Annotated in this window: 51 protein-coding genes, 1 tRNA gene and 2 pseudogenes (1 of these 54 running past the window's edge); 33 read left to right on the forward strand and 21 right to left on the reverse strand. The window is 67.2% G+C overall.

Features of this window, described 5'->3' with window-relative positions:
* Window positions 1–136 precede the first annotated feature (136 nt).
* The 3 genes and pseudogenes from tatB (AC30PD_RS17175) to tatC all read left to right on the forward strand — a co-directional run.
* Window positions 137–368: pseudogene (tatB, locus tag AC30PD_RS17175) on the forward strand (Sec-independent protein translocase protein TatB); the annotation flags it as partial.
* Window positions 369–472: 104 nt separating this feature from the next.
* A pseudogene (gene tatB, locus AC30PD_RS17180) lies at window positions 473–619 on the forward strand (Sec-independent protein translocase protein TatB); the annotation flags it as partial.
* 7 nt (window positions 620–626) lie between these two features.
* Window positions 627–1,412: a twin-arginine translocase subunit TatC gene (tatC, locus tag AC30PD_RS17185; RefSeq protein ID WP_489536887.1), complete on the forward strand. Its 786-nt coding sequence runs from the start codon at window positions 627–629 to the stop codon at window positions 1,410–1,412.
* 10 nt (window positions 1,413–1,422) lie between these two features.
* On the opposite strand, the gene AC30PD_RS17190 is transcribed toward tatC, so the two are convergent.
* Window positions 1,423–2,595 carry a trypsin-like peptidase domain-containing protein gene (locus AC30PD_RS17190; protein WP_489536888.1) on the reverse strand — a complete coding sequence of 391 codons (1,173 nt, stop codon included), beginning with the start codon at window positions 2,593–2,595 and terminating at the stop codon, window positions 1,423–1,425.
* Window positions 2,596–2,682: 87 nt separating this feature from the next.
* Here AC30PD_RS17190 and pdxA point away from each other — a divergent pair, with 87 nt between their 5' ends.
* The gene (gene pdxA / locus AC30PD_RS17195; protein WP_489536889.1) at window positions 2,683–3,708 is read left to right on the forward strand and encodes a 4-hydroxythreonine-4-phosphate dehydrogenase PdxA; all 1,026 of its coding nucleotides are present in this window, start codon (window positions 2,683–2,685) and stop codon (window positions 3,706–3,708) included.
* Window positions 3,709–3,720: 12 nt separating this feature from the next.
* Here pdxA and AC30PD_RS17200 read toward each other — a convergent pair whose 3' ends face one another.
* Both AC30PD_RS17200 and mscL read right to left on the reverse strand, forming a co-directional pair.
* Window positions 3,721–6,288, reverse strand: coding sequence for a DUF1631 family protein (locus AC30PD_RS17200; protein ID WP_489536890.1), 2,568 nt, complete (start codon window positions 6,286–6,288; stop codon window positions 3,721–3,723).
* A gap of 201 nt (window positions 6,289–6,489) precedes the next feature.
* Complete coding sequence (gene mscL / locus AC30PD_RS17205) at window positions 6,490–6,921, reverse strand: large conductance mechanosensitive channel protein MscL (RefSeq protein ID WP_489536891.1); 432 nt, start codon at window positions 6,919–6,921, stop codon at window positions 6,490–6,492.
* A 254-nt stretch (window positions 6,922–7,175) separates the two neighbouring features.
* Between mscL and petA the strand changes: the two genes are divergently transcribed.
* From petA to AC30PD_RS17235, 6 genes are all read left to right on the forward strand, one after another.
* On the forward strand, window positions 7,176–7,775 hold the full coding sequence (gene petA / locus AC30PD_RS17210) for a ubiquinol-cytochrome c reductase iron-sulfur subunit (protein ID WP_489536892.1): 600 nt from the start codon (window positions 7,176–7,178) through the stop codon (window positions 7,773–7,775).
* 71 nt (window positions 7,776–7,846) lie between these two features.
* Entirely contained in the window at window positions 7,847–9,247 is a 1,401-nt protein-coding gene (locus tag AC30PD_RS17215; RefSeq protein WP_489536893.1) for a cytochrome b, read from the forward strand.
* A gap of 23 nt (window positions 9,248–9,270) precedes the next feature.
* Window positions 9,271–10,038, forward strand: a complete 768-nt coding sequence (locus AC30PD_RS17220; protein ID WP_489536894.1) for a cytochrome c1 — start codon at window positions 9,271–9,273, stop codon at window positions 10,036–10,038.
* Window positions 10,039–10,180: 142 nt separating this feature from the next.
* Window positions 10,181–10,792: a glutathione S-transferase N-terminal domain-containing protein gene (locus tag AC30PD_RS17225; protein WP_489536895.1), complete on the forward strand. Its 612-nt coding sequence runs from the start codon at window positions 10,181–10,183 to the stop codon at window positions 10,790–10,792.
* 29 nt (window positions 10,793–10,821) lie between these two features.
* Window positions 10,822–11,349: a ClpXP protease specificity-enhancing factor gene (locus AC30PD_RS17230; RefSeq protein ID WP_489536896.1), complete on the forward strand. Its 528-nt coding sequence runs from the start codon at window positions 10,822–10,824 to the stop codon at window positions 11,347–11,349.
* Between the two features lie 71 nt (window positions 11,350–11,420).
* Window positions 11,421–11,496: transfer RNA gene (locus tag AC30PD_RS17235), tRNA-Thr, on the forward strand.
* Window positions 11,497–11,542: 46 nt separating this feature from the next.
* Here AC30PD_RS17235 and AC30PD_RS17240 read toward each other — a convergent pair.
* Entirely contained in the window at window positions 11,543–11,893 is a 351-nt protein-coding gene (locus AC30PD_RS17240; RefSeq protein ID WP_489536897.1) for a DciA family protein, read from the reverse strand.
* Here AC30PD_RS17240 and AC30PD_RS17245 point away from each other — a divergent pair.
* The 3 genes from AC30PD_RS17245 (at window position 11,877) to AC30PD_RS17255 (ending at window position 17,668) form a co-directional block, all read left to right on the forward strand.
* A complete protein-coding gene (locus tag AC30PD_RS17245) occupies window positions 11,877–12,839 on the forward strand; it encodes a M23 family metallopeptidase (RefSeq protein WP_489536898.1) in 963 nt (320 codons plus the stop codon). The two genes, AC30PD_RS17240 and AC30PD_RS17245, sit on opposite strands and share 17 nt — an antisense overlap.
* A gap of 197 nt (window positions 12,840–13,036) precedes the next feature.
* Window positions 13,037–15,781 (forward strand): preprotein translocase subunit SecA, encoded by a 2,745-nt coding sequence (gene secA, locus AC30PD_RS17250; protein ID WP_489536899.1) that lies wholly within the window; start codon window positions 13,037–13,039, stop codon window positions 15,779–15,781.
* 108 nt (window positions 15,782–15,889) lie between these two features.
* Window positions 15,890–17,668, forward strand: coding sequence for an ATP-binding protein (locus AC30PD_RS17255; RefSeq protein WP_489536900.1), 1,779 nt, complete (start codon window positions 15,890–15,892; stop codon window positions 17,666–17,668).
* Between the two features lie 24 nt (window positions 17,669–17,692).
* On the opposite strand, the gene AC30PD_RS17260 is transcribed toward AC30PD_RS17255, so the two are convergent.
* Window positions 17,693–18,637, reverse strand: a complete 945-nt coding sequence (locus tag AC30PD_RS17260) for a crotonase/enoyl-CoA hydratase family protein (protein ID WP_489536901.1) — start codon at window positions 18,635–18,637, stop codon at window positions 17,693–17,695.
* Window positions 18,634–19,281 carry an iron-containing redox enzyme family protein gene (locus tag AC30PD_RS17265; protein WP_489536902.1) on the reverse strand — a complete coding sequence of 216 codons (648 nt, stop codon included), beginning with the start codon at window positions 19,279–19,281 and terminating at the stop codon, window positions 18,634–18,636. Before AC30PD_RS17265 ends, AC30PD_RS17260 begins: the two co-directional genes overlap by 4 nt.
* A gap of 270 nt (window positions 19,282–19,551) precedes the next feature.
* On the opposite strand from AC30PD_RS17265, the gene argJ reads away from it, so the two are divergent.
* From argJ to AC30PD_RS17280, 3 genes are all read left to right on the forward strand, one after another.
* The gene (gene argJ / locus AC30PD_RS17270) at window positions 19,552–20,781 is read left to right on the forward strand and encodes a bifunctional glutamate N-acetyltransferase/amino-acid acetyltransferase ArgJ (RefSeq protein WP_489536903.1); all 1,230 of its coding nucleotides are present in this window, start codon (window positions 19,552–19,554) and stop codon (window positions 20,779–20,781) included.
* 86 nt (window positions 20,782–20,867) lie between these two features.
* The gene (locus AC30PD_RS17275) at window positions 20,868–22,211 is read left to right on the forward strand and encodes an MFS transporter (protein WP_489536904.1); all 1,344 of its coding nucleotides are present in this window, start codon (window positions 20,868–20,870) and stop codon (window positions 22,209–22,211) included.
* A gap of 12 nt (window positions 22,212–22,223) precedes the next feature.
* On the forward strand, window positions 22,224–22,832 hold the full coding sequence (locus tag AC30PD_RS17280) for a GNAT family N-acetyltransferase (RefSeq protein WP_489536905.1): 609 nt from the start codon (window positions 22,224–22,226) through the stop codon (window positions 22,830–22,832).
* On the opposite strand, the gene ugpQ is transcribed toward AC30PD_RS17280, so the two are convergent.
* Genes ugpQ through ugpB form a run of 5 tightly spaced genes read right to left on the reverse strand, consistent with a single transcriptional unit; the run spans window position 22,829 to window position 27,742 of the window.
* Entirely contained in the window at window positions 22,829–23,575 is a 747-nt protein-coding gene (ugpQ, locus tag AC30PD_RS17285) for a glycerophosphodiester phosphodiesterase (protein WP_489536906.1), read from the reverse strand. The genes AC30PD_RS17280 and ugpQ overlap by 4 nt on opposite strands.
* Window positions 23,572–24,642 carry a sn-glycerol-3-phosphate import ATP-binding protein UgpC gene (locus AC30PD_RS17290; protein ID WP_489536907.1) on the reverse strand — a complete coding sequence of 357 codons (1,071 nt, stop codon included), beginning with the start codon at window positions 24,640–24,642 and terminating at the stop codon, window positions 23,572–23,574. Before AC30PD_RS17290 ends, ugpQ begins: the two co-directional genes overlap by 4 nt.
* Window positions 24,643–24,679: 37 nt before the next feature.
* Entirely contained in the window at window positions 24,680–25,531 is an 852-nt protein-coding gene (ugpE, locus tag AC30PD_RS17295) for a sn-glycerol-3-phosphate ABC transporter permease UgpE (protein WP_489536908.1), read from the reverse strand.
* The gene (gene ugpA / locus AC30PD_RS17300; RefSeq protein WP_489536909.1) at window positions 25,531–26,418 is read right to left on the reverse strand and encodes a sn-glycerol-3-phosphate ABC transporter permease UgpA; all 888 of its coding nucleotides are present in this window, start codon (window positions 26,416–26,418) and stop codon (window positions 25,531–25,533) included. The genes ugpE and ugpA overlap by 1 nt, the downstream gene beginning before the upstream one ends.
* Before the next feature lie 10 nt (window positions 26,419–26,428).
* On the reverse strand, window positions 26,429–27,742 hold the full coding sequence (gene ugpB / locus AC30PD_RS17305; protein ID WP_489536910.1) for a sn-glycerol-3-phosphate ABC transporter substrate-binding protein UgpB: 1,314 nt from the start codon (window positions 27,740–27,742) through the stop codon (window positions 26,429–26,431).
* Between the two features lie 252 nt (window positions 27,743–27,994).
* Here ugpB and AC30PD_RS17310 point away from each other — a divergent pair, with 252 nt between their 5' ends.
* Window positions 27,995–31,888, forward strand: coding sequence for a DUF3683 domain-containing protein (locus AC30PD_RS17310; protein WP_489536911.1), 3,894 nt, complete (start codon window positions 27,995–27,997; stop codon window positions 31,886–31,888).
* Between the two features lie 18 nt (window positions 31,889–31,906).
* Here AC30PD_RS17310 and AC30PD_RS17315 read toward each other — a convergent pair whose 3' ends face one another.
* Genes AC30PD_RS17315 through AC30PD_RS17325 form a run of 3 tightly spaced genes read right to left on the reverse strand, consistent with a single transcriptional unit; the run spans window position 31,907 to window position 34,487 of the window.
* Window positions 31,907–32,620, reverse strand: a complete 714-nt coding sequence (locus AC30PD_RS17315; RefSeq protein ID WP_489536912.1) for a hypothetical protein — start codon at window positions 32,618–32,620, stop codon at window positions 31,907–31,909.
* Between the two features lie 9 nt (window positions 32,621–32,629).
* Window positions 32,630–33,463, reverse strand: coding sequence for an arylamine N-acetyltransferase family protein (locus tag AC30PD_RS17320; protein ID WP_489536913.1), 834 nt, complete (start codon window positions 33,461–33,463; stop codon window positions 32,630–32,632).
* A gap of 19 nt (window positions 33,464–33,482) precedes the next feature.
* A complete protein-coding gene (locus tag AC30PD_RS17325; protein ID WP_489536914.1) occupies window positions 33,483–34,487 on the reverse strand; it encodes a Bug family tripartite tricarboxylate transporter substrate binding protein in 1,005 nt (334 codons plus the stop codon).
* A gap of 147 nt (window positions 34,488–34,634) precedes the next feature.
* Here AC30PD_RS17325 and AC30PD_RS17330 point away from each other — a divergent pair, with 147 nt between their 5' ends.
* Genes AC30PD_RS17330 through AC30PD_RS17340 form a run of 3 tightly spaced genes read left to right on the forward strand, consistent with a single transcriptional unit; the run spans window position 34,635 to window position 36,556 of the window.
* Window positions 34,635–35,051, forward strand: coding sequence for a gamma-butyrobetaine hydroxylase family protein (locus AC30PD_RS17330; RefSeq protein WP_489536915.1), 417 nt, complete (start codon window positions 34,635–34,637; stop codon window positions 35,049–35,051).
* Window positions 35,052–35,064: 13 nt separating this feature from the next.
* Window positions 35,065–35,796: a bifunctional demethylmenaquinone methyltransferase/2-methoxy-6-polyprenyl-1,4-benzoquinol methylase UbiE gene (gene ubiE, locus AC30PD_RS17335; protein WP_489536916.1), complete on the forward strand. Its 732-nt coding sequence runs from the start codon at window positions 35,065–35,067 to the stop codon at window positions 35,794–35,796.
* A gap of 19 nt (window positions 35,797–35,815) precedes the next feature.
* The gene (locus tag AC30PD_RS17340; protein WP_489536917.1) at window positions 35,816–36,556 is read left to right on the forward strand and encodes a TIM44-like domain-containing protein; all 741 of its coding nucleotides are present in this window, start codon (window positions 35,816–35,818) and stop codon (window positions 36,554–36,556) included.
* Window positions 36,557–36,562: 6 nt separating this feature from the next.
* Here the strand turns inward: AC30PD_RS17340 and rfbC are convergent, their stop codons facing one another.
* Genes rfbC through galE form a run of 5 tightly spaced genes read right to left on the reverse strand, consistent with a single transcriptional unit; the run spans window position 36,563 to window position 41,034 of the window.
* Complete coding sequence (gene rfbC, locus AC30PD_RS17345) at window positions 36,563–37,111, reverse strand: dTDP-4-dehydrorhamnose 3,5-epimerase (RefSeq protein WP_489536918.1); 549 nt, start codon at window positions 37,109–37,111, stop codon at window positions 36,563–36,565.
* Between the two features lie 15 nt (window positions 37,112–37,126).
* Window positions 37,127–38,017, reverse strand: coding sequence for a glucose-1-phosphate thymidylyltransferase RfbA (gene rfbA / locus AC30PD_RS17350; RefSeq protein ID WP_489536919.1), 891 nt, complete (start codon window positions 38,015–38,017; stop codon window positions 37,127–37,129).
* An 11-nt stretch (window positions 38,018–38,028) separates the two neighbouring features.
* A complete protein-coding gene (gene rfbD, locus AC30PD_RS17355) occupies window positions 38,029–38,925 on the reverse strand; it encodes a dTDP-4-dehydrorhamnose reductase (RefSeq protein WP_489536920.1) in 897 nt (298 codons plus the stop codon).
* Window positions 38,922–39,977, reverse strand: a complete 1,056-nt coding sequence (gene rfbB / locus AC30PD_RS17360; protein WP_489536921.1) for a dTDP-glucose 4,6-dehydratase — start codon at window positions 39,975–39,977, stop codon at window positions 38,922–38,924. Before rfbB ends, rfbD begins: the two co-directional genes overlap by 4 nt.
* Window positions 39,978–40,011: 34 nt before the next feature.
* Window positions 40,012–41,034, reverse strand: a complete 1,023-nt coding sequence (galE, locus tag AC30PD_RS17365) for a UDP-glucose 4-epimerase GalE (protein WP_489536922.1) — start codon at window positions 41,032–41,034, stop codon at window positions 40,012–40,014.
* Window positions 41,035–41,164: 130 nt separating this feature from the next.
* On the opposite strand from galE, the gene AC30PD_RS17370 reads away from it, so the two are divergent.
* From AC30PD_RS17370 to AC30PD_RS17415, 10 genes are all read left to right on the forward strand, one after another.
* Window positions 41,165–41,704 carry a hypothetical protein gene (locus tag AC30PD_RS17370; protein WP_489536923.1) on the forward strand — a complete coding sequence of 180 codons (540 nt, stop codon included), beginning with the start codon at window positions 41,165–41,167 and terminating at the stop codon, window positions 41,702–41,704.
* A complete protein-coding gene (gene ubiB / locus AC30PD_RS17375) occupies window positions 41,701–43,248 on the forward strand; it encodes a ubiquinone biosynthesis regulatory protein kinase UbiB (RefSeq protein WP_489536924.1) in 1,548 nt (515 codons plus the stop codon). The genes AC30PD_RS17370 and ubiB overlap by 4 nt, the downstream gene beginning before the upstream one ends.
* Before the next feature lie 75 nt (window positions 43,249–43,323).
* Window positions 43,324–43,683, forward strand: a complete 360-nt coding sequence (locus AC30PD_RS17380) for an FmdB family zinc ribbon protein (protein WP_489537054.1) — start codon at window positions 43,324–43,326, stop codon at window positions 43,681–43,683.
* 28 nt (window positions 43,684–43,711) lie between these two features.
* Window positions 43,712–44,371, forward strand: coding sequence for a DUF502 domain-containing protein (locus AC30PD_RS17385; RefSeq protein WP_489536925.1), 660 nt, complete (start codon window positions 43,712–43,714; stop codon window positions 44,369–44,371).
* Between the two features lie 138 nt (window positions 44,372–44,509).
* A complete protein-coding gene (aspS, locus tag AC30PD_RS17390) occupies window positions 44,510–46,303 on the forward strand; it encodes an aspartate--tRNA ligase (protein WP_489536926.1) in 1,794 nt (597 codons plus the stop codon).
* Between the two features lie 74 nt (window positions 46,304–46,377).
* Entirely contained in the window at window positions 46,378–46,839 is a 462-nt protein-coding gene (gene nudB / locus AC30PD_RS17395) for a dihydroneopterin triphosphate diphosphatase (RefSeq protein WP_489536927.1), read from the forward strand.
* A gap of 15 nt (window positions 46,840–46,854) precedes the next feature.
* Window positions 46,855–47,652: an endonuclease/exonuclease/phosphatase family protein gene (locus AC30PD_RS17400; protein ID WP_489536928.1), complete on the forward strand. Its 798-nt coding sequence runs from the start codon at window positions 46,855–46,857 to the stop codon at window positions 47,650–47,652.
* An 8-nt stretch (window positions 47,653–47,660) separates the two neighbouring features.
* The gene (gene clsB / locus AC30PD_RS17405; RefSeq protein WP_489536929.1) at window positions 47,661–48,899 is read left to right on the forward strand and encodes a cardiolipin synthase ClsB; all 1,239 of its coding nucleotides are present in this window, start codon (window positions 47,661–47,663) and stop codon (window positions 48,897–48,899) included.
* Window positions 48,900–48,921: 22 nt separating this feature from the next.
* Entirely contained in the window at window positions 48,922–49,995 is a 1,074-nt protein-coding gene (locus tag AC30PD_RS17410) for a ligase-associated DNA damage response exonuclease (protein ID WP_489537055.1), read from the forward strand.
* Window positions 49,992–51,686: an ATP-dependent DNA ligase gene (locus AC30PD_RS17415; protein WP_489536930.1), complete on the forward strand. Its 1,695-nt coding sequence runs from the start codon at window positions 49,992–49,994 to the stop codon at window positions 51,684–51,686. The genes AC30PD_RS17410 and AC30PD_RS17415 overlap by 4 nt, the downstream gene beginning before the upstream one ends.
* A gap of 10 nt (window positions 51,687–51,696) precedes the next feature.
* On the opposite strand, the gene AC30PD_RS17420 is transcribed toward AC30PD_RS17415, so the two are convergent.
* Window positions 51,697–52,263, reverse strand: coding sequence for a histidine phosphatase family protein (locus tag AC30PD_RS17420; protein ID WP_489536931.1), 567 nt, complete (start codon window positions 52,261–52,263; stop codon window positions 51,697–51,699).
* 188 nt (window positions 52,264–52,451) lie between these two features.
* On the opposite strand from AC30PD_RS17420, the gene AC30PD_RS17425 reads away from it, so the two are divergent.
* The gene (locus tag AC30PD_RS17425; RefSeq protein ID WP_489536932.1) at window positions 52,452–53,357 is read left to right on the forward strand and encodes a DUF4399 domain-containing protein; all 906 of its coding nucleotides are present in this window, start codon (window positions 52,452–52,454) and stop codon (window positions 53,355–53,357) included.
* 26 nt (window positions 53,358–53,383) lie between these two features.
* Here AC30PD_RS17425 and AC30PD_RS17430 read toward each other — a convergent pair whose 3' ends face one another.
* Window positions 53,384–54,421 carry an asparaginase gene (locus tag AC30PD_RS17430; RefSeq protein WP_489536933.1) on the reverse strand — a complete coding sequence of 346 codons (1,038 nt, stop codon included), beginning with the start codon at window positions 54,419–54,421 and terminating at the stop codon, window positions 53,384–53,386.
* Between the two features lie 44 nt (window positions 54,422–54,465).
* Between AC30PD_RS17430 and AC30PD_RS17435 the strand changes: the two genes are divergently transcribed.
* Together AC30PD_RS17435 and AC30PD_RS17440 are read left to right on the forward strand one after the other, a co-directional pair.
* Entirely contained in the window at window positions 54,466–55,347 is an 882-nt protein-coding gene (locus tag AC30PD_RS17435) for an EamA family transporter (protein ID WP_489536934.1), read from the forward strand.
* Between the two features lie 9 nt (window positions 55,348–55,356).
* Window positions 55,357–56,078 carry the 5' portion of a DUF429 domain-containing protein gene (locus AC30PD_RS17440; protein ID WP_489536935.1) on the forward strand. The gene runs 103 nt beyond the window's last position, so 722 of the gene's 825 nt are visible here — the first part of the coding sequence; its start codon is at window positions 55,357–55,359; its stop codon lies beyond the right edge, outside the window.

Raw genomic sequence — 56,078 nt, forward strand, 5'->3', positions numbered from 1 at the left:
CAAGGCCAACGACGCCAACACGGTCGACGTGGAAGCCAAGACCAAGTCGTGACCCCGAAGTGACCCCCAAACTCGCTACGCTCGCGGCCCCCCAAGGGGGCACCTCAGTACCTCCGGGCGGCCGAGCGGTACTGGCGTGATTGACTTCGGCTTCGACAAGATTGCGCTGATCGGCGCGGTGGCGCTCATCGTCATCGGGCCGGAAAAGCTGCCGCGCGTGGCGCGCACGGTCGGCCACTTCGTCGGCAAGGCACAGCGTTACGTGGCCGACGTGAAGGCCGAGGTCAACCGCTCGATCGAGCTCGAAGAGCTCAAGAAGATGAAGACCGAGTTCGAAGACGCAGCCCGAAACGTGGAGCAGACCGTCTCGAACGAGATTCATCAGACCACCAGCAGCCTGGAAAACGCGTGGACGGCCCCCGACACGATGCTGCCGCCGAACAGCGGCCAGCACGAAGGCTGGTCGCCGGCCCCGCCCGAGTACAAGCACCCGAAGAAGAACTGGCGCCTGAAAAAGGGCGCCACACCGCAGTGGTACAAGCGCCGCACCGGGGTTCGCGGCCACGCGCAGTCGGGCGCCGCCCGGGTGGCGCGCTTCAGACCAAAACGCCTGGGCTGAGGCCGATATGAGCGCCAACGACGGAAAGCCTGACGAGATGGCGGGCACCGAGCAGCCCTTTGTCTCGCATTTGGTCGAGTTGCGGGACCGGCTGGTGCGTGCCGCGATCGCGGTGGGCGTGTGTTTTGGCGTGCTCGCACTCTGGCCCGGGCCGGCCGGCCTCTACGACCTGCTCGCCGCGCCGCTCGTGGCGCACCTGCCCAAGGGCTCGACGCTGATCGCCACCAGCGTGATCTCGCCGTTCATGGTGCCGATCAAAATCACGCTGATGGCGTCGTTTCTGCTGGCGCTGCCCGTCGTGCTCTACCAGGTGTGGGCCTTCGTGGCGCCCGGGCTCTACACGCACGAGAAAAAACTGGTGATGCCGCTCGTGATCTCCAGCACCTTGCTGTTCTTCCTGGGCGTGGCGTTCTGCTACTTCTTCGTGTTCGGCCAGGTGTTCAAGTTCATCCAGGGCTTCGCGCCCAAGAGCATCACCGCGGCGCCCGACATCGAGGCCTACCTGAGCTTCGTGCTGACCATGTTCATCGCGTTCGGCGCTTCGTTCGAGGTGCCGGTGGTGGTGGTGGTGCTGGCGCGCATGGGCCTTGTGAGCATCGAGAAGCTGAAGGCCTTCCGCAGTTATTTCATCGTGCTGGCCTTCATCATCGCCGCGGTGCTCACGCCGCCCGACGTGGTGTCGCAGCTGGCGCTGGCGATCCCGATGGTGCTGCTCTACGAAGTCGGCATCTGGGCCGCCAAGGTCTTCATCAAGCACACCCAAGCCCCCGCCGACGAGCCGCCGGTGGGCTGAGCACAGCACTTCAGCGCTGCGGGGCTGCGGGCCGCGGCGGGCGCTGCGCCACCGTCACGTTGATCTCGAGCGCGGTTTCTCCGCGCTGCACACCGACCGCCGCCACCGCTTGCGGCTTCAGGGCTGCCACCGCGTTGAGCAACTGTGGCGTGTTGAGCACCGGCTTGCCGGCGATGTTGACGACCACGTCACCGGGCCGCAAACCGGCCGCCGCGGCCGGGCCGCTTTGCAGCACGCCGGTGATCAGCACGCCTTGTTTGACGGGCAGGTTGAGCGTCTGCGCGATCTCGGGGGTGAGGTCGCGCGGCTCCACGCCGATCCAGCCGCGCGTGACGCGGCCGTCCTTGATCAGGCCTTCGAGCACCTGGCGCGCGGTGGTGACGGGAATGGCGAAGCCGATGCCCAGGCTGCCGCCGGTGCGCGAGTAGATCGCGGTGTTGATGCCGAGCAGGTTGCCGGTGGCGTCGACCAGCGCACCGCCCGAGTTGCCCGGGTTGATGGCGGCGTCGGTCTGAATGAAATTCTCGAAGGTGTTGATGCCGAGCTGGTTGCGGCCGAGCGCGCTGACGATGCCCGAAGTGACCGTCTGGCCCACGCCGAACGGGTTGCCGATGGCCAGCACCACGTCGCCCACCTGCAACTGATCGGCGTCGCCGAAACCGATGGCCGGCAGGCGGTCGAGCTCGATCTTGAGCACGGCCACGTCCGATTCGGGGTCGGTACCGACGATCTTCGCGCGTGCCTGGCGGCCGTCGGCGAGCAGCACCTCGACGTCGTCGGCGCCTTCGATCACGTGGTTGTTGGTGATGAGGTAGCCCTCGCTCGAGACGATGACGCCCGAGCCCAGTCCGACCTGCGGTTCCTGCTGCGACTGGCGCGAGCGGTCGCCGAAGAAGAACTGGAAGAACGGGTCGTCGCTGCGCGGGTGGCGTGCCGGCGCCTTGCTGGCGGTGATGCTGACAACCGCGGGTGAAGCCCGTTTGGCGGCTGCGCTGTAGCTGATCGCTGCGCCGCCGCCGGGCAGGGCGACCGGCAGCGGCTGGGGTGCCGGCAGCGACACGATGTTCGGCGCCACCACGCCGGCACGGCGCTGCACCCACTCGGGTTTGAGCGTTGCCACGACGAACAGCACCGCCACGGCGACCGTGACGGCCTGCGAAAAGATGAGCCAGGTTTTGCGCATGAAGCCTCTGCGTTGGAAGCGCCGATTATCGACTCGCCGCGCCGCGCGATGCGGCGCTCTCGTCGCCCGCTGCCCGACAATAGCTGCATGACGACTGCACCGACGCTGCCGCTGGCACTCACGATGGGCGACGCCTGCGGCATCGGCCCCGAGATCATCGCGCAGCTGTTTCGGGGCGACGATGCGGCGGCTTGTTTCGTGGTCGGCGATGTGGCGGTGATGCGCCGCGCCGCGCAACTCACCGGCGGCCTGCTCGCGGTCGCGCGCATCGATGACGCCGCCGACGCGGCCCGCGTGCCGCCGAACTGCGTGCCGGTCTTGCAGGTCGAGGGCCTGCCGGCCGGGCTGATCGAGGCGCCCCCGGGGCAGGTCGACGCGCGTGCCGGTGCGGCCGCGGCCGCCTGTATCGCCCGGGCGGTGCAGCTGGCGCTCGCGGGCCAAGTGCACGGCATCGTCACTGCGCCGATCCACAAGGAAGCGCTGGCCGCGGCCGGCGTGGCCTACCCCGGCCACACCGAGATGCTGCAGGCGCTCGCGGCACAGGGTGCCGAGCCCGCGCCGGTGCGCATGATGCTGGCCAACGACGAGCTGCGCACGGTGCTGGTGACCATCCACATGTCGCTGCGCCGCGCGATCGAAGCGGTCACCTTCGACTCGGTGCTGCAGACGCTGCGCATCGCGCACCACAGCGCCGCGCGCTGGGGCCAGGTGCGCCCGCGCATCGCGGTCGCAGGGCTGAACCCGCACGCCGGCGAGGGCGGCTTGTTCGGCGACGAAGAACACACGACCATCGCGCCGGCCATCGCGGCGGCGCGCGCCGAAGGCATAGCCGCCAGCGGCCCGTTCGCACCCGACACGGTGTTCATGCGCGCGCGCAACGCGCCGGGCCACCCCGGAGAGTTCGACATCGTGGTCGCGATGACCCACGACCACGGGCTGATCCCGGTGAAGTACCTCGGGGTCGAGCACGGCGTGAACGTCACGCTCGGCCTGCCGTTCGTGCGAACCAGCCCCGACCACGGCACGGCATTCGACATCGCAGGAACGGGGCGGGCCGACGCATCGAGCCTGCGCGCCGCGCTGCGCATGGCACGCCAGCTGGCGACGGGCTAGAGGGCCTACGACCTACATCCGGCTCGGCGCTTTCAGTGCCGCTAGCTGCTTGCGCGCACGATGGGTGGCGCGCTCCATCAGGTAGCTGCTCTCGACCGCCCGCAGCCGGCCGGTTTCGCACATGCGCGCGAGCATGCGCGACGTCATCGAGATCGTTTCCTGGTGCTTGCTCGAGCCGCGCGTGAACACGAAGAAGCTGCGGCCGGCGCTCACGTGCGCGAGGCGCACTTTCTGCCACTCGTCTTTCAGGTGCATCTGGTAAGCGAAGCCGAGGTTGATGTGGTCGATCAACTGCGGCCCGCGGGTCGGCTCGGCCGGTTCGCTGCTGGAGAGGTCGAGGTCGAGGCCCAGCATCGACGAGCTCGGCGGGGCCGCTGCGGCCTCGGCTTCGGCCTGGATCTCGGCTTCGGCGCCGAGGTCGATGTCGACCGTGCCGGCCCAGTCGACCGCACTTTCCTGCACCAGACCGACCTGCTTCGCTTCTTCGGGCGTGAAGCGTTGTTCGATGACGGCCGGCTCGACTTCGGGCACCGGGTCGTTCGGTGACAAGGTTTCTGGCCGCGGCACGGGCGTGGCGAACACCGCCTCGAGCTGCTTGCTCATCATGTTGTAGTCGAGCTCGGAGAGCGACTGGCCCTTCAGCGAGTCGGCATGGGCCGGCAGCAACTGGCCGAAGAAGACACGCTGGGCAGACTCGGGCCAGCCGACGAGCTGCATGCCTTCGTTCAGGTCTTTCATCAGCGGCGGCAGCTGCATCAGGAACTTTTTGCGCAGTGCCGGCGAGCCTTTCGGCTGCACACTCATCACCAGGTCACGGCCGACCCGCCGGAACCGCGCCGCACGGTCTGAATCGGGCCCGCCACGCGCGTTGGCCAAGACCAGCGCCTGGCTCCACACCTGCGCCAGAAAGTCGCGCAGGTAGGCCGGCATCGACAGCGGCACGAGCGCGGCCTGCAACTGCAGCATGTAGCGCTGTTGCAGCCGCAACTCGGATTCCTTGGTGGCGAGCGTGCCGACCGCGCCGGTCTGCTCGACTTCGCCGTGGGTCTCTTCGGCGATGAAGGCTTCGAGCGACGCCAGCTTGGCGGCGTAGATCGTGATCTGGTCGAAGTCGCCGTCGACGATTTCCTGCACGAGACCACTCACACGCGCCAGGAACTGCTTGCCCGGGCCGGTGTCGAAATCGTCGAACGCACAGGCCAGCGAGGCGATGCGGTTCACGAAGCGCCGCACCGGGTGGCGCCTCGACGAGAAGAAACTCGAATCGTTCAGCGCCACGCGCAAAACGGGCAGTTGCAGGCGGGCGATCTGGCGCGCCATCTGCGGCGGCACGCGTGTGTCGGAAAGGATCTGGTCGAACAGGCTGCCGACCACGTCGATCACCATGTGGTCGAGCTTGCCGGTCGAGGCCTGCACCAGTTCTTCGCGATGGGCGCGGATCAGGTTGACGGCCATCATGCCGGCGAGACCGTCGCTGTAGGCCGCGTCGGGTGCAGCGCCTGCCCCGCCCGCGTCGACCTGGGTCGAACGCCCGATGCTGCCGATGGGGCCGCCCTCGCTGCCGCCACCGCTGCTGGCGCCGGAACGCGACCCGGGGCCGCTGATCGGCGCGTAACTCGAGCGGCCGGAATGGCGCGATGCCGCCGCATCGAGCTCGCCGGGCCTGCTGGCCAGCGAGGTGAGTCGGCGCAGCAAGGCCATCAATTGAACGTCGGCCTGCGATGACGCGATGTCGGCGTGGGTCGTCGAACGGCCCGGCGACGGTGGTGGCGCCGGGTAACGCCCTGAACCCGAGGGCGAGGGCGGCATGGGTGCAGGTGGGCCCGCGCGCGTGAACCGGCCGGCGCTGGAGTCGAAGCCGGCGCCCGAGCGGGTGTCGAGGTCGCCACTCTGGCTGCGTGTCGAGTTCATCGACGCATAACCCGAGTTGACCCCCCACATCCGGTTGCCCGGGCCTTCGGCGGTGCGCCCGGTGAGGGCGACGGGTTGAATGCCTTGTGCCTGCAGGTTGGCCAGGATCTGCGCGTAACACTCCGGCATGGCCTTGGCCACGGCCTGCCCGAGTTCACGTGCGAGCACCTTGCGCGTTTCGGGCGCGCCCGATGCCGCCTCGATGGCCCGGTAGATCGCCGCGCCCAGCGATTCGGCGCGCAACGGGTTGCTTTCGAGGTCGGCACGGCCGGTCTGTGTCAGCGTGCCCATGTAGGCGGCCAGGTCGCGCAACTCGATTTCACAGGCGTGGCCGATCATCTGGGCGATGCGGTCGGCATGCATGCGCTCTTCGACCTCGTTGTCGTCGACCAGACTGAGCGACTGCCAGTCGGTGGCGGCCAACGGGCGCCGCCCGGCTTCGCGCGGGGCCAGTTGACGGTCGACTTTCTCGCGCAACACGTCACCGACCACGCGGTGGAAGATGCCGATGTTGCGACGCAGGTCGAACTGCGCCGCGGTCAGCGCCTCGCGATCTGAAGTGCGCGAAGCCGCCACCGCCTGCACGCCCAAGGCGCCCGAAGCCCGATCGACCGCCGACGTGACAGTCGCCTTGATCTGGTTCAGGGCCGCCTCCAGGGCGGCTTGCATGCGGGGGTCGTTCAGGGCCATCTCGAGCAGGGCATCACAACGCGCGGCGATTGCCGGCGGAAGTCCCCCGAGCGTAACGCCAACTCCCGGCGTGTGCCTGCAGGACCCCCGGCCAGAAGCGACCGCCCGGCCGGCATTTCAGCACACAGTGGGCCAGTGGCGCGGCCCACCGCGTAGCGGCGGGCCATGGCCCGGAAGATTTCAGCGCGATTTCAGCGCGTCACGAATCTCGCGCAGCAGCACCACGTCTTCGGGCGTCGGAGCGGGCGGGGCAGGCGGCACGTCCTTCTTCAGCCGGTTGATCTGCTTGACCATCGTGAAGATGATGAACGCCAGGATGATGAAGTTGATCGCCACGGTGATGAAGTTGCCGTAAGCGAAGAGCGGCACGCCGGCCTTGGTGAGTGCGTCGTAGGTCATCGGCCCCTTGTAGTCGGCCGGTGCGCTGGAGAGCATGATGAAGTAGCTGGAGAAGTCCAGCCCGCCGAAGATCTTGCCGACCACCGGCATGATCAGGTCCTTGACGATCGAGTCGACGATCTTGCCGAAGGCCGCTCCGATGATGACACCGACCGCGAGGTCGATGACATTGCCCTTCATCGCAAACTCTTTGAACTCTGACGTGAAACTCATGCTGATCACTCCTTGTGGGTTCTTATGGATGACGCCGCAGCGGTGCGGCCACGGTGCGGCAGTATTGCCCAGACGGCGCTGAAAGCAAGGACTTGGCGGTGCACCGGTGCGAGGCTGCGCGAAGCTCGGCGCGGCTGTCGCTTGCGGGCCGCGCCAGCCGCGCGCAATTCACACCGCGGGCGCGCCGGCAGGGCTTGACGCGTCCGCTAGAATCCCGGGTTGACCCTGATTTGAAGTTTTGTTCGAGGAACCTCATGAGTGACCAGCAAATCGACAGCGGCAAACGCACCTGGATCATCGCTTCCAGCTGCGCCGGTGTTGCAGGGGCAGGCTTCGCCGCCGTGCCGTTCGTCAGCAGTTTCCAGCCGTCAGAACGCGCCCGCGCCGCCGGTGCGGCCGTCGAGGTCGACATCAGCGCGCTCAAGGCCGGCGAGAAGATGACCGTTGAATGGCGTGGCAAGCCGGTGTGGATCGTCAAGCGCACGCCAGAACAACTGGCCGAGCTGCCCAAGGTCGACAACCTGCTGGCCGACCCCAAGTCGGCGCGCAACCCGTCCGAGCTGACGCCGGAATACGCGCGCAACGAGAACCGCTCGCGCAAGCCCGAATACCTGGTGGTCGTGGGCATCTGCTCGCACCTCGGCTGTTCGCCGTCGGACAAGTTCACGCCAGGTGCGCAGCCCTCGCTGCCCGACGACTGGGCTGGCGGCTTCCTGTGCCCGTGCCACGGCTCCACGTTCGACATGGCAGGCCGTGTCTACAAGAACAAGCCCGCGCCCGACAACCTCGAAGTGCCGCCGCACATGTACTTGTCGGACACGCGGCTGCTCATCGGCGAAGACAAGAAGGCCTGATCCGGCGAGCAGGGCTTCGAAGCCACCGCATGCATCAAGGCAACCAGACGGCACCCCAGGAGTAAGAAGACATGGCTGTTTACAAGGAAGCGCCCGCCAACGCCACGGCGCCGCAGAAGCTGCTGAACTGGGTCGACAACCGGTTCCCGCTGTCCAAGCTCTACAACGAGCACGTCGGCGAGTACTACGCGCCGAAGAACTTCAACTTCTGGTACATCTTCGGCTCGCTCGCGATGCTGGTGCTGGTGATCCAGATCGTCACCGGCATCTTCCTGGTGATGCACTACAAGCCCGACGCCGGGCTCGCCTTCGCCTCGGTCGAATACATCATGCGCGACGTGCCGGGCGGCTGGATCATCCGCTACATGCACTCCACCGGTGCGAGCGCGTTCTTCATCGTCATCTACCTGCACATGTTCCGCGGCCTGCTGTACGGCAGCTACCGCAAGCCGCGTGAACTGGTCTGGATCTTCGGCTGCGGCATCTTCCTGTGCCTGATGGCCGAAGCCTTCATGGGCTACCTGCTGCCCTGGGGCCAGATGAGCTACTGGGGCGCCCAGGTGATCGTGAACCTGTTCGCCGCCGTGCCCTTCGTCGGCCCCGATCTGGCGCTGCTGATCCGTGGTGACTACGTCGTCGGCGACGCCACGCTGAACCGTTTCTTCAGCTTCCACGTGATCGCCGTGCCGCTGGTGCTGCTCGGCCTCGTGGCGGCGCACATCATCGCGCTGCATGAAGTTGGCTCGAACAACCCGGACGGCGTGGAAATCAAGGCCAAGAAAGACGCGAAGGGCCACCCGCTCGACGGCATCCCGTTCCACCCCTACTACACGGTGCACGACATCTACGCCGTCAGCATCTTCCTGCTGCTGTTCAGCCTGGTCGTGTTCTTCGCGCCCGAAGGCGGCGGTTACTTCCTCGAGTACAACAACTTCATCGAAGCCAACCCGCTGAAGACGCCGGCCCACATCGCGCCGGTCTGGTACTTCACGCCGTACTACTCGATGCTGCGTGCCACCAACGACCTGATGATCAACGTGCTGTCGGTGTTGCTGGCGCTCGGCGCCGTGCTCGGCATCGTGCGCGGTGGCTTCGGTGCGGCGGGCAAGATCGGTTTGGCTATCGGCGCGCTGGTCGCCGTGGCACTGCTCAAGACCTTCGACGCCAAGTTCTGGGGCGTGGTCGTGATGGGCGGCGCGGTCATCATCATGTTCTTCCTGCCCTGGCTCGACCGCAGCCCGGCCAAGTCGATCCGCTACCGCCCCGACTGGCACAAGTACGTGTACGCCGTGTTCGTGTTCTTCTTCCTCGTCCTCGGTTACCTGGGTGTTCAGCCCCCGTCGACCGCCGGCAACTACGTCTCGCAGGTCGGCACGCTGCTGTACTTCGGCTTCTTCCTTCTGATGCCGTGGTGGAGCCGCCTGGGCACCTTCAAGACGGTCCCCGAGCGCGTGACCTTCGCTGCTCACTGACGCGCACGCCGGAGCCTCCACAAATGAAAAAACTCCTCCTCGCCCTGCTGGTCTCGTTCGGTTGCGTCTCGGCCACGTCGGCCAGTGAAGGCGGCTACCCCTGGGACAAGTTCCCGGTCGAAAAGATGAACGACATGGCCGCGCTGCAGAACGGCGCCAAGGTCTTTGTCAACTACTGCCTGAACTGCCATTCGGCGGCCTACATGCGCTACAACGGCATGCAGGACATCGGCCTCACCGAAGCGCAGATCAAGAGCAACCTGCTGTTCGCTACCGAGAAGGTCGGCGACACCATGAAGATCTCGCTCGACGCGAAGGCAGCGAAAGACTACTTCGGTGCCCAGCCGCCCGACCTGTCGGTGATCGCGCGTTCGCGCGCCGGTGGCAACGGCAGCGGCGCCGACTACCTCTACACCTACCTGCGCACCTACTACCGCGACGAGACCAAGGCCACCGGCTGGAACAACCTCGCCTTCCCCGACGTGGCCATGCCGCACGCGCTGTGGGAACTGCAGGGCCAGCGCGCCGCGGTGTTCGTCGAGGAAAAAGACGCGCACAACCCCGCCAAGACGCTGCACCGGTTCGACCGCTTCGAGCAACTCACGCCGGGCAAGCTCAACGAGCAGCAGTACAACCAGACCGTGGGCGACCTGGTCGCCTACCTGCAATGGATGGGCGAGCCGTCGCAGGGCAAGCGTGTGCAGATCGGCGTGTGGGTATTGCTCTTCCTGGGCGTGCTCGTCATCTTCACCTGGCGCCTGAATGCCGCTTACTGGAAAGACGTGAAGTGACCCCGTCACGGCCCGCCGCCTGATCGATCGGGCGACGGGTACCGCGCGCAGTGGAGGGCCTCGCCGGTCGCCCACTGCGTTTTGTTTTTTGTGACCTGTGGCCTTCACCCGCCACGATCTGCCCCCGAAAGGAGCCGCCACCATGATGGTGCTTTACTCCGGAACGACCTGCCCTTACTCGCACCGTTGCCGTTTCGTCCTGTTCGAAAAAGGCATGGACTTCGAGATCCGCGACGTCGACCTGTTCGCCAAGCCCGAAGACATCGCGCTGATGAACCCGTACAACGAAGTGCCGATCCTGGTCGAGCGCGACCTGATCCTGTACGAGTCGCACATCATCAACGAGTACATCGACGAACGCTTCCCGCACCCGCAGCTGATGCCGGGCGACCCGGTGGCGCGCGCGCGTGTGCGCCTGTTCCTGTTCAACTTCGAGAAAGAGCTGTTCGCGCACGTGAACATGCTCGAGTCGCGCGGCGTGAAGGGCACCGACAAGCAGCTCGAGAAGGCGCGTTCGCAGATCCGCGACCGCCTGACCCAGCTCGCGCCCATCTTCCTGAAGAACAAGTACATGCTGGGCGACGACTTCTCGATGCTCGACGTGGCCATCGCGCCGCTGCTGTGGCGCCTCGACTACTACGGCATCGACATGTCGAAGAACGCCGTGCCGCTGCTGAAGTACGCCGAGCGCATCTTCTCGCGCCCGGCCTACATCGAGGCGCTCACGCCTTCGGAAAAGGTGATGCGCAAGTAAGCGCCTCGCCGATCAACCCGGACGTCACGATGAGCTCGCCACCGATCGCCCCCGCGACTGCCGGCACCTCGACGCGGCCGTACCTGATCCGTGCATTGCACGACTGGTGCACCGACAACGGCTTCACGCCCTATGTCGCGGTGTTCGTCGACGCCAGCGTTCAGGTGCCGACCGAGTACGTGAAGAACAACGAGATCGTCCTGAACGTCGGCTTCGAAGCCACCAGCGCCCTCAAGCTCGGCAACGAGACCATCGAGTTCAAGGCCCGCTTCGGTGGCAGTTCGCGCGAAATCGTCGTGCCTGTCGACCACGTCATCGCGATCTACGCGCGCGAGAACGGTCAGGGCATGGCCTTCCCGATGCCCACCGAGGGCCAGAAGCCGGCCGCGGCCGACGCGGGAGAAGCCGCGCCATCCGCCAGCAGCATGCGCGGCCCGCGTTTGGCCCTGACCGAGTCGCCGGGTGCCAAAGCAGAAAACGCGGGTGCGGCAGAAGACGATCCTTCTCCGCCTGAACCGCCCGCCGGTGGCCGGCCGTCGCTCAAGCGCGTCAAGTAGTCGCGGCCGCAGCGCGACTTATACTTTCTTTCCCTGAAGTTTCGGCCCGTCCAGCGTGCCGATCCGGCAGCGCCGGCTTAGCTCAGTTGGTAGAGCACCCGCCTTGTAAGCGGAAGGTCGTCAGTTCGATTCCGACAGCCGGCACCACATCTCGTTCAGCACAGTTGGTTTCACTGTGAACGGCCGCGGGCGCTCAGCCCGATTGAACCTTCACCCTGACTGCGTTAACCTGCCAGCCTCGCTCTCGAAGGACCTCTTCCAGGCGCGGCTGAAGTTGCCGCAGCTTGGCAGCCACAGAGGCATTGGCCGCCAACAAGGACCAGCCCGTATCGTCCACCGGCCCCGGCTTCACGTGCGGGGCCAAAGCGGCTGGCAGGCACGGCCTGATCGCGGAGAAGCGGGCATTCGAGTCCTGCATCAGCTGCGCCAGGCGTGCCAGCGGCGCACTGCGTTGCAGCGCCTCTTCGATGCGCAGTGCGTTGGGCGTGACCGGAGTTGGCTTTGGGTTCACCCGAAGGAGTGTAGCGATGCAGATCTTGATCACCCACGGCACGCTGGCCCGCACGCGCGTGCTGCACTTCAACCGCTGGCAACTCGGCGCGGCGCTGGCGCTGCTGGTGCTCGTGCTGACGCTCCTGTCGGGCACCGTCTACCACTTCGTGTTCCTGAAAGCGGCGCGCGAGGGCTGGCCGGTCGTGAGCCCGCTGATGCGCCTGGTGGTGCGCGACGAGTTCGCGCAGCGCGACCGCTTCCTGCGCGAGAACCTCGATGCCATGGCACAGAAGGTCGGCGAAGTGCAGGCCAAGATGATCAAGCTCGAAGCGATGGGCGAGCGGGTCTCGGGCATCGTGGGCATCAAGCCCGACGAACTGAAACAACTCGCGCCGAAGGCCGCTGCCGGCGGGCCGTTCGTGCCTTTCGCGCCCGGCGCGGGCCTGTCGATGGACCAGTTGAACGGCGCGCTCGGCACGCTCGACGTCGAGGCCGACCAGCGCACCGACCTGTTCACGCTGGTCGAATCGCGTTTGCTCGAAAAGCGCCTGTCGGAGCTGATGATTCCCAACAGCCGCCCGGTCGAAGGGCCGATCGGCTCGGGTTTCGGCTTCCGTTCCGACCCGTTCACCGGGCGCGCCGCCCTGCACACCGGGCTGGACTTTCCGGCCGAAACGGGCACGCGGGTGTTCGCCTCGGCGGGTGGCGTCGTGCTGCTCAGCGAGTTCCACCCGGAGTACGGCAACATGGTCACGCTCGACCACGGCAACGGCCTCGTCACACGCTACGCACACAGCTCGCGGGTGCTGGTCAAGGCCGGCGACCTGATCAAGCGCGGTCAGGCGATCGCCGAGGTGGGCACCTCGGGCCGGTCGACCGGGGCGCACCTGCACTTCGAGGTTCTGCTCGACGGCGTGCCGCAAGACCCGGCCAAGTTCCTGGCCGGTGGCGAAGCGGCTTCGCTGCTGGCCGGCAAACCCGGCCGCGCGCGGCGGTGAGGCTGCGGCGCAGTGCGGCGCCCGAATGCTAAAATTTGCGGCTTTGGCGGGCATTCTTCACCCGGCAGCCGCCTTGCGATCAGCTTGATTTCGCGGGGGCCGCCCGCAGCTTTCACCTTTCGCCGCTTCGACTTTCAGCCCAGGCTTCGGCCGGTTGAGCAGCGGTTCCTGCCCCGCGATTCAACCCCGTACGCCGCATGTTGCCCAAGATTCTCACTTCGATTTTCGGTAGCCGGAACGACCGACTGCTCAAGCAGTACCGTCAGATCGTCAGCCAGATCAACGCGCTCGAATCGAAGTTCGAAGCCCTCGACGACGCGGCCCTGATCGCCAAGACCGCCGAATTCCGCGCCCGCTTCACGGCCGGTGAAACCGTCGACCAGCTGCTGCCCGAGGCCTTCGCCACCGTGCGCGAAGGCAGCAAGCGTGTTCTCAAGATGCGCCACTTCGACGTGCAGCTGATCGGCGGCATGGTGCTCAACAGCGGCAAGATCGCCGAAATGCGCACCGGCGAAGGCAAGACGCTGATGGCGACGCTGCCGGTCTACCTCAACGCGATCACCGGCAAGGGTGTTCACGTGGTCACGGTGAACGACTACCTCGCGCGGCGTGACGCCGAGTGGATGGGCCGTCTGTACACCTTCCTCGGCCTCACCGTCGGCGTGAACCTGCCGCAGATGCCGCGCGAAGAGAAGCAGGCCGCCTACGCCGCCGACGTGACCTACGGCACCAACAACGAGTTCGGCTTCGACTACCTGCGCGACAACATGGTGCTCGACGTGCGCGACCGCGTCGCGCGCGGCCTGTCCTACGCCATCGTCGACGAGGTCGACTCCATCCTGATCGACGAGGCGCGCACGCCGCTGATCATCAGCGGCCAGGCCGAAGACCACACCGAGATGTACGTGCGCATCAACGCGGTCGTGCCGCAGTTGAAGAAGCAGATCGGCGAGCTCGATCTGCGCACCGGCGAAGGCGTGATCGAGCCGGGCGACTTCACCGTCGACGAGAAGAGCCACCAGGTCTTCCTGACCGAAGACGGCCACGAGAACGCCGAGCGCATTCTCGGCCAGGCCGGCCTGCTGGCCGAAGGCGCGAGCCTCTACGACCCGGCCAACATCGCGCTGATGCACCACGTCTACGCCGCGCTGCGTGCCAAGCACCTCTACAACCGCGACCAGCACTACGTGGTGCAAGAGGGCGAAGTCATCATCGTCGACGAATTCACCGGCCGCCTGATGACGGGCCGGCGCTGGAGCGACGGACTGCACCAGGCCGTCGAAGCCAAGGAAGGTGTGCAGATCCAGAACGAGAACCAGACGCTCGCGTCGATCACGTTCCAGAACTACTTCCGCATGTACGGCAAGCTGTCGGGCATGACCGGCACGGCCGACACCGAAGCCTATGAGTTCCAGGAAATCTACGGCCTCGAGACCGTGGTGATACCGCCCAACAAGCCGACCATCCGCAAGGACGAACTCGACCTCGTCTACAAGACCACGCGCGAGAAGTTCGACGCCGTGATCGAAGACATCCGCGACTGCCACGAACGTGGCCAGCCGGTGCTGGTGGGCACGACCTCGATCGAGAATTCCGAGCTGATCTCGGGCCTGCTGCAAAAAGCCAAGCTGCCGCACAACGTGCTCAACGCCAAGCAGCATGCGCGCGAAGCCGAGATCGTGGCGCAGGCCGGGCGGCCGGGCGTCATCACCATCGCCACCAACATGGCCGGCCGTGGCACCGACATCGTCCTCGGCGGCAACGTCGAAAACCAGATCAAGGCCTTCGAGGCCGACCCGGCCGTCACCGAAAGCGACAAGGCCGCGCGGGCCCAGCAGTTGCACGACGAGTGGCAGGGTCTGCACGACAAGGTCAAGGCCCAGGGCGGCCTGCGCATCATCGCGACCGAACGCCACGAATCGCGCCGCATCGACAACCAGTTGCGTGGCCGCTCGGGCCGCCAGGGCGACCCGGGTTCGTCGCGCTTCTACCTCTCGCTCGACGACTCGCTGATGCGCATCTTCGCCGGCGACCGCGTGCGCGCCATCATGGAACGGCTGAAGATGCCCGACGGCGAGGCGATCGAAGCCGGCATCGTCACACGCAGCATCGAGAGCGCCCAGCGCAAGGTCGAAGCGCGCAACTTCGACGTGCGCAAGCAGCTGCTCGAGTACGACGACGTCAGCAACGACCAGCGCAAGGTCATCTACCAGCAGCGCAACGACATTCTCGAAGCGCCGAGCCTGTCGGCCCAGATCGACAACCTGCGCGAAGGCACCATGACCGACGTGGTGCGCACCTACGTTCCGGCCGACAGCGTCGAGGAGCAATGGGACCTGCCCGGCCTCGAAAGGGTGCTGCGCGACGAATGGCAGCTCGATGTGCCGCTCGCGACCGAAGTCGACAAGAGCAGCTCCATCACCGATGAAGACGTGGCCGAGCGGGTGGTCAAGGCCGCTGACGAATCCTTCAACGCCAAGGTCGAGCGCGTCGGTATCGAGCAGTTCACGCCCTTCATGCGCATGATCCTGCTGCAGTCGATCGATTCGCACTGGCGCGAGCACCTGGCCGCACTCGACTACCTGCGCCAGGGTATCCACCTGCGTGGTTATGCGCAGAAGAACCCGAAGCAGGAATACAAGCGCGAAGCCTTCGACCTGTTCTCGCAACTGCTCGACGTGGTCAAGATGGACGTGACACGCACCTTGATGACGGTGCGCATCCAGTCGCAGGAAGAAGCGGCGCAGGCCGCCGAGGCGATCGAAGAGCGCGCCGAGCGCATCAGCAACGTCACCTACACGCACCCCAACGAAGACGGCAGCGTGTCGGAAGAGGCGGCTGCTGGCGTGCTGGCCGACGAGGTTCCGAAGGTCGGCCGCAACGACCCCTGCCCCTGCGGCAGCGGCAAGAAGTACAAGCAGTGTCACGGCCGGCTGGCCTGAGGCGCGCTTCAACCACCTTGGTGCAGCCCGCCGGTGAGTCGGTGCGGATGCTGACGCCAGCTCGGCCGGTGTGCCAGTTTCCGGTGCGCCACGGTATGCTCTTCGCCTATGTCTGTTGAGCCTTCCACCGAAGCGGGTGTTCGGCGCGAACTGCTGCGGCTCGCGCTGCACAACTCCGCCAGCAGCGTGCTGATGCAGCTGGCCGCGGTGGCGGTCATCGTCACGATGGGCGTGACGGCGCAGCGGCTCGACGCCGCGGTGGCCGCCGGGGTGGTGGGCGTGGCCGTCGCGGCCTGGCGGCTGCTCATTTCGCGCCGCTACGTCCGCAAGAGTGTTCTGTCAGACAACGCCAGCGAGCGCCTCAGGTGGGAGCTCGAAGGCAACGCCGCGCTCGCCGGCCTGATGTGGGCCGTGGGCACGATCGGCATCTACCCGGCCCTGACCGGCACGCTCGCAACCACCTATGTCGCGATGGTCTTCGGCTCGATCACCGTGGCCGCGTTCTTCATGACCCTGGTCGGGCGTTCTTTCGTGATCCTGGCAGGCATCCAGCTCGGGGCGCTGATCATCGCGAGCCTGGCGATCCCGGCCGTGCGCTCGATCCCCCTGACGGTGCTCGCGCTGATCTTCGGCGCCACGGTGTACCGCGCGTCACGCGAATTCAAGTCGACCGCGTCACGGGCCATTCTGCACAGCCACGAGGCCGACGTGGCCACCGTGTCGCTGCAGCGCGCCAAGGAGCTGGCCGAGTCGGCGAACGTGGCCAAGTCGCAGTTCCTGGCGACCATGAGCCACGAGATACGCACACCGATGAACGGTGTGCTGGGTGCGCTCGACCTGCTGCGCCGCTCGCAGCTCGACGTCGACCAGCGCCGCCTGGTGCGCACGGCGGCATCGTCGGGCGCTTCGCTGATGGCGATCCTGAACGACGTGCTCGACCATTCCAAGATCGAAGCCGGCAAACTCAGCCTGCAGTACCAGCCGATGTCGCTGAACACGATGGCGCTGTCGGTGATCGCGCTGTTCCGTGCCAATGCCGAGAGCAAGGGCCTGACGCTGCGGCTCGATCTGGCCCCCGAAGTCGACGACTGGGTCATCGGTGACGCTCAGCGCCTGAAACAGGTGCTGCTCAATCTGGTGGGCAATGCGATCAAGTTCACCGAGCGCGGCGGGGTCACGCTCAGGCTGAGCCCGCAGCGCGCGCCCGAAGGCTGGGCCGGGGTGCTGTTCGAAGTCAGCGACACCGGCATCGGCATGGAAGCCGGTGCGCTGGCCAACCTGTTCCAGCCGTTTCACCAGGTCGACGGCACGCGCAACCGGCGGCGCGGTGGCACCGGCCTGGGCCTGGCGATCAGCCAGCGCATCGTCGAAGCGATGGGCAGCCACATCGACGTGAAGACCCAGCCCGGCCGGGGCTCGCGCTTCCGTTTTGCGCTGTCGCTCGAACTCGACCGTTCTTCGGAGCATGCCGCGCCCACCGACTCGGCCATGGGTGGGCTCGACGGCGCGGCACCGCTCATGGGGCGCGTGCTGGTGGTCGAAGACAACGACGTGAACCGCATGATCGCGCGCGAAGTCTTGCTGTCGCTGGGCCTGAGCGTGCTCGAGGCCGGCGACGGCATGCAGGCGCTCGAGCTGCTGGAATTGCAGCCGGTCGATCTGGTGCTGATGGACTGCCAGATGCCGGTGATGGACGGTTATGCCGCCACGCAAGAGATCCGCAAGCGCGAAGCCCGTCTCGGCCTGCCGCGCCTGCCGGTGCTGGCGCTCACCGCCAACGCCTTCGAGGAAGACGCCGCCCGTTCGCGCGAGGCCGGCATGGACGCGCACCTCGCCAAGCCCTACACCCGCGACCAGTTGCAGGAACTGCTCAAGTCCTGGCTGTGAGCGTGGCGCGGCGCGCCACGGCGCTCAGGCGAGCGCGGCCCACTCCGTGACGCCGGTGCGCTCTTCGCCCCAGGCCGTGTCGAGCTCGATCTTCTTGATGGCCTCGACCGCGCCTTCTTCGGCGCCGCCGGCCTTGCGCACCTGGGCGCGGGCGAGCCGCTCCATCAGGCGCAGGTCACGGTCGGTCAGCGTCATCGCGCTTTCGGTCCATTGCTCGACGATCTGCATCAGCGCCTCGTAGGTGATCGGCGCGGCGATACGCCGGGCCTCGAGCGCCGAGAGCGTGCCTCGCAGCCGCGGATGCACCGAGTTCACCACCGCAGAAAGAGCGGCTTCGCCCTCGCCGTCTTCGACGACCACGTCGGCCAGATGGCGGCGGAACAACTGGTCGGCCGTGTACAGCCTGCCCGAGAGGATCATCTCGTTGGCGACGGAAAAGCCGGCCTTGCGGATCGTGAAGTTCCACGCGCCCATGCCCGGGAACAGATTGAACAGCACCTCGGGGAAGCCGGCCTGCGCGCTGCGCTCAAAGATGACCTTGTGGAACGGCAGCACCGACTCGAGCCCGCCGCCGAGCGTGTCGCCCTGCACCAGCACGGTCGTGTGCACGCCGAGCTGCGAGGCGTTTTCCATCCACCACACCAGGTCGACACAACGCCGGCCGTACATGCGCAGCGAGTCGAGATCACGTGCGCGGATCAGCAGCACGAACAGCGACAGGTCACCGCCGAAATTGAAGACGCCCGGCACGTCGGACGTCATCACGAAGTGCTTCACCAGACCGGCGCTTTCTGCGATGTCGGAGAACACCCGCTGCAGTTCGCCCATCGCGGCCAGGCTGTAGCACTGGATCGGCTTGACGCAGGTGCGCACCCGCAGCGCGGCCAGTTCGTCGTTCCATTCGAGCCGGATGTACCGGTAAGGGCGGCTCAGCATCGCGGTCAGCGCGGAGGGCGAGGCTGTTTTCATACGGCTTCGAACATGCGGGTGAAGTGGTGAAAGTTGATGAGGGTGGATTCGGTGATGGCGTCGCGCGCTTCGTCGTCGTGGATCGTGTTCAGCAGCACACGCAGCTCGGCCATGTGCTCGGCGTCCATCGTCGCGTGCGAGCTGATGAACGACACGCCCCGTTCACCTTCGAGCAGCAAGGATTCGCGGATCGCCGAAGAGAACGGCCCGCCGTAGACCGAGGCGATCACTTCCAACGCATACATCATGCCCAGCACCGAGCACGGGTGGCGCCGGTCGGCCGACCAGTAGTTGTAGCCATTCAGCGCCAGCGTGTGCACGCCAGCCCCGTGGGCAGCGGTGGCGCTGTGCGACACCCCCACGGCCTCGAGGTCGTTCATCACCCAGGACTCGTGGCCCGACTCTTCGTGCATGTGCTCGTACAGGAAGTAGCGCACCTGGCGGTGGCTGTCGGGCACCCGGCTGGCTGCCGCCGCGCACACCGGGTTGAAGTGCCAGACCACGTGGTACAGCTCGAGCAGCAGCTTGCGGTAGCGCTCGACCGACATGCCGTTCGCCACGGCCTCCAGCACGACGGGGTTGGTTTCGAACCCGCGGCGCGCTTCGTCGGTGCGCGTCACCAGGTCGGCAAAAAAAGGCAACATTCGGTGTCCTGGAAACAGTGCGTGCCTCACGCTCACCCTGCAATTTAGGGATTGACAGGCACTTGGGTCGGTTCGTCAACAAGTGTCAACTCTAATGCAGAGGCGTGACGTTGCACATTGGCAGGCCTTACAGGTTGGCGCTTGTTTCACGTGGCTGTTGCGCGTTGCGCCACACCACGCGCTCGCTTTGCCAAGTTGTGCAATGGGGATGGCTCGAATCGGTGGCGTTCATACAATGCCGTTCCCCCTATTCACTCTGTGCCTTCTCTCATGCCGGTCAACCTGCAAGCCCCCGACCCGAAGAGTCTGTTCCCGGTGCGAGGTGTCGCGCTCGGCACCACGATGGCCGGCATCCGCAAGGCCAACCGGCGTGACTTGACGGTGGTGACGATCGACGAAGGTGCCACGGTGGCCGGCGTGTTCACCGCCAACCGCTTCTGTGCGGCGCCGGTGCAGTTGTGCCGCAGCCATCTGGCGGGAGCGAGCAGACCGCGGGCGATCGTCATCAACACCGGCAACGCGAACGCCGGCACTGGCGAAGACGGGTTGGCACGCGCGCGCGCCACCTGCGTGGCGCTGGCCGCGCACCTGAAGATCGCGCCCGAGCAGGTGCTGCCGTTTTCTACGGGTGTGATCATGGAAAGCCTGCCGGTCGATCGCATCCAAGCTGGCATGCCCGGCGCGCTGGCCGATCTGGCGGCCGACCATTGGGGCTCGGCCGCCGAGGCCATCATGACGACCGATACGCTGCCCAAGGCGGCCTCGGCGCAAGTGCAGATCGGCGGCAAGACCGTCTCGATCACCGGCATCAGCAAAGGCGCCGGCATGATCCGGCCGAACATGGCGACCATGCTGTCGTTCATCGCCACCGACGCCGTGATCGAGCCCGCGCTCGTGCAGGCCTTGGTGCGCGACGCCGCTGACCAGTCGTTCAACCGCATCACGATCGACGGTGACACCTCGACCAACGACTCCTTCGTGCTGATCGCCACGCACCAGGCTGGCCACGCGCCGATCACGCAGCTCGAGAGCGGCGACGGCCGGCGCCTGCGCGACGCGCTGGTGGCGGTCGCAGTGCAGCTGGCACAGGCCATCGTGCGCGACGGCGAAGGCGCCACCAAGTTCATCAGCGTGAGCATCGAGGGTGGCCGGACCGAAGACGAGTGCCGCCAGGCGGCCTACGCCATCGCGCACTCGCCGCTCGTGAAAACCGCGTTCTTCGCCAGCGACCCGAACCTCGGGCGCATCCTCGCCGCGGTGGGATATGCCGGCATCACCGACCTCGACCAGACGAAGATCGACCTCTTCCTCGACGACGTGGCCGTGGTCAAAGATGGCGGGCGCCTGCCTGCCTACCGCGAAGAAGACGGCCAGCGGGTGATGAAACAGAGCGAGATCACGGTGCGCGTGAACCTGAACCGGGGCGCAGCCAGCACCACGGTGTGGACCTGCGACCTCAGCTACGACTACGTGAAGATCAACGCCGACTACCGTTCCTGAGCCGCGCAGAGCGACCCTCTGCGCCGGCCGGCAGCGCGCGGCACGGGCGCCCACGAGGCGCCCGGAACAAGAACAAGGGTGAGGCCATGAGACGGGTCTTGACGGGGTGGTTCCGCGCCGCGCGAGCGAGCGTCACACTGCCCGCGGGTGATTTGCTGCTCGACCCGACCTACCGGCGCCTGTGGACGTCGATCCTCATCAGCTCATTCGGCGGCCAGGTGACGATGCTCGCGCTGCCGCTCACCGCCGCCGTGCTGCTGCACGCCAGCCCCACGCAGATGGGGCTGCTCACGGCGATGGAGATCCTGCCCTTCGTGCTGTTCTCGCTGCCCGCCGGTGTGTGGCTCGACCGCGTGCGCAAGCTGCCGGTCTACGTGTTCGGCGAAAGCCTGCTGGCGGTGGTGGTGGCCGGCGTGCCGCTGGCCTGGTGGCTGGGCTGGCTGTCGATGCCGTGGCTCTACGTGACCGGCTTCGTGATCGGCACCATCTACACCACGGCCGGCACGGCGGCGCAGATCGTGCTCACGCAGGTGGTGGCGCGCGAACGCCTGGTCGAGGCGCATGCCAAGAACGCCCTCGCGACCTCGGGCGCCGAGGTGGCCGGCCCCGGCCTGGCCGGTGCCTTGATCAAGCTCGTGGGCGCGCCGGTGGCGCTGCTGGTCGACGCGCTGCTGCTGCTGATCTCTGCCGCGATCCTGCGCGGCATCATCGTCAACGAAGAGCGCCGGCGCCGTGCCGACGAACACTTCATGCGCGACCTGCGTGCCGGCGTGCGCTTCGTCGCGCGGCACCGCCTGCTGGTGGCGCTGGCCTGTGCCGTCGGCTGCTGGCAGATGTGCCACAACGCCGCCGTGGTCGTGCAGATCCTGTTCGCCACGCGCACACTCGGCCTGTCGGAGCAGGCGGTCGGCCTGAGCTACATGGGCATGGGCGGCGGCAGCATCGTGGCCAGCGTGTACGGCAACCGCGTCAGCCGGCACATCGGGCCGGGGCCATGCCTGATCCTCGGTTTTGCGGTCTGCGGTGCCGGCTGGTTGCTGCTCGCCGTGGCGCCGGCCAATGCCTGGGGCGTGGCGGCGTTCGTGGCCATGCTGATGATGTTCTCGATCGGCGCGGTGTTCGTCTTCATCAATTTCCTCGCGCTGCGCCAGGCCGTCACGCCCGAGCCGCTGCTCGGGCGCATGACGAGCACGATGCGCTGGCTGATCCTGATCCCGGCCGGCCCCGGCGCGCTGCTCGGTGGCTGGCTCGGCGAACATGTCGGCCTGCGCTGGTCGCTCGGTTTTGCCGGTGGCACCGCGCTGCTGTTGGCCCTGGTGGCCTGGAGCACCCCGGTGATTCGCCAGGTGCGCGCATTGCCCCGCCCCGAACGCGCCGACGACTGGGTCGGTGCCGAGGCCGACGTGCGGCCGGCACACGACACCCCCTGAAGGAATAACGGCATGACCGACCCCTTGTTGATCCACGTGCCCGAGCGCATCGTCACCGAGCGCCTCGTCATCCGCTGCGCGCAGCCGGGCGACGGCGCCCTGCTGAATGCCGCTGTGTGCGACTCGCTCGACGCGCTGCGCCCCTACGTGCCCTGGGCCGGCGCCGTGCCGACGCTGGCCGATTCCGAGGCGGTGTGCCGCAAGGCGCAGGCGCGGTTCCGGCTGCGTGAAGACCTGATGATGCTCATCTTCGAGCGCGTGGCGGGTGGCGGCGAAGGCGAACTGCTCGGCGGCACCGGCCTGCACCGCATGGACTGGAAAGCGCGCCGTTTCGAGATCGGCTACTGGCGCCGCAGCGGCCGCGAGGGCCGGGGCATCGCCACCGAGGCCGTGCACACGCTGGCGCGCCTGTGCTTTGACGAACTGCAGGCGCAGCGCGTCGAACTGCGCATCGACAACCTCAATACCGCGAGCTGGCGCGTGGCCGAGCGTTGTGGGTTCACGCTCGAAGGTGTGTTGCGCAGCGACAGCCTCGCGCCCGACGGCACGCTGCGTGACATGCGGGTGTATTCGAGGGTGCGCGGCGCGGAGGAGCCGCTGCTCGAACGCGGCTCGCTTTAGACCGCTGGCGAAAGACGGTCGACCGCATCGGTGATGATGCCGTCGATGCCGAGCGCGACCAACCGCTGTGCTTCTGCCGGATCGTTCACCGTGTAGACCAGCGCGCGCAGCCCGGCACCGTGCAGGCGGGCAACGAGCGCGGCGTCCATCAGCCCGAACGCGGTGACGACCGCCACACAGCCCAGCGACTGGGCCTGCTCGAACCAGCCTTCGCGCAACGTGTCGAGCAACAGCGCGCGCGGCAGTTGCGGTGCCGTGTCGCGTGCACCCTGCAGTGCGTGGGGGCTGAACGAACTGAGCAGTGGCGGCAGCGCGTTGCCGGCCCACAGGCGTGTCGCCTCCAGGCCAACGGCGCGACCGGTCGCGCCTTCTTCGCCGGGCGTCGGCTTGATCTCGATGTTCAAGGCGAAGCCATTGCGCTGGCAATACGCCGCCACCGCCTGCAGGCTGGGCAGAGGCTCGCCGGCGAACGCACGGCTGTGCCAGCTGCCGGCGTCGAGCAAGGACAGCTCGCTCCAGCCGTTTTCGCCGGCCGTGCCCTGGCCCGAGGTGGTGCGCTCGAGCGTGGCGTCGTGCAGCAGGAACAACACGCCGTCGGCGCTGAGCTTCACGTCGCACTCGAACGCGCGGTAGCCGTGCGCTGCGCCGACCCTGAAAGCGGCGAGTGTGTTCTCGGGCGCGAGTTTGCCCGCACCACGATGCGCCACCCACAAAGGGTAGGGCCAGACGTTTGCCGAGCTCACGCGATGCGCTGGGTCGTGGCCGCGTCGAACCAGTGCAACTGGTCGGGCGAGGCCTGCAGCGTGACGATGTCGCCGATCTTCGGCGGCGCCAGCGTGGCCTCGACGCGCACCGTGAACAGCACGCTGCCGGCGCTGCAGTAGACGAGCCGCTCGGCACCGAGCATCTCGAGCATCTCGACCTTCAGCTGCCAGCCCAGGTTGCCGGCGGGTTTGAGGGTGGCGTGTTCCGGGCGCAGCCCCAGGATCAGATCACCCGAGCGCGGCGCGGCGCCGGGCAAGGGGAGGGTCTGGCCGTCGACGGCAAAGCGAGAGCCGTCGGCCGAGCCCTTGATCAGGTTCATCGGCGGCGAGCCGATGAAGCCGGCCACGAAGGTGGTGGCCGGGCGGTGGTACACCTCTTCGGGCGTGCCGATCTGCTCCATGCGGCCGGCGTTCATCACGATCATGCGCTGCGCGAGCGTCATCGCCTCGACCTGGTCGTGCGTCACGAACAGCGAGGTGACGCCGAGCTCGCGGTGCAGCTTCTGGATCTCGAGCCGCGTCTGCGCGCGCAGTTTCGCGTCGAGGTTCGAGAGCGGCTCGTCGAACAAAAAGACTTGCGGCTGGCGCACGATCGCGCGGCCCATGGCCACCCGCTGGCGCTGCCCGCCCGAGAGCTCGCGCGGCTTGCGTTGCAGATAGGGCGCGAGCTCGAGGATCTTCGCGGCCTTGTCGACGCGGGTCTTGATCTCATCGAGCGGCACCTTGGCGATCTTCAGCCCGTAGGCCATGTTCTCGAACACGCTCATGTGCGGGTAGAGCGCGTAGTTCTGGAACACCATCGCGATGTCACGCTCGCTCGGCTCGGTGTCGTTGACCACGCGACCCGAGATCGCGATCTTGCCGCCCGAGATTTCTTCCAGGCCCGCGACCATGCGCAGCAGCGTGCTCTTGCCGCAGCCCGAAGGCCCGACGATGACGACGAACTCGCCGTCGGTGATTTCGGCGTTCACGCCGTGGATCACCTGGTTCGCCTTGGGCCCGTGGCCGTAGCGCTTGACGACGTCGCGAAGTGAAATGGCGCCCATGTTTCCTGTACTCTTTTTTGCCGGCCCGTGGCGCGGCCTACTTTTCGGTGTCGACCAGGCCCTTGACGAACCACTTCTGCATCAGCATGACCACCAGGGCCGGCGGGATCATCGCCAGCATGGCCGTCGCCATCACCAGGTTCCACTCGTTCTGCGAGTCGCCGCCGGCGATCATGCGCTTGATGCCGTAGACCACCGGGTACATGTTCTCGTTGGTCGTGACGAGCAGCGGCCAGAGGTACTGGTTCCAGCCGTAGATGAATTGAATGACGAAGAGCGCGGCGATGCTGGTGGCCGAGAGCGGCACCAGGATGTCCTTGAAGAAGCGCATCGGCCCGGCGCCGTCGATGCGCGCGGCCTCGACCAGTTCTTCGGGCACCGTCAGGAAGAACTGCCGGAACAGGAAGGTGGCCGTGGCCGAGGCGATCAGCGGGATCGTCAGCCCGGCAAAGCTGTTGAGCATGCCCAGGTCGGAGACGACCTTGTAGGTGGGCCCGATGCGCACCTCCACCGGCAACATCAGCGTGATGAAGATGGCCCAGAAGAAGAACATGCGAAACCGGAAACGAAAGTAGACGATCGCGAACGCCGACAACAGCGAGATCGCGATCTTGCCGAAGGTGATGATCAGCGCCGACACGAGGCTCACGAACATCATGCGGCCGACCGATGCCTTCGAGCCGGCGCCGGTCGTGCCACCTTGCAATGCGGCGGTGTAGTTGTCGATGAAGTGCGAGCCCGGCAGCATCGGCATGGGGCGCTGCACCACTTCTTGTGCGGTGTGGGTGGAAGCCACGAAGGTGATGTAGACCGGCAGCGCGACCACCAGCACCCCGAGGATCAGGATCACGTGGGCCAGGATGCCGAGCGTGGGGCGCCTCTCGACCATCAGTAGTTCACTTTCTTCTCGACGAACTTGAACTGCAGCACGGTCAGCGCGATCACGATCACCATCAGCACCACCGACTGCGCGGCCGAGCCGCCGATGTCGAGCGCCTTGAAGCCGTCGTAGTAGACGCGGTAGACGAGGATCGAGGTGTCCTTGCCCGGGCCGCCTTGTGTCGACGCGTCGATGATGGCAAAGGTGTCGAAGAAAGCGTAGACCATGTTGATCACGAGCAGAAAGAACGTGGTCGGCGTGAGCAGCGGGAACTGGATCGTCCAGAAGCGCCGCCAGGGCCTGGCACCGTCGATCGCGGCCGCTTCGATCAGCGATTTGGGAATGCTCGCCAGGCCAGCCAGGAAGAACAGGAAGTTGTACGAGATCTGCTTCCACACCGCCGCCATCACGACGAGTGCCATCGCCTGGCCGCCGTTGAGCAGGTGGTTCCAGTCGACGCCGAATGCCTGCAGGCCATACGCGACGATGCCGATGCTGGGCGAGAACATGAACAGCCACAGCACGCCCGCCACGGCCGGCGCCACCGCATAAGGCCAGATCAGCAGCGTCTTGTAGAACGTGGCACCGCGCACCACGCGGTCGGCGAACACCGCGAGCAGCAGCGAGAGGCCGATGCCGAGCACCGCCACCAGCAACGAGAAGATCGCCGTGGTCTTGAACGAAGCGAGGTAGGTCTCGTCGTTCCAGAGGTTGCGAAAGTTCTCGAGGCCAACCCAGCTCACCGAGGTGCCGAACGCGTCGGACTGCTGCAGCGACTGCAGCAGGGCCTGGCCGGCCGGCCAGAAGAAGAACACCGCGATGACGATCGCCTGCGGCGCGAGCAGCGCCCAGGGCAACCAGCCCGACCGGAAGACGACGCGTTTTTCGGCAGCCAAGGTGCGGGCGTCAGGACTTGTTCGCTTTTTCGAAGCGTTCGAGCAGTTCGTTGCCGCGCTTCACGATCGAGTCGAGTGCTTCTTTCGCGGTTTTCTTGCCGCCCCAGACCTGCTCGAGTTCTTCGTCTTCGATCGCACGGATCTGCACGTAGTTGCCCAGGCGGATGCCGCGCGACTTGTCGGTCGTCTTGCGGATCATCTGCGTCACGGCCACGTCGGTGCCGGGCTTTTCCTTGTAGAAGCCCGACTTCTCGGTGAGCTGGTATGAAGCGGTCGTGATCGGCAGGTAACCGGTGCGCTTGTGGCTGGCCGACTGCACCTCGGGGCTGGAGAGGTAGTTGAAGAACGCGGCCACACCCTTGTATTCGGCCGGCTTCTTGCCCGAGAGCACCCACAGGCTCGCGCCGCCGATCACGGTGTTCTGCGGTGCGCCCGGTACGTCGGGGTAGTAGGGCAGCGCGGCGAGGCCGTAGCCGAACTTCGCGTTCTTCGCCACGTTGCCGTAGAAGCCCGAAGACGTGTTGATCATCGCGCATTCACCCGAGATGAAGCTCGCCTCGGGCACGTTGCCGCGGCCCTTGTAGATGAACATGCCTTGCTTCGACATGTTCGCCAGGTTCTCGATGTGGCGCTGGTGCAGCGGCGAGTCGACCTTCATGCGTGCGTTCAGGCCCGCCAGGCCGTTGCGCTGGGTCGCGAACTCGACGTTGTGCCAAGCTGAAAAGCTCTCGAGCTGGGTCCAGCCCTGCCAGGCGGTCGTGAACGGGCACTTGTGGCCGCTGGCCTTCAGCTTGGCGGCGGCCAGCGTCACTTCGGGCCAGGTGGTGGGGGGCTTCTCGGCGTCGAGGCCGGCCGCCTTGAAGGCGTCCTTGTTGTAGTAGAAGATCGTCGTCGAGCTGTTGAACGGGAAGCTCAGCATCTGGCCGTTCGGTGCGGTGTAGTAGCCCGCCACCGCCGGCACGTAGGCGGCGGGGTCGAACTTGACGCCCGCGTCCTTCATGATCTGGCCGACCGGAATGATCGCGCCCTTGCTGGCCATCATCGTGGCCGTGCCCACTTCGAACACCTGCAGGATGTGCGGTGCGTTGCCGGCGCGGAACGCGGCGATCGCGCCGGTCATCGACTCGTCGTAAGTGCCCTTGAAAGTGGGCACGATCTTGTAGTCCTTCTGGCTGGCGTTGAAGTCCTTGGCCAAGTCGTTGACCCACTCGCCGTTGACGGCGGTCATCGAGTGCCACCACTGGATCTCGGTCTGTGCCTGGGCGGCGCCAGACAGGGCCAGCACGAACAGACCGGAAGCGAAAGCGAGAGACCTTGTTTTCATGACAACTCCGTGATGCGTTGAGGGTGGCTCGTGGCCAACCCGGCAGTTTGCTGCGCGAATATGACAAGCGCATGTGGCAAGCGCATGTGGCAAGGCGTGGGTTATCGCGTGGAAGCCGGCTCGCGACAACTGGGATAAGCCCGCTGGCTGCGTCGCCGGCGCGACACCACCCTTTGCTGCAGTGCCACATGCCCTGCGGTACGATTCGTCTCCAAGTGCCAACACGGGGGCCGCCACGCGCCCCCGGCCCCCATGAACGCACCCCTCGCCCTGAGCCAGATCAGCGCCGCCGCCCAGGCTGCTCCGCACGCGCCGAGACTGCGCGAGATCCCGTACAACTACACCTCGTTCTCCGACCGCGAGATCGTGATCCGCCTGCTCGGCAGCCGCGCGTGGGAACTCCTGAACCGCCTGCGCGACGAGCGCCAGACCGGCCGCTCGGCCCGCATGCTGTACGAGGTGCTGGGCGACATCTGGGTCGTGCAGCGCAATCCGTATCTGCAGGACGACCTGCTCGACAACCCGAAGCGCCGCAAGCTGCTGATCGAGGCGCTGCACCACCGGCTGGGTGAAGTGCAAAAGCGCCGCACCCCGGGCAACGACGCCGAACGTGATGCCGTCGTTGGCGAACTGCTGCAGGCGGCCAGCGCCGCAGTCACCTCGTTCGCCGAGCAATTCGGCCAGGTCGCCGAGCTGCGCCGCCGCTGCGCGAAGGTGCTGGGCCGGGTGACCCTGAAGGACAACATCAAGTTCGACGGCCTGAGCCGCGTCTCGCATGTGACCGACGCGACCGACTGGCGCGTCGAGTACCCGTTCGTCGTGCTCACGCCTGACACCGAAGCCGAGATGGCTTCGCTGGTGGCGGGCTGCGTCGAACTCGGCCTCACGATCATCCCGCGCGGCGGCGGCACCGGCTACACCGGCGGCGCGGTGCCGCTCACCTGGAACAGCGCGGTCATCAACACCGAGAAGCTCGAGGCGATGACCGAGGTCGAGATGAAGACCTTGCCGGGCCTGGACCGTGAGGTCGCCACCGTCTGGAGCGAAGCCGGCGTCGTCACGCAGCGTGTGGCCGACGCGGCCGAGCGTGGCGGATTCGTGTTCGCGGTCGATCCCACGTCGGCCGAGGCCTCGTGCATCGGCGGCAACATCGCGATGAACGCCGGCGGCAAGAAGGCCGTGCTGTGGGGCACCGCGCTCGACAACCTCGCCTCCTGGCGCATGGTCACCCCCGAAGCCAAATGGCTCGAAGTCACGCGCCTGAACCACAACATGGGCAAGATCCACGACGTGGAGGTGGCGAGCTTCGAGTTGCGCTACTTCGACGCTTCGGGGAAGAAGCTCGAACGCACCGAGCGGCTCGACATTCCGGGCGCCACTTTCCGCAAGGAAGGCCTGGGCAAGGACGTGACCGACAAGTTCCTCGCCGGCCTGCCGGGCATCCAGAAAGAAGGTTGCGACGGGCTCATCACCTCGGCGCGCTGGGTCGTGCACAAGATGCCGAAGCACACACGCACGGTGTGCCTCGAATTCTTCGGCAACGCCAAAGACGCGGTGCCGAGCATCGTCGACATCAAGGACTTCATGTTCGCCGAAGCGAAGGCGGGCGGCGCGATCCTGGCCGGCCTGGAGCATCTCGACGACCGCTACCTGCGCGCCGTGGGCTATGCCACCAAGAGCAAACGCGGCGGCCTGCCGAAGATGGTGCTGTTCGGCGACATCGCCGGTGACGACGCCGACGTGGTGGCGCGTGCCACCAGCGAGGTGGTGCGCCTGGCCAACGGCCGCGCCGGCGAAGGCTTCATCGCCGTCAGCGCCGAAGCGCGCAAGAAGTTCTGGCTCGACCGCAAGCGCACGGCGGCGATCAGCAAGCACACCAACGCCTTCAAGGTCAACGAAGACGTGGTGATCCCGCTGCCGCGCATGGGCGAGTACACCGAAGGCATCGAGCGCATCAACATCGAGCTGAGCCTGCGCAACAAGCTCGAGCTGGTCGACGCGCTCGAAGCGTTTTTCATGAAAGGCCAGTTGCCGCTCGGCAAGAGCGACGACGCCGGCGAGATCGCTTCGGCCGAGTTGCTCGAAGACCGCGTGCAGCAGGCGCTGGCGCTGTTGCAAGAGGTCGGCGGGCAATGGCGGCATTGGCTGGCGCAGCTCGACCAGGTGCAGCCAGAAACCGGCCGCAGCTTTTTCACCGAGCTGCAAGACCACACGCTGCGCGCGTCGTGGAAGACGCAGATCAAGGCGAAGCTGCAAGACATCTTCGCCGGCTCGGCGCTCAAGCCGATCGTCGACGAGTGCCAGAAGATCCACGGCCAGGTGCTCAAGGGCCGGGTGTGGGTGGCGCTGCACATGCACGCCGGTGATGGCAACGTGCACACCAACATCCCGGTCAACAGCGACAACTACCAGATGCTGCAGACGGCGCACGAAGCCGTGGCCCGCATCATGAAGCTGGCGCGCAGCCTCGACGGCGTGATCTCGGGCGAGCACGGCATCGGCATCACGAAGCTGGAATTCCTGACGGTTGAAGAGATGGCCGACTTCACCGCCTACAAGTTGCGCGTCGACCCGCAGGGCCGCTTCAACAAGGGCAAGCTGTTGCGCGACCCGGCGTTGAAAGCCGACCTGACCAACGCCTACACGCCCAGCTTCGGCCTGATGGGCCACGAGTCGCTGATCATGCAGCGCAGCGACATCGGCGAGATCGCCAACTCGGTGAAAGACTGCCTGCGCTGCGGCAAGTGCAAGCCGGTGTGCGCCACGCACGTGCCACGCGCCAACCTGCTCTACAGCCCGCGCAACAAGATCCTCGCCACCTCGCTGCTGGTCGAGGCCTTTCTCTACGAAGAGCAGACGCGCCGCGGCGTGTCGATCAAGCACTGGGAAGAGTTCGAAGACGTGGCCGACCACTGCACCGTGTGCCACAAGTGCCTGAGCCCGTGCCCGGTCGACATCGACTTCGGCGACGTCTCGATGAACATGCGCAACCTGTTGACCAAGATGGGGAAGAAGAGCTTCCGCCCCGGCAACAAGATGGCGATGATGTTCTTGAACGCCACCAACCCCGAGACCATCAAGGCCTTGCGCGTGGGCATGGTCGACATCGGCTTCAAGGCGCAGCGCCTGGCGAACGACCTGCTGCGGGGCTTGGCCAACAAGCAGACGGCGGCACCGCGTTCCACGGTCGGCACCGCGCCGATCAAGGAACAGGTGATCCACTTCATCAACAAGAAGATGCCGGGTGGTCTGCCGAAGAAGACCGCACGCGCGCTGCTCGACATCGAAGACAAGGACTACGTTCCGATCATCCGCGACCCGAAGACGACCACCGGTGAGACCGAAGCGGTGTTCTACTTCCCCGGCTGCGGCTCGGAGCGCCTGTTCTCGCAGGTGGGCCTGGCCACGCAGGCAATGCTCTGGCACGCCGGCGTGCAGACCGTGCTGCCGCCGGGTTACCTGTGCTGCGGCTACCCGCAGCGCGGCTCGGGCCAGTTCGACAAGGCCGAGAAGATGATCACCGACAACCGGGTGCTCTTCCACCGCGTGGCCAACACGCTGAACTACCTCGACATCAAGACCGTGGTGGTGAGCTGCGGCACGTGTTATGACCAGCTGCAGGGTTACCAGTTCGAAGACATCTTCCCCGGCTGCCGCATCATCGACATCCACGAGTACCTGCTGGAAAAGGGCATCACGCTGGGGTCGGCCTCGAGCGGTGGTTACCTGTACCACGATCCCTGCCACACGCCGATGAAGCTGCAGGAACCGATGAAGACCGTGAAGGCGCTCGTCGGCGCCAACGTGATCGAGAGCAAACGTTGCTGCGGCGAAAGTGGCACGCTCGGCGTGACACGCCCCGACATCTCGACCCAGGTGCGCTTCCGCAAGGAAGAAGAGCTGCGCAAGGACGAAGCGGCATTGCGCGCCACCGGTGCGGTGGCAGACAAGGGGCCGATGAAAATCCTCACCTCGTGCCCGAGCTGCCTGCAGGGCTTGTCTCGCTACACCGGCGACCTGAACAACGGTTTGCTGGAAGCCGACTACATCGTCGTCGAGATGGCCAACCAGATCCTCGGCCCAGACTGGTTGCCCGAGTATGTGGAGCGCGCCAACGAAGGTGGCATCGAGCGCGTGCTGGTGTAGGGCGCCAGGCTCGCGCGCTCAGGGCAGATTGTCGTGGAGGGCCACGCCGGCTGAGTCAGCGCCGCCCGCGGCTCCCCCGCCGGCTCCGCCCGTCCCGCCGGCGCCTCTTCCTTCACCACCGCCCGCGCCACTGCGTTCTGCCCGCCCACCCCGCGCCGCCGCGCCACTGGCGCGGACCGGGCCTTGCTTGGGGATCGACAGGTCGGTCGGGATGGTTTCGAGGTCCAGCACTTCACGGATGAAGGCGCGCAACGAGATCACCAGCGCGGCGGTCTCGACCGGGCGGCCCGCCACCATGTCGTTGGCGGCCTGCACAGCCAGGCGCACCTGCTGCTCCGTGCCGAGCAGCATGACGTCCGAGAGCGCCGCCTCCACAGCGTCGCGGGTGCGGCGGCGACGCTCGGTGCCTGGCCGGCCACGGTCAGGGGCTTCGTCCGCCATCGACGAGGTTCCGCCGAGAAAGGCATCGTCTGGCCGTTCCCTGGAGTGCAGCTCGCGCAAGTGGCTCGGGTCCACCGTGAGATCGCCGGTGAACGAACCACCGAGGCTCTTGTAAGCCGAGATCAGTGTCTTCAGCCGTTCGTTGATCTGCCGGTTCTGGCGTTCGCGCCGCTGCTGCACGCTCTGCATCACGAGCAGGCGGATGCCGACGGCCACGAGTGACACCACCGCCAGCCCGAGCAGGGTCGACAGGACACCTTGCCAGGAGCTGAAGTCGATGGCGTTGCGCATCGGGCGGCTTCAGGCGGTGGCCGCAGCGGGCATGGGCAGTTGTTCGAACCGCTGGTCCAGGCCGTGGAGGCCAGTGGTGTCGATGCCGAACACCTCGTTCAACACGTCGCGCAGTTCACGCGCAGAAGCGAGCACCCGCACGTGCGGCATGCCATCGAGCGCGTGCAACGTCAGCACACGGTCGCGCAGGACCTGCCGGCCCGCGGTCACCGGCCGCGCCGCGATCAGCGTCTGCACGAAAAGGGACTCGGGGTGGTGGCACAGGTACCAGCAAGGCAGCTCGTAGTCGGGGAGCTGCTGTGGCTGCAGGTCGAAGCTGTACATGCTCTTCCACGCACCGGCGGCTGCCTCGGCCTGCAGGACCCAGCCGCCCTGCGCGCCCACCAGGCTGAAGCGGCCGTGCGGCGTGGCTTGCGGGGTGGGCAGGTCCATGCGCAGCGGGCCGGTCAGGATCTGGCCGCCGAAACCTGCATCGACGATGTGGCGGTGGCCGGCCACTTCGACCATCAGCAGCATGTGCGTCCGCGGCCTGGTGGTTTCGGCCGGCACGTTCCAGAGCACCCGCGCCGCCAGTTGAACAGGCGCGAAGCCGAGCGCGCGCAAGGCGTCGGCAAGCAGCAGGTTGTGCTCGTAGCAGAAACCGCCGCGCGCGCCGTGCACCAGCTTTTGATGCAGCGCCTCGGCGCCGAGCCGCACCGGAACACCCCGCCACGGGTCGATGTTCTCGAACGCGATCGAACCCGTGTGCGCGAGCAGCACGGCAGCCAGCGTATCCAGGTCGGGCGCGCAAGGCCCGGTGTGGCCGATGCGCTGCAGGTAGGCGTCGAGCTCAGCGGGCGTCATCGGGCGGTGCTTGCTTCCGTCACTCCGCCGACAACTTTCGATCCTTGATCAGCGCGTGCCAGAACTTGGTTTCCGTCTGGATGAACGCACCCAGAGCCGGCCCGTCGGTCGGCACCACTTCGAGGCCGAAGTCTTCGAGGCGCGCGCGCACTTCGGGCACGTTGATCGCCTTGTTCATTTCGCTGGTCAGCTTCGCCATGATGTCGGGCGGTGTGCCCTTCGGCGCGAACAGGCCCTGCCAGGCCGTGACCTCGAAGTCCTTCAGGCCATTCGCGCGCCCGATCTCGTCGAGCGTGGGAACGTCGGGCAGTGATGGAATGCGCTTCTTCGACATCACCGCCAGCGCCTTCACCTTGCCGCTCTTGATCTGCGGCAGGCCGGCGGCCGTGTCGAGCACCATCATCGGCACCTGGCCGCCGATCACGTCCTGCACCGCCATGGCGGTGCCGCGGTAGGGCACGTGCACGACGAAGGTGTTGGTGCGGTCCTTGAAGAGTTCCATCGCCAGGTGGTGCGGGCTGCCCACGCCGGGCGAGGCGTAGCTGTACTTGCCGGGGTTCTTCTTCAGCTCTTCGATCAGCTGTTTCGCGCTCGTGAAGCCCGAAGCCGGGTTCACGGCCAGGATCAGCGGGAAGCGCGCCATGAACCCGATCGGCGCCAGGTCTTGCGGGTCGTAGGGCACCTTCTTGTACATGGCGGTGTGGAACACCATCGCGCCGTTGTCGCCCGTGACGATCGTGTAGCCGTCGGGCGGCGACTTGGCGGCGTTGTCGGTGCCGATCATGCCGGCGGCGCCAGGGCGGTTGTCGATCACGATGGTCTGGCCGAGCTGCTTGCCGAGCTGGGGCGCGAGCTGGCGCGCCAGGAAGTCGGAGCCGCCACCGGCGGGGTAGGCCACCACCCAGCGCACCGGTTTGGTCGGCCAAGTCTGCGCTTGTGCGGCGAAAGGTGCCAGGGCCAGCAGGCTGCTCAGTGCAGCGGTGGCGCACAGCAGGGTACGGCGGGTCGCGGGTGAATGCGTCATGGTGGGGTGTCTTCAGGGATGGGATGCGAGATCTTAGCGAGGCCCGGCGATGGCGCTCGCCAGGGTGGCTTGCACCAAAGCCCCAATCGAAACGGGGGCAGCGCCTTCGTTACACTGCCTGCGCTCCAACCGAACCCCTCCGACACCATGGCCGGCCTGACAGCGCAGACACCCCAACCGACGGCGATCACCGTGCACCAGCAATCGCGCGTGCTCGAAGTCGGCTTCTCCGACGGCCAGCAGTTCCGCATTCCGTTTGAGCTGATGCGGGTGTACTCGCCGTCGGCCGAGGTGCAAGGCCACGGGCCCGGCCAAGAGGTGCTGCAGACCGGCAAGCGCGAGGTGGGCCTGAACGGGCTGGCACAGGTCGGTAACTACGCCGTGCAGCCGAGCTTTTCAGACGGCCACGACACCGGCATCTATTCGTGGGACTACCTCTACTTCCTGGGCTCGCAGCAAGACGAGCTCTGGCGCAAGTACGAAGCGCGCCTGCTCGAGGCCGGTGCCGACCGCGACACCGCCACGGTGGCCAAGCCCGCGTCGTCGTGCGGCCACCAGCACTGAACCGGGTGCGACCATGAGCGACACCCATTTCGGTTTCCAGACCGTCGACGAATCGCAGAAAGCCGGCCGCGTGCGTGGCGTGTTCGATTCGGTCGCGTCGAAGTACGACGTGATGAACGACCTCATGTCGATGGGCCTGCACCGCGCCTGGAAAGCCTACACCGTGGCGGTGGCGAACCTGCGCGAAGGCCAGAGCGTGCTCGACATCGCCGGCGGCACCGGCGACCTGGCGCGCGCTTTCGCGAACAAGGTCGGGCCGCGTGGCACCGTCGTGCACACCGACATCAACGAAGCGATGCTGCGCCAGGGCCGCGACCGCCTGCTCGACGAAGGCCTCGTGCTGCCGACCGCGATCTGCGACGGCGAAACCCTGCCTTTCGCCACCGGCACCTTCGACCTGGTGAGTGTCGCCTTCGGCCTGCGCAACATGACCCACAAGGACAAGGCGCTGGCCGAGATGAACCGGGTTCTCAAGCCCGGCGCGCGTTTGCTGGTGCTCGAATTCTCGAAGGTCGCGCAGCCGCTCGCCAAGGCCTACGACTGGTACTCGTTCAAGGTGCTGCCACGCATCGGTGAACTGGTGGCGCGCGATGGCGAAAGCTATCGCTACCTGGCGGAGTCGATCCGCATGCATCCGGGCCAGGCCGAGCTGAAGACGATGATGAAGGCTGCCGGCTTCGGCCATGTGGACGTGCACAACCTCAGCGCGGGTGTGGTCGCGCTGCATGTGGGCATCAAGTGCTGAGCGGGCGGAGCGAGAAGCCGTGAAGACCCTGCCACAGCCCTTTACCGGCCGGCCGCGTGTCGGCCGATCGACGGCACCGACCGCCGTCTGCGTGGGCCTCGTGCTGGCGCTCGGCTGGCAGCCGGCGAACGCCGCCACGATGGGCACGGTGGCCGCCTCGCTGGGGTTTTTCGTCGCGCTCGCTGCGTTGCTGGTGAGCCAGGCCTTGCCGGCTCCACTGTCGGCCGAGGCCTTGCCGATGCTCGGCGTCGCCTTGCTGCTCAGTGCGGCGGCGGCCGTGCTCTGGGGGCTGCGCCGCGCACCGTTCGCCACGGGCCTGCGGTCGCTCGCGCCGCGCGCCGTGCTCTCGCCGGCAAGACCTGCGGCATCGCCAGCGGCGATCGCGCTGCCCGCCGGCTTCGATCACGACACGCTGCTTGCCGACCTGCGGCGCCAGTTCATCACACTGCAAGCGGCCTGGGACCGCCGTGAGGTCGAGGTGCTGCGCGCCTTGACCACCCCTGAAATGCTGTCCGAGCTCTGCACCCAGATGCCCGACTGCCAAGGCGCACCCAACCGCACCGAGGTGTTGACGCTGCAGGCCCGCTTGCTCGGCTTCGACGACGTCGGCGCGGGCTACCTGGCGAGCGTCGAGTTCTCGGGGATCATCCGCGAATGCGAAGAAACCGGCGCGCTGCCGTTCCGCGAGTTGTGGATGCTGGCGCGCCAGAAGAACGAAGCCGAAGGCTGGCGCCTCGCGCGCCAGCTCGACCTGCCCTGATCCAGGTCAGGCGGCGTCGAGTTCGGCCAGGCCGGGCGCCGCGGCGTCTTTGGCCGCCAGCAGCGGCGGCATGCCGACATCGGGCCAGGCGATCGCCAGCGCCGGGTCGTTCCAGCGCAAGGAGCGCTCGGCCTTCGGTTCGTAGTAGGCCGTGGTCTTGTAGAGAAAGTCGGCCGACTCGCTGAGCACCAGAAAACCGTGGGCCAGGCCCGGCGGCACCCACAACTGGCGGTGGTTGATGCCGCTCAGTTCCACGCCCACCCACTGCCCGAAGCTCGGGCTGGCGCGGCGGATGTCAACCGCCACGTCGAACACCAGGCCCTGCGTCACCCGCACCAGCTTGCCCTGCGCATGCGGCGCCAGCTGGTAGTGCAGGCCGCGCAACACGCCCTTGGCCGAGCGCGAGTGGTTGTCTTGCACGAAGTCGAGTTCGAGCCCCGTGGTGGCGTTGAAGGTCTTCTGGTTGAAGCTCTCCATGAAAAAGCCGCGCTCGTCGCCGAAGACACGCGGCTCGAGGAGCAGCACGTCGGCGATCGCGGTGGGGGTGATCTTCATCCCGTCTCTTTCGTGTCAGTAAACCTTGTCCTTCAGCAACCCTTGCAGGTACTGCCCGTAGCCGTTCTTCAGCATCGGCTGCGCCAGCGCTTCGAGTTGCTCGGCGCTGATCCAGCCCGAGCGGTAGGCGATCTCTTCGGGGCAGGCCACCTTCAGGCCCTGGCGCTTTTCGAGCGTGGCGATGAACTGGCTCGCTTCGAGCAGGCTGTCGTGGGTGCCGGTGTCGAGCCACGCATAACCGCGGCCCATGATCTCGACGCTGAGCTGGCCCTGGCGGAGGTATGCCGCGTTCACGTCGGTGATCTCGAGCTCGCCGCGTGCCGAAGGTTTGATCGCAGCGGCGATGTCGCAGACCTGCTCGTCGTAGAAGTACAGCCCGGTCACGGCGTAGTGGCTCTTCGGCGCCTTGGGCTTTTCTTCGATGCTGAGGGCGCGTTTGTGGTCGTCGAACTCGACCACGCCGTAACGCTCGGGGTCTTGCACGTGGTAGGCGAACACCGAGGCACCGGCGGTGCGGGCGGCCGCGCTTTCCAGCAGCTCCTGCAGCGCGTGGCCGTGGAAGATGTTGTCGCCGAGCACCAATGCGCTGGGGTTGCCGCCGACGAAGTTCTTGCCCAGGATGAAAGCCTGCGCCAGGCCGTCGGGGCTGGGCTGCACGCAGTAGCTGATGTTCACGCCCCAGCGTGCGCCGTCGCCGAGCAGGGCCTCGAAACGTGGCGTGTCTTGCGGCGTGCTGATCAGCAGGATGTCGCGCATGCCGGCCAGCATCAGCGCGCTCAGCGGGTAGTAGACCATCGGCTTGTCGTACACCGGCAGCAGCTGTTTGCTCATCGCCAGCGTGGCCGGGTGCAGGCGGGTGCCGGAGCCTCCGGCGAGGATGATGCCCTTGCGGTTCGGTGTGTTCATGGTCTTCATGTTCAGCCCAGCACTTCGGTCAACAGACGGTCGACGCCGGTCTGCCAGGTGGGCAGGGCCAGGCCGAAGCTGTCGCGCAGTTTTTGCGTGTTCATGCGTGAATTGCCGGGTCGTTTCGCGGGTGTCGGGAAGGCGCTGGTCGGCACCGGTTCGATGGCCTCGGGCGCGACCTTGATCGGCCGCCCGGCTGCGCGCGCGAACTCGATCACGTGGCGCGCGTAACCGTGCCAGGTGGTCTCGCCGGCGGCCACCGCGTGGTACGTGCCGGCAAGCTCAGCCCGTTGCGCCACAGTGCGCACGGCGTGGGCGGTGATGTCGGCCAGCATGTCGGCGCCCGTCGGTGCGCCGAACTGGTCGTCGATCACGGTCAGGCGCTCGCGTTCGGCCGCGAGCTTGAGCATGATTTTCGCGAAGTTGCCACCGCGGGCGCCGTAAACCCAGCTGGTGCGAAAGATCAGGTGCCGGCAGCCGCTGGCACGGACGGCTTCTTCGCCTTCGAGCTTGGTGGCCCCGTACACGTTGAGCGGGCCGGTGGTCGAGTCTTCGAGCCAGGGCGTGTTGCCGCTGCCGTCGAACACGTAGTCGGTGCTGTAGTGCACCAGCCAGGCGCCGAGCGTTTTCGCTTCGCGCGCCAGCACGGCCGGCGAACTGGCGTTCAGCGCGCGTGCGAGATTGGGCTCGCTTTCGCACTTGTCGACGGCCGTGTGTGCGGCCGCATTGACGATGAGCTGCGGCGCCACCGACCGCACCGTGGCGGCGAGCGACTCGGGCTTCGAGAAGTCGGCGCTCAGCGGGCCGGGGCTGTCGAAGTCGAGGGCCACCACCTCGCCCAGCACGGCGAGCGAGCGTTGCAGTTCCCAGCCGACCTGGCCGTTCTTGCCGAGCAGCAAGATCTTCATGCGCCGTACTGGGTTGCGACCCAGTCGCGGTAGGCGCCACTCTGCACCTGCGCCACCCAGTCGGGGTGGTCCAGATACCAGCGCACGGTCTTGCGGATGCCGGTCTCGAAAGTCTCGGCAGGCTTCCAGCCGAGTTCGCGTTCGATCTTGCGGGCGTCGATGGCATAACGTCGGTCGTGACCGGGGCGGTCGGCCACAAACGTGATCAGCCGCGCGTGGCTGCCCGCCGGGTCGGGGCGCATCTCGTCGAGCAGCGCGCACACGGTCTGCACGATCTCGATGTTCGGTTTCTCGTTCCAGCCGCCGATGTTGTAGACCTGCCCCGGCATGCCCCGCGCCAGCACCGCGCGGATCGCCGAGCCGTGGTCTTTCACGTACAGCCAGTCGCGGATCTGCTGGCCGTCGCCGTACACCGGCAGCGGCTTGCCGGCCAGGGCGTTGACGATCATCAGCGGGATCAGCTTCTCGGGGAAGTGGTACGGCCCGTAGTTGTTCGAGCAGTTGGTCGTGACGACCGGCAGGCCGTAGGTGTGGAACCAGGCGCGCACCAGGTGGTCGCTGGCCGCCTTGCTGGCCGAATACGGGCTGTTGGGTTCGTAGGGCCGCGTTTCGGTGAACGCCGCCTCGCCCTTGACCAGCGAGCCGTAGACCTCGTCGGTCGAGACATGGTGGAAGCGGAAGCCCGCCTTCGCATCGCCTTGCAGGCTCGACCAGTGGGCACGTGCCGCTTCGAGCAGCGTGAACGTGCCCTCGACGTTGGTCTTCACGAAGGCCGCCGGCCCGTGGATGCTGCGGTCGACATGGCTTTCGGCGGCAAAGTGCACCACCGCACGCGGCTTGTGCTGCGCGAACAGCCGGTCGAGCAACGCACGGTCGGTGATGTCGCCGTGCACGAACACGTGGCGCGCGTCGCCCTTCAGCGAAGCCAGGCTCTGCAGGTTGCCGGCGTAGGTGAGCGCGTCGAGGTTGAGCACCGGTTCACCGACCTGATCGATCCAGTCGAGGATGAAGTTCGCGCCGATGAAGCCGGCGCCGCCTGTGACAAGGATCATGGCGATGAGGGTGAAGTGGGGAAAGAAGGGCGGCTCAACCGGCCAGCCCGTTCGGGTTCATGTGCTGCCAGCGCCAGCTGTCCACACACATCGAGTCGAGGTCGCGCGTGGCGCGCCAGCCCAGCAGCTGGTTGGCCAGCGCCGGGTCGGCGTAGCAGGCGTCGATGTCGCCGGGGCGGCGCGCGACGATCTCGTAAGGCACTTCGCGCCCGCTCGCACGTTCGAAGGCGCGCACCAGTTCGAGCACGCTGCTGCCGCGCCCGGTACCGAGGTTGGCCACGATCGAGCCCTTGCCGGCGAGCAGGTGGCGCAGTGCCGCCACGTGGCCCTCGGCCAGGTCGCTGACATGGATGTAGTCGCGCACGCCGGTGCCGTCGACCGTGTCGTAGTCGTTGCCGAAGATGGCGAGGCGCGGGCGTTTGCCCACGGCCACCTGGCTGATGAAGGGCATCACGTTGTTCGGCGTGCCGCGCGGATCTTCGCCGATCAGGCCACTTTCGTGCGCGCCCACCGGGTTGAAGTAGCGCAGCGTCGCAATGGCCCAAGCCGGGTCGGAAGCCTGCAGGTCGCGCAACACCGTCTCGCCCATCAGCTTGGTGGCGCCGTAGGGGTTGGTGGCCGACAGGGCCGCGTCTTCGCGGATCGGCAGGCGTTCGGGCTTGCCGTAGACCGTGGCGCTGGAGCTGAACACCAGCGTTTTGCACTGGTGGCGCTCCATCGCGTGGCACACCGTGAACAGCCCGTTCAGGTTGTTGGCGTAGTAGGCCAGCGGTTTGGCCGCGCTTTCGCCCACCGCCTTGAAGGCCGCGAAGTGGACGACCGCGGCAATCGGTTCGCGGGCGAACACGGCATCGACGGCCGAGGCATCGCACACGTCGGCCTGGATGAAGTCGGGGGTGGTGCCGCCGAGCGTCTTCAGGCGTGTCAGCACCTCGGGCGAGCTGTTCGAGAAGTTGTCGATGCCCAGCACGCGGTAGCCGGCCCCCAACAGTGCGAGCCAGGTGTGCGAGGCGATGTACCCGGTGGCGCCGGTCAGCAGAACGAGGGGGTTTTTCATCTCGACGGGGTGGGGCTGGGGTGGGGCACTATCGTAGCGCTCGGGCTTCGCCGCGCGGCGCCGGCGCTCCCGGCCCGTTGCACACGCCGAGCAGAGGGCCGCCCACGGGGGCCGTGCCTACAATCGAATCATGCTCAACACCCTGCAAACGCTGCTCGGCCAGGCCACGATGGAGCGCGTCACGCTGTTCCTCAACCATGTGCTCGGGGTGGAGCCGGTCGCGATGCAGCGGCTTCAAAAACATGCTGGCCGCAGCGTGCAGATCGAAATGCAGGGCTGGCCCGGCGTGTTGCCGCCGCTGCCGCCGACCGGTTTTTTTATCACGGCGGCCGGCTTGCTGGAGTGGGCTGCCGGCGAAGCGCCTTCGTCGCCCGACCTGCGCGTGAGCATCGATGCTTCGAACCCGGCGCTGGCGGCGATGCAGGCGCTCAGCGGCGCGCGCCCGAGGGTCGAGGTGTCGGGCGATGCGGCCTTGGCCGCCGACCTGAACTGGCTTTTCGACAACCTGCGCTGGGACGTGCAGGACGACCTGGCGAACCTCGTCGGCCCGGTGCCGGCCCGCGAGATCACGCGCCTCGGAGGCGGCATCGCGGCCGGCTTGCGCGAGGCCGTGCGCACGCTCGGCGGGCTGGTTCAGCGCCGTCGCGACGCTGGCGCGCAGCGCCCATGAGGCACGTCGGCCGGCTGATCGTCATCTGCGTCACCGTCTTGCGCTACGGCCTGGACGAGCTCGCGCTGTCCAGTTTTCGCCAGCGCTGGGTGCGCGGCCTGGTGCGGGTGCTGACGATCGGGCGCCGGCTCGACGCGCCGCGCGGCGAACGCCTGCGCCTCGGGCTGGAGCGCCTCGGCCCCATCTTCGTCAAGTTCGGCCAGGTGCTGTCCACGCGCCGCGACCTGCTGCCCGAAGACCTGGCCGACGAACTCGCCAAGCTGCAGGACCGCGTGCCGCCGTTTCCTGCGGCGCAGGCACGCGCCCTGGTCGAAAAGGCGCTTGGCAAACGGATCGAAGAAGTCTTCGAACAGTTCGACGCCGAGCCGGTGGCCAGCGCTTCGATCGCGCAAGTGCATTTCGCGGTGCTCAAGGGTGGCCGCGAAGTGGCCGTGAAGGTCTTGCGCCCCGGCATGCTGGCCGCGATCGACGACGACCTGGCGTTGCTGCGCACGATCGCGGTCTGGGTCGAGCGCCTGTCGGCCGACGGCAAGCGCCTGAAGCCGCGCGAGGTGGTGGCCGAGTTCGACAATTACCTGCACGACGAACTCGACCTCGTGCGCGAGGCCGCCAACGCCGCGCAGCTGCGCCGCAACATGCAGGGTATCGAGCTGATCATGGTGCCCGAGATGGTGTGGGAGTTCTGCACCCAGAGCGTGATCGTGATGGAGCGCATGAAGGGCGTGCCGATCAGCCAGGTCGAGCGCCTGCGCGAAGCTGGTGTCGACATCCCGAAGCTCGCGCGCGACGGCGTCACGATCTTCTTCACGCAGGTGTTTCGCGACGGCTTCTTCCACGCCGACATGCACCCGGGCAACATCCAGGTCAGCGTGGCGCCCGAGACCTTCGGGCGCTACATCGCACTCGACTTCGGCATCGTGGGCACGCTGACCGAGGTCGACAAGGAATACCTGGCGCAGAACTTCATCGCCTTTTTCCGGCGCGACTACAAACGTGTGGCAGAACTGCACCTCGAAAGCGGCTGGGTGCCCGCCGGTACACGCGTCGATGAACTCGAAGGCGCGATCCGAGCCGTCTGCGAGCCGCACTTCGACCGGCCGCTCAAAGACATCTCGCTCGGGCAGGTGCTGTTGCGCCTGTTCCAGACTTCGCGGCGTTTCAACGTCGAGATCCAGCCGCAACTCGTGCTGCTGCAGAAGACACTGCTGAACGTGGAAGGCCTGGGCCGCCAGCTCGACCCCGAGCTCGACCTGTGGAACACCGCCAAGCCCTTCCTCGAACGCTGGATGCACCAGCAGGTCGGCTGGGAAGGCCTGGTCGAGCGGCTCAAGACCGAAGCGCCACGTTATGTGCAATTGCTGCCCGACCTGCCGCGGCTGGTTCATCAGGCCTTGCAACCGCGCACAGCGAACGAACTTCGCTTGCTCGAAACCCTGCTCACCGAGCAGCGCCGCACCCAGCGCTGGTTGCTGATCGCGGTGACCCTGATGAGCGGTGTGCTGATCGGGCTGGTGGCGGCGTACTTCGCGCTCCGGCTGCGTTAGGCCCTGCAGCGCCCTCCAGCGCTGCGCCCCGATCGTATAATTCGCGGTTTTCCTTTTCGAATCAAGGGCTTGGCCATGCCGATCTACGCCTATCGTTGCAGCGAGTGCGGGCACGCGAAAGACGTGTTGCAGAAGATGTCGGACCCGGTGCTCACGCAGTGCCCGGCATGTGGCGCGCAGTCCTTCACCAAGCAGGTCACCGCGGCGGGCTTTCAGCTCAAGGGCTCGGGCTGGTACGTGACCGACTTCCGCGGTGGCGACAAGCCGCCCGCCGCTGCCGGCGACGATTCGAAGAGCGCGCCCGCCAAGACCGACACCGCCGTGGCGCCCGCTGTCGCCGCCAAGACCGACGCGGCCGCGTCGGCGCCCGCACCGGCGGCGGCCGCACCCGTGGCTGCCCCTGCGCCGGCCGCCCCGGCCGCCGGCAGCAAGTGACCGACCCGCTCCGCACCCCAGGAATCGCGTGAAAAAATACCTCATCGCCGGCTTGCTCGTCTGGCTGCCGCTGGCCATCACCATCTGGGTGCTGCAGGCCGCGCTCGGCCTGCTCGACGGCGTGTTCAGCTGGTTCCTCAACGCCGGCAAGGCGGTGCTGCCGGTCGGCGCCGAACCACTGATCGACATGCTGCTGCGTGTGCCCGGCCTGGGTGTGATCGTGATGTTGCTGGGGTTGCTGCTGACCGGCATGTTCGCCACCAACATGCTGGGGCAGTGGGCCTTGCGCCAGGGCAGCCGCCTGCTCAGCAAGATCCCGATCGTCAAGTCGATCTACAGCTCGGTCAAGCAGGTGTCCGACACGCTCTTCTCGAGCAGCGGCAACGCCTTCCGCGAGGCGGTGCTGGTGCAGTACCCGCGCCAGGGCAGCTGGACGATCGCTTTCGTGACCGGCAAGCCCGGCGGCGAAGCCGCGCTGCACCTGCCTGGCGACTACCTGAGCGTGTACGTGCCGACCACGCCGAACCCGACCTCGGGCTTTTTCCTGATGGTGCCGCGCACCGACGTGATCGTGTTGCAGATGAGCGTCGACGAAGCGCTCAAGTACGTGATCTCGATGGGTGTGGTGGCGCCGCCGATGCCCGTGGTCGCGCCGAACGCAAACCTTGCGCTGCCGGCCCGAAATTGACCGGGCTGGGCGGTCCGGCACCCGCCCAGCCCCGAGGCCTGCCTTGCAGTGCCGCAGAGCCCACCGAGAACCCGAACCGCGGAGCCCGAGCGCTCCGCTTGTGCCCAACCAGCCTGCCAAGGGCAGTGGAGTGAATTCATGAGAACAACGTATTGCGGCCTCGTCAGCGAAACGCTGATGGGCCAGACCGTCACGCTGATGGGCTGGGCCCATCGCCGCCGCGACCATGGCGGCGTGATCTTCATCGACCTGCGCGACCGCGAAGGCATCGTGCAGGTGGTGTGCGACCCCGACCGCGCCGAGATGTTCAAGGTGGCTGAAGGCGTGCGCAACGAGTTTTGCCTGAAGATCACCGGCAAGGTGCGCGCACGCCCCGAAGGCACCGTCAACGCCAACATCACCAGCGGCAAGATCGAAGTCTTGTGCCTGGAGATCGAGGTGCTGAACCCCAGCATCACGCCGCCGTTCCAGATGGACGACGAAGGCCTCTCGGAAACCACGCGCCTCACGCACCGCGTGCTCGACCTGCGCCGCCCGACGATGCAGCGCAACATGATGCTGCGCTACCGCGTCAGCATGGAAGTGCGCAAGTTCCTCGACGCCAACGGCTTCATCGACATCGAAACGCCGATGCTCACCAAGAGCACGCCCGAAGGCGCACGCGACTACCTGGTGCCGAGCCGTGTGCACGAGGGCATGTTCTTCGCGCTGCCGCAGAGCCCGCAGCTCTTCAAGCAGCTGCTGATGGTGGCCGGCTTCGACCGCTACTACCAGATCACCAAGTGCTTCCGCGACGAAGACCTGCGCGCCGACCGCCAGCCCGAGTTCACGCAGATCGACATCGAGACCTCGTTCCTCACCGAGGAAGAGATCCGCACGATGTTCGAGGGCATGATCCGCAGCACCTTCCACCATGCCATCGGCGTGGAGCTGCCGGCCTTCCCGGTGATGACCTGGGGCGAGGCGATGCGCCGCTACGGTTCCGACAAACCCGACCTGCGCGTCAAGCTCGAATTCACCGAGCTGACCGACGTGATGGGCGACGTCGACTTCAAGGTCTTCTCGGCCCCGGCGCAGATGAAGGACGGGCGTGTGGTCGCGCTGCGCATCCCTGGCGGCGGTGAAATGAGCCGCGGCGAGATCGACGGCTACACCGAGTTCGTGAAGATCTACGGCGCCAAGGGCCTGGCCTGGATCAAGGTCAACGACGTGGCCAAGGGCCGCGAAGGCCTGCAGTCGCCGGTGGTGAAGAACCTGCACGACCAGGCGCTGGCCGAGATCATCAAGCGCAGCGGCGCGCAGAACGGCGACCTGCTGTTCTTCGGCGCCGACAAGGCCAAGATCGTCAACGACGCCATCGGCGCGCTGCGCGTGAAGGTCGGCCACAGCGAGTTCGGCAAGGCCCGCGGCCTGGCGCAGGGCGCGTGGGAGCCGCTGTGGGTCGTCGACTTCCCGATGTTCGAATACGACGACGGCGCGCAGCGCTGGAGCGCGGTGCACCACCCGTTCACCTCGCCGAAAGACGGCCACGAAGACTGGCTCGAGACCGACCCGGGGCGCTGCATCTCGAAAGCCTACGACGTGGTGCTCAACGGCATCGAACTCGGCGGCGGCTCGGTGCGTATCCACCGTGAAGACGTGCAGAGCAAGGTCTTCCGTGCGCTCAAGATCGACGCCGAAGAAGCGCAGCTCAAGTTCGGCTTCCTGCTCGACGCGCTGCAGTACGGTGCCCCGCCGCACGGCGGCATCGCGATCGGCCTCGACCGCTTCGTGATGCTGATGACCGGCGCCGAGTCGCTGCGCGACGTGATCGCTTTCCCGAAGACGCAGCGTGCGCAAGACCTGCTGACGAGCGCGCCGAGCGCGGTCGACGAGAAGCAACTGCGGGAACTGCACATCCGGCTGCGGAACGCGCAGGCGGCGGCGGGCTGATACCCCTTCGCCGGGGCTGATGCAGAATCAAAGGGCGCGGTTTTCGCGCTCTTTTTTTGGCCCGCCTTAGCGCCGTGAGCAAGCCTCCCAAGATCCCCGAATCCGTCCTCGTCGTGATCCACACCGCCGAGCTCGAGGTGCTGCTGATCGAGCGCGCCGACAAACCCGGCTACTGGCAAAGCGTGACCGGCTCGAAAGACCGCATCGACGAGCCGGGCATCGAAACGGCCATGCGCGAGGTGGCCGAAGAAACCGGCATCGTGGTCGGCTCGATCGACGTGCCGGCCCGCAACCTGCGTGACTGGCAGATGCACAACGTCTACGAGATCTACCCGACCTGGCGCCACCGCTACGCCACCGGCGTGACCCACAACACCGAGCACGTGTTCAGCCTGCAGGTGCCGCGTGATGTGCCGGTGAAGCTCGCGCCGCGTGAGCATCTTCGCCACCGCTGGCTCGGCTGGCAGGCCGCTGCCGAGGCCTGCTTCTCGCCGACCAACGCCGCGGCGATCCGGCGCCTGCCTGAATTGATCTGACCTGACCTGACCCGCATGCGCAGCACCCACGCCCATTCGACCCTGCAGCACCCGATCGACGTGTTGCGCGTGGCCACCTACAACATCCACAAGGGTGTGCGCGGCGTCGGCCCGCGCAAGCGGCTCGAGATCCACAACCTGGCGCTCGGCATCGAGGCGCTCGACACCGACCTGGTGTTCCTGCAGGAAGTGCGCTCGCTGAACCGCGCCGAGGCGAAGTACTTTCCCGACACCCACGTCGGCTGGCCGCGCATGCCGCAGGCCGACTACCTGGCGCCCGAAGGTTACGACGTGGCCTACCGCACCAACGCCACCACACGCCACGGCGAGCACGGCAACGCGCTGCTGTCGCGCTGGCCGCTCGGCGACATCGGCCACCACGACGTGTCAGACCACCGCTTCGAGCAGCGCGGCCTGCTGCACGTGCCGGTGCACTGGAACGGCGTGCTGGTGCACGCCATCGTCGCGCACTTCGGCCTGATGCACGCAAGCCGGGTGCGCCAGGTCGAGCGGCTCGCGCGTTTTATCGAAGCCGAGGTGCCGAAAGACGAGTTGCTGATCGTGGCCGGTGACTTCAACGACTGGGGCGAGAAGCTCGACCAGCAGATGCACGGCTTCAAGCTGCAACGTGCACGGGTTGCGGGCGACCCGCCGGCACGTTTCAACACTTTCCCGTCGCGCCTGCCGGTGTTCTCGATGGACCGCATCTACATGCGCGGCATGCGCTGCCTGTCGACTTCGGTGCCGCGTGGCGTGGCCTGGGCGCGCATGTCCGACCACCTGCCGCTGGTGGCCGAGCTGGCGCTCGAGTAGCCGGTGAGATGAACCGCGCGCTGCGGCCCGACCACCGCCTCACGCTGCTCAAGGGCAGCGAAGAGCTGTTCCCGGCGATGGCCGACGCGATCGCCGGTGCGCGCGCGCAAGTGCTGCTCGAAACCTACATCTTCCAGTTCGACCGCTCTGCGCTCGGCGTGGCCGAAGCGCTCGAACAGGCGGCCGCGCGCGGCGTGGCGGTGCGTGTCGTGGTCGACGGCGTGGGCACCGGTGACGTGCCTGCCGAATGGCAGCGGCGCTGGCGCGCGGCCGGGGTGCAGTGGGCCGTGTTCAACCCGGCACAAGGCTGGCGGTTGCTGCTGCCCAAGCGCTGGCGGCGCATGCACCGCAAGCTCTGCGTGGTGGACGGCGAAACCGCGTTCTGCGGTGGCATCAACCTGCTCGACGATTTTTTCGACCCGAACCACGGTGAACTCGACCAGCCGCGTTTCGACTTCGCGGTGCAGGTCACCGGCCCGCTCGTGGACGACGTGCACGACACGATGGCGCGCTTGTGGGCGCGCCTGCAGGTGACGCGTGAGGCGCGCGAGCGTGACTTCGAAGGCGCGCTGAGGGCGGTGCGCGAAGCAGCGCGTGCCGGCACCGACATGGCCACGGCCGGCGGCCCGAGCGTGATCGTCGGCACCGGCCGCCCGCGGCGCGGCGCGCTGGCATCGCTGGTGCTGCGCGACAACGTGCGCTTCCGGCGCAGCATCGAAGGCATCTACCGCGTCGCGATCGCGCAGGCGAAGAGCGAGATCCTCATCGCCAACGCCTACTTCATTCCCGGCGTGCAACTGCAGCGCGCCCTGCTGCGCGCGGCTCGGCGCGGTGTGCGCATCACGCTGCTGCTGCAGGCGAAGTACGAATACTTCATGCAGTACCACGCCAGCCGCGCCGTGTATGGCGTGATGCTGAACGCCGGCATTCGCATCATCGAATACGAGCCGAGTTTTCTGCACGCGAAGGTGGCGGTCATGGATTCTGGCAACGGCATGCTCGCCACCGTGGGCTCGTCGAATCTCGACCCGCTGAGCCTGCTGCTGGCACGCGAGGCCAACGTGTTCGTGCGCGACGATGTTTTTGCGGGCGAGCTGCGTGCGCACCTGGTCGACGCCATCGAGCACCAGGGCCGGCGGGTCGACCCGGCCGAGCACGGGCGCCGGCCGCTCGCTACGCGCACGCTCACCTGGGTGGCCTACGGTCTGATGCGCTTGCTGCTGCTGGTGAGCGGCAAGCGCTACTGAGCGCCACACGAGCATGGCCTCGATGCCGCCCGACGACCTGATCGTGCAGCGCCCCGAGGGCCTGTACTGCCCGGCCGGCGACTTCTACATCGACCCGTGGCGCCCGGTCGACCGCGCCGTGATCACGCACGCGCATGCCGACCATGCGCGGCGCGGCCACGCGGCCTACCTGGCCGCCGCGCCGGCCGAAGGCGTGCTGCGTTCGCGGCTGGGCGAGATCGATCTGCAGACCTTGCCCTATGGCGAGGTCATCGACCACTTCGGCGTGCGCCTGTCGCTGCACCCCGCCGGCCACGTGCTCGGCTCGGCCCAGGTGCGGCTCGAACACCGCGGGCGGGTGTGGGTGGCCTCGGGCGACTACTTCGTCGCCGGTGCCGATGCCGACGCGCGCGAAGACAACCCGACCTGCGCGCCCTTCGAGCCGGTGCGTTGCGACTGCTTCATCACCGAAAGCACCTTCGGCCTGCCCATCTACCGCTGGGCGCCACAGCGTGAGCTGTTCGCCGACATCGACCGCTGGTGGTCGGCCAACGCCGCGGCCGGACGTGCCAGCCTGCTGATGGGCTACAGCTTCGGCAAGGCGCAGCGCATCCTGGCGGGCGTGAATGCCGGCATCGGCCCGATCTTCGTGCACGGTGCGGTCGAGCCGCTGAACGAGGCGTATCGCGCGGCGGGTGTGACGCTGCCACCCACGGAGCTCGTCTCCAGCATCAAGGACAAGGCGAGCTTCAAAGGGGCGCTCGTGATCGCGCCACCGTCGGTGCAGAACTCGGCGTGGACGCAGCGCCTGGGCGATTTCAGCGACGCCTTCGCGAGCGGCTGGATGCAACTGCGCGGCGCGCGCCGGCGCCGTGCCGTCGACCGCGGCTTCGTGCTCAGCGACCATGCCGACTGGCCGGGCCTGCAGCGGGCCATCGCCGCCACCGGCGCGCAGCGCGTGATCGTGACGCACGGCTACGAAAGTGTGATGGTGCGCTGGCTCGCCGAGCAAGGCCTGCAAGCCGGGTCGTTCAACACCGAATACGGCGACGAACAAGAGGCGAGCGAAGAGGCGCGTGAAAGTGGTGCCGTCGAAGCACCCGCCGCAGCGTCATGAAGGCTTTTGCGCAACTCTTCAACGCGCTCGACGCGAGCACCGCCACCGGCGCCAAGGTCGACGCGCTGAAGGCCTACTTCGCGGTCGCACCCGCGGCCGACGCGGCCTGGGCCGTCTACTTTCTGGCCGGTGGCAAACCCCGCCAGGTCGTGCCCACCGCCGTGTTGCGTGCGCTCGCCTGCGAGCGTGCCGGCATCGCGCCGTGGTTGTTCGAAGAGGCCTACCAGGCGGTCGGCGACCTGGCCGAGACCATCGCCCACGTGCTGCCGCCGCCGGGCGCGCTCGGCGACCGAGGCCTGGCCGAATGGGTCGAGCAGCGCCTGTTACCGCTGCGCGGGCTCGACCCGCAGGAACAAGCGCAGCGCATCGCCGCGTACTGGGACGAGCTCGACACCACCGGCCGCTTCTTGCTCACCAAGCTGATCGGTGGCGGCTTCCGCGTCGGCGTGAGCAAGCTGTTGGTGCAGCGTGCGCTGGCCGAGCATGCCTCGCTCGACCCCAAGGTCGTGGCCCAACGCCTGATGGGCTACACCGACGCGAAGCAGGTGCCCGATGCCGCGCGCTTCGAGCAGATCGTTTCGCACACGAACAGCGGGCCGGCGGACGCGGGCCAGCCCTATCCATTCTTTCTGGCGCACCAGCTCGACGGCGGCGCCGACTCTTTCGAGGCGCGGCTCGGTCCGCCCGCCGACTGGCTGGTCGAATGGAAGTACGACGGCATCCGCGCGCAACTGGTCAAACGCGCCGGCACGGTGTGGGTCTGGTCGCGTGGCGAAGAACTGATGACCGACCGCTTCCCCGAGATCGTCGCGCTCGCCGCCGCGCTGCCCGACGGCACGGTGCTCGACGGCGAGATCGTGGTGTGGAAGGGCGCAGGGCCGGCGCCGTTCAACCTGCTGCAGCAGCGCATCGGCCGCAAGACGCTGAACAGACAAGTGTTGGCCGATGCGCCGGTTGCGTTCATCGCCTATGACCTGCTCGAGTGGCAAGGCGAAGACCAGCGCGCGCAGCCGCAATCGCTGCGGCGCACCCTGCTCGAAGCGTCCGTGCAGTCCGCGCCCGGCCTGCACCTTTCGCCCACCGAGCAACGCACGAGCTGGGCCGAGCTCGCGGCGCTGCGCGAAGAGTCGCGTGCCCGCGGTGTCGAGGGCTTCATGCTCAAGCACCGGGATGCGCGCTACGGCACCGGCCGCACCAAGAGCGACGGCACCTGGTGGAAGTGGAAGATCGAGCCGCTCAGCGTCGACGCGGTGCTGATCTACGCGCAGGCCGGCCACGGCCGTCGAGCCAGTGTCTACACCGACTACACCTTCGCGGTGTGGAACCGCACGCCGCGTGACGCGGCCGAGGCGCAGGCCGTGGTCGACGCCATCGCGCGGCGCGTGGCGCCGCAGCCCGACGCGCTGCAACTCGTGGCTTTCGCCAAAGCCTATTCCGGGCTCACCGACGCCGAGTTTCGCAGTGTCGACAAGGTGATCCGCGCCAACACGATCGAGAAGTTCGGGCCGGTGCGCAGCGTGAAGCCGTCGCTGGTGTTCGAGCTCGGTTTCGAAGGCATCAATCGCAGCCCGCGCCACAAGAGCGGCATCGCGGTGCGCTTTCCGCGCATGCTGCGCATCCGCGACGACAAGCCGCTGCACGAGGCCGACACCATGGCGCAGCTCGAAGCGCTGCTGGCGCTGGCGGGCTGAAGAAAAACCTTCAGCCGATGTTCAGCCGCGCCAGCACTTCGGGCGCGCCACTTCGTGAAGCCCTCAGCACCAGGCCTTCGCCGGAACCGGTGTTCTCGCCGGCCAGTTCCGACAACACGAACATGTGCGTGACCCAGACCTCGAACGGCCGGCCCGGTGCCGAGGCGTTCACCAGCGCCTGGCGCAACAGCTTCACGTGTTCGGCGTTGCGGGCTTCGCCGGCCGCGCGCGGTGACCCGAGCGCGGCCCAGGTTTCGGCCGCGCCGAAAGCGAGCGTGGCGGTGTCGACACAACGGCACCACGGGCTGCTGCGCACCCGTGCCGGCTTGAGCGACCGTGCAGCGAACCACGCGCCGACCGCGCGCGCCTGCGCGCGGCCCTCGTCGCTCAGGTTGCGCTGCGTGCTGCATTCGCCGATCTTGAAGCCGGGTGGGTCGAAAGTGCCGGGTGCCAGCGCGTGCCGCATGGCGAGCACCACGCCGCCGCTGCGCAAGGCGGCCTCGGCGTCAGCGGGCGCGGCGAAGAGGCGCTCGGCAGGCCAGGCCAGCGCGGCCGCGAGTGCGCTGCGCCTCAGCATGTCGGGGCGCGCCCGGTGGCCGGCGGAACGGGGTCAATCATGGGGTGACGAAGCATGCCGCAAATCATCGCCGCCCTTGTGCGGCAATGCACGTTCGGGCGCCAATCCGGGCCTGCAATGAGGGTCATGCTGGCCGACGGCGCTGGTTTGCGACGTTAGGATGGTCGCGCAAGACGGGGGGAGCGACGATGAATTCGATCCGGTCCAAGGTGGTGGGCGCGGTGGCTTTGGCGCTGGCAGGGGCTGCAAGCGCCGCGCCGCTGCCGACCGACGACAACGAACGCAGCTGCTGGCTGTTGCACACTCGGGAGCGCACGCGGCCGAGCCTCAAGGATCTGACCGACGTCGACTTCTCGAACCTGCGCAACGGCTACAAGGTCGCCTCGCCGATGCAGGTCGACTTTGCGGTGCGTGGCATGGGCGTGGTGCCGGCAGGCAAGGAACTCAAGGGCACCGGGCACCACCACATCCTGGTCGACACGCGCATGCCGCCGAGCGTCACCGACAAGCTGCCCTTCAACGACAACCATCGCCACTTCGGCAAAGGACAGACCTCGACGCTGCTCGATTTGCCGGCCGGCAAGCACACGCTGCGCTTGCTGTTCGCCGACCACGAGCACCGGCCTTACTTCGTGTTCAGCCCCGAAATCACCGTCGAGGTGCTCGGCCCGCGAAGCGCGGTGCCGCGGCCGAAGATCGAAGCCAGGAACTTCGATGCCAGCTGTGCCGCGTGGTACCAGGACGAGGTCTCGCGCCCGCGCCCGCCCGACGAGCCCTTGCACTTCACCAACGTGCGTGCTGGTGAAGCGCTGATCAGCCCCTTCAATGTGCGCATGGGTGTCGACGGTTTCGGTGTGTGCGCGAGGGGCCAGTCGGCCGAGAAGACCGGGTACTTCATGCTGGAAGTGCTGGCGCGCGCCGACCGCAAGCCGGCGCAGAGCTTCGACCTGTCGGGCGGCGCCACGCAGGCGAATGTGTTTGTCGGAGTCGGCTCTTACCTGCTGCGATTGCGCTTCGTCGACCCGGTGAGCGGCGCCGACCTGCTGCGCCCGCACGAACTGCCGGTGACCGTGACGCAGCAAGACCGGTTCTGAAACACCGGCCGGCCGGCGCCGGCACGTCAGCCGCGCAAGGTCCGCAGCACGGGTGCCGCGCGCAGCTGGCTCACTTCGATCCCGTTCCAGTTGCTCAGGTGCGCTTCGCTGAGAGAGCGCATCAACTGCGCGCTCTCGTCGTCGAGCGGCAGAAAAGCTTCGATCACGGCGGCCATCACCACCTCGCAGGCGCGCGCGTTGTTGCCGTCGTCGACCTTGATCGCCACGCCGAGCCCGAGCTCGGGCAAGGCGGCACAGAACACCCCCTCGGCGCCGACCTTGCAGAACACCCGCTCGCCCAACTGCTGCATCACACGCGTGTCGAACCGGCCGTTGCCCGCGACCATGTAAGGCGCTTTCGCCACGGCCGAGCGCAGGCGCCTGGCGGCCTGCGCGTGGCCGCTGCTCAGGCCGGTGCCGGTGCCCGTGCGTGCGAAAGCGTGGGCCAGGTGGCGCAGCGGGATCGCGTAGGTCGGGATCGAACAGCCGTCGGTGCCACGCGCTGTTCGTGCCAGGTCGAAACCGGTGGTGGCCTGCAGCGAAGCTGTCACTTCGCGCATCACCGGGTGCTCGGGGCCGACGTAGCCGCGCACGTACTGACGAAGGTTGGGGCCGCCGCCGTGCAGTGCACACGCCAGGCACAGGAAGCCGGCGTGTTTGCCGGAACAGTTGTTGTGCAGCGCGCTCGGTTCGCGGCCTTGCACGGCGAGCGTGCGTGCGGCCGATTCGAGGTAGGGCCAGTGCGCGCCGCACTCGAGCGCATCAACGTCGAGGCCGGCCTTGGCGAGCATCTTCGCGACCGTTTGCGCATGCACTTCTTCGCCACCGTGCGAGGCGCAGGCGATGGCCAGTTCTTCGTCGGTGAGGTCGAGTTGCCCGGCCGCGCCGCTGGCCACGAGCGGCAGCGCCTGCAGCAGCTTCACGGCCGAACGCGGAAAGATCGGGTGTTCGATGTCGCCGAGCTGCGCCACCACGGCGCCGTCGGCGTCGAGCACCGCGAGGGCACCACGGTGGCACGACTCGAGCACACCACCACGCATCACTTCGACAAGCAGAGGGTTCATGCGCCGAACTGTAGCGCGCGTGGCGTGCCCGACAATCGAGCCGCATGTCTGCCACCGCGCTCGCCCTCGTCGTCACCGCCGCGCTGCTGCATTCGATCTGGAACATCGTTGCCAAGAAAGCCGGTGGCGACGACCGCTTCGCGCTGATCACCGCGCTGATGCTCGTCACGCTGTGGGCGCCCGTCGGCGTGTGGGCCTGCTGGGGTGTGCTGCCGGGCTGGGGATGGCTCGAATGGGGCGTGCTGCTGGGCAGCGCGGTCGTGCACCTCGTGTACTTCTCGACCTTGTTGCGGGGCTACCGGCTGTCTGACCTGACGGTCGTGTACCCGCTGGCGCGCGGCACCGGGCCGCTGCTCAGTTCGCTCGGTGCGGTGCTGTTGCTGGGCGAACGGCTGAGTGTTGTCGGCATGCTCGGGGTGGCGGCCGTCACCTTCGGTGTGTTCTTCATCGCCGGCGGCCCGGGCTTGTGGGCCAAGGTGCACGACCCGGCGCAGCGCCAGCGCGTGCGCACCGGCCTGGCCTACGGCGCCACCACCGGTGCGTTGATCGCCGGCTACACGCTGATCGACGCCTACGCGGTGAAGGTGCTGCTGCTGTCGCCGATCGTGGTCGACTATGTGGGCAACCTGTTCCGCGTGCCTTTCCTGCTGCCGGCCGCGCTGCGCGACCCGGCCGCCTTCAGGCAGGCCTGGCACATGCAGTGGCGCTACGCGCTGGTGGTGGCCGTGCTCGGGCCGCTGGCCTACGTGCTGGTGCTGTACGCGGTGCGCCTGGCGCCGCTCAGCCACGTGGCACCGGCACGCGAGGTGTCGATGCTGTTCGCGGCGCTGATCGGCGGGCGGCTGCTGGGCGAAGGCGACCGGGGCCTGCGCATCGCCGGTGCGGCCTGCATCGCGGCCGGTGTGGTGGCGCTCGCGCTTGGGTAGAGTCGCTTGATGACTTCACCGACCACTCTGCTCGCCGGCGTCGACTTCAGCAGCAACCCGAGCAAGAAGAAGCCGATCACCGTGGCGCTCGGCCACCTGGCGGGCGCGGTGCTCAAGCTCGCGCGTCTCGAAGCCTTCACCACGCTCGACGCCTATGCCGCCTGGCTCGCCACACCCGGCCCATGGCTCGGGGCGTTCGACTTCCCGTTCGGGCTGCCGCGGGCGTTCGTCGAGGCGCATGCGCTCGGCAGCAGCGCGCAAGAAGTCATCCACAACGTGCATGCCCGTTGCCCCAGCCGCATGCAGTGGCGCGGTTTCATCGACGCCTGGGGCAACACGCAGCCCGCCGGCCAGCGCCTGCTGCACCGACGCACCGACACGGCGTTGCAGGGTCTGAGTTCGACGAGCCCGCTGCAGACACGCTACGTGCCGGTCGGCTTCATGTACTACGAAGGCGTGGCGCGTTTGCTCGGCGCGGGCGTGACGCTGCCGCAGATGCACGCCGGCGACCCGGAGCGTTTGGCGGTGGAGGGGTACCCGGGCCTGCTGGCCCACGAACTGATCGGCCGGCGCTCGTACAAGAACAAGGACGAACCCGAGCGCCTGATCGCGCGCAAGGAGATGCTCGATGCGCTCGAACAAGGCCGCAGCACGCGGCTCGGTTTGCGCTTGCGCCTGACGCATGCACAACGAGACCACGTGATCGACGACGCCAGCGGCGACCGCCTCGA

The sequence above is a fragment of the Rhizobacter sp. genome (genome assembly GCF_032229685.1).
Classification (GTDB): Bacteria; Pseudomonadota; Gammaproteobacteria; order Burkholderiales; family Burkholderiaceae_C; genus LMDS01.

Coding starts and splice junctions, on each gene's coding strand:
- AC30PD_RS17420 (WP_489536931.1), bottom strand. CDS start 52,263: ATGCTGAGGCGCAGCGCACTCGCGGCCGCGCTGGCCTGGCCTGCCGAG.
- AC30PD_RS17215 (WP_489536893.1), top strand. CDS start 7,847: ATGGCTGTTTACAAGGAAGCGCCCGCCAACGCCACGGCGCCGCAGAAG.
- rfbA (WP_489536919.1), bottom strand. CDS start 38,017: ATGAACACACCGAACCGCAAGGGCATCATCCTCGCCGGAGGCTCCGGC.
- ubiE (WP_489536916.1), top strand. CDS start 35,065: ATGAGCGACACCCATTTCGGTTTCCAGACCGTCGACGAATCGCAGAAA.
- AC30PD_RS17200 (WP_489536890.1), bottom strand. CDS start 6,288: ATGCAAGCCGCCCTGGAGGCGGCCCTGAACCAGATCAAGGCGACTGTC.
- AC30PD_RS17425 (WP_489536932.1), top strand. CDS start 52,452: ATGAATTCGATCCGGTCCAAGGTGGTGGGCGCGGTGGCTTTGGCGCTG.
- AC30PD_RS17225 (WP_489536895.1), top strand. CDS start 10,181: ATGATGGTGCTTTACTCCGGAACGACCTGCCCTTACTCGCACCGTTGC.
- petA (WP_489536892.1), top strand. CDS start 7,176: ATGAGTGACCAGCAAATCGACAGCGGCAAACGCACCTGGATCATCGCT.
- secA (WP_489536899.1), top strand. CDS start 13,037: ATGTTGCCCAAGATTCTCACTTCGATTTTCGGTAGCCGGAACGACCGA.
- argJ (WP_489536903.1), top strand. CDS start 19,552: ATGCCGGTCAACCTGCAAGCCCCCGACCCGAAGAGTCTGTTCCCGGTG.
- AC30PD_RS17315 (WP_489536912.1), bottom strand. CDS start 32,620: ATGCGCAACGCCATCGACTTCAGCTCCTGGCAAGGTGTCCTGTCGACC.
- AC30PD_RS17275 (WP_489536904.1), top strand. CDS start 20,868: ATGAGACGGGTCTTGACGGGGTGGTTCCGCGCCGCGCGAGCGAGCGTC.
- aspS (WP_489536926.1), top strand. CDS start 44,510: ATGAGAACAACGTATTGCGGCCTCGTCAGCGAAACGCTGATGGGCCAG.
- AC30PD_RS17380 (WP_489537054.1), top strand. CDS start 43,324: ATGCCGATCTACGCCTATCGTTGCAGCGAGTGCGGGCACGCGAAAGAC.
- ubiB (WP_489536924.1), top strand. CDS start 41,701: ATGAGGCACGTCGGCCGGCTGATCGTCATCTGCGTCACCGTCTTGCGC.
- AC30PD_RS17430 (WP_489536933.1), bottom strand. CDS start 54,421: ATGAACCCTCTGCTTGTCGAAGTGATGCGTGGTGGTGTGCTCGAGTCG.
- rfbB (WP_489536921.1), bottom strand. CDS start 39,977: ATGATCCTTGTCACAGGCGGCGCCGGCTTCATCGGCGCGAACTTCATC.
- AC30PD_RS17435 (WP_489536934.1), top strand. CDS start 54,466: ATGTCTGCCACCGCGCTCGCCCTCGTCGTCACCGCCGCGCTGCTGCAT.
- rfbC (WP_489536918.1), bottom strand. CDS start 37,111: ATGAAGATCACCCCCACCGCGATCGCCGACGTGCTGCTCCTCGAGCCG.
- AC30PD_RS17370 (WP_489536923.1), top strand. CDS start 41,165: ATGCTCAACACCCTGCAAACGCTGCTCGGCCAGGCCACGATGGAGCGC.
- ugpB (WP_489536910.1), bottom strand. CDS start 27,742: ATGAAAACAAGGTCTCTCGCTTTCGCTTCCGGTCTGTTCGTGCTGGCC.
- AC30PD_RS17330 (WP_489536915.1), top strand. CDS start 34,635: ATGGCCGGCCTGACAGCGCAGACACCCCAACCGACGGCGATCACCGTG.
- AC30PD_RS17325 (WP_489536914.1), bottom strand. CDS start 34,487: ATGACGCATTCACCCGCGACCCGCCGTACCCTGCTGTGCGCCACCGCT.
- AC30PD_RS17260 (WP_489536901.1), bottom strand. CDS start 18,637: ATGAAAACAGCCTCGCCCTCCGCGCTGACCGCGATGCTGAGCCGCCCT.
- ugpE (WP_489536908.1), bottom strand. CDS start 25,531: ATGGTCGAGAGGCGCCCCACGCTCGGCATCCTGGCCCACGTGATCCTG.
- AC30PD_RS17220 (WP_489536894.1), top strand. CDS start 9,271: ATGAAAAAACTCCTCCTCGCCCTGCTGGTCTCGTTCGGTTGCGTCTCG.
- mscL (WP_489536891.1), bottom strand. CDS start 6,921: ATGAGTTTCACGTCAGAGTTCAAAGAGTTTGCGATGAAGGGCAATGTC.
- AC30PD_RS17400 (WP_489536928.1), top strand. CDS start 46,855: ATGCGCAGCACCCACGCCCATTCGACCCTGCAGCACCCGATCGACGTG.
- AC30PD_RS17245 (WP_489536898.1), top strand. CDS start 11,877: ATGCAGATCTTGATCACCCACGGCACGCTGGCCCGCACGCGCGTGCTG.
- tatC (WP_489536887.1), top strand. CDS start 627: ATGAGCGCCAACGACGGAAAGCCTGACGAGATGGCGGGCACCGAGCAG.
- rfbD (WP_489536920.1), bottom strand. CDS start 38,925: ATGAAGATCTTGCTGCTCGGCAAGAACGGCCAGGTCGGCTGGGAACTG.
- AC30PD_RS17255 (WP_489536900.1), top strand. CDS start 15,890: ATGTCTGTTGAGCCTTCCACCGAAGCGGGTGTTCGGCGCGAACTGCTG.
- AC30PD_RS17280 (WP_489536905.1), top strand. CDS start 22,224: ATGACCGACCCCTTGTTGATCCACGTGCCCGAGCGCATCGTCACCGAG.
- galE (WP_489536922.1), bottom strand. CDS start 41,034: ATGAAAAACCCCCTCGTTCTGCTGACCGGCGCCACCGGGTACATCGCC.
- AC30PD_RS17290 (WP_489536907.1), bottom strand. CDS start 24,642: ATGGGCGCCATTTCACTTCGCGACGTCGTCAAGCGCTACGGCCACGGG.
- clsB (WP_489536929.1), top strand. CDS start 47,661: ATGAACCGCGCGCTGCGGCCCGACCACCGCCTCACGCTGCTCAAGGGC.
- AC30PD_RS17190 (WP_489536888.1), bottom strand. CDS start 2,595: ATGCGCAAAACCTGGCTCATCTTTTCGCAGGCCGTCACGGTCGCCGTG.
- pdxA (WP_489536889.1), top strand. CDS start 2,683: ATGACGACTGCACCGACGCTGCCGCTGGCACTCACGATGGGCGACGCC.
- AC30PD_RS17265 (WP_489536902.1), bottom strand. CDS start 19,281: ATGTTGCCTTTTTTTGCCGACCTGGTGACGCGCACCGACGAAGCGCGC.
- AC30PD_RS17230 (WP_489536896.1), top strand. CDS start 10,822: ATGAGCTCGCCACCGATCGCCCCCGCGACTGCCGGCACCTCGACGCGG.
- AC30PD_RS17415 (WP_489536930.1), top strand. CDS start 49,992: ATGAAGGCTTTTGCGCAACTCTTCAACGCGCTCGACGCGAGCACCGCC.
- AC30PD_RS17410 (WP_489537055.1), top strand. CDS start 48,922: ATGCCGCCCGACGACCTGATCGTGCAGCGCCCCGAGGGCCTGTACTGC.
- AC30PD_RS17320 (WP_489536913.1), bottom strand. CDS start 33,463: ATGACGCCCGCTGAGCTCGACGCCTACCTGCAGCGCATCGGCCACACC.
- AC30PD_RS17310 (WP_489536911.1), top strand. CDS start 27,995: ATGAACGCACCCCTCGCCCTGAGCCAGATCAGCGCCGCCGCCCAGGCT.